We start from the raw sequence: 56263 nt of genomic DNA, 5'->3' as shown, positions 1-56263 counted from the left end.
ACCTCGCGGTAGGCACGCACACGGTCGCGAACGTCGTTGGGGAGCAGACGGCCGCCGGAATCCGTGACGTATACGCAGTGCGCGCCGTACGACTCCATCAGCTTCGCCTGCCGTGCGAGCTCCTGTGGTTCGGCGAGGTGACTCATCATCAGAAACCCGGACACGTCCATGCCGAGGTCACGCGCGCCGGCGATGTGCTGCGCGGAGATGTCAGCCTCGGTGCAGTGCGTGGCGACACGTACAGACGTGACGCCAAGACTGTGCGCGCGCTTCAGGTCGTGGAGGGTGCCGATGCCGGGCAGCAGCAGCGTGGTGAGTTTGGCGTGGGTCAACGCTTCTGCCGCCGCGTCGATCCAGTCCCAGTCGGTGTGGCTGCCGGGGCCGTAGACGAGCGAGCCGCCGCTGAGGCCGTCGCCGTGGGACACCTCCACGGCGTCGACCCCGGCGATGTCCAGCGCCCTGGCGATCTCGGCGACCTTCGCCGGGGTGATGGTGTGGCGCAGGGCGTGCATGCCGTCCCTGAGCGTCACGTCCTGGAGGTAGATCTTCATGCCCGCACCGCCCCTGCTGCTGTTGGTGTGACTGCCATGGTTTCCGCGACCCTGAGGGCGGCGCTGGTCATGATGTCCAAGTTGCCCGCGTAGGCAGGCAGGTAGTCCGCCGCGCCTTCCACTTCCAGCAGCACGGTGACCTGGTGCGTCACCGGTGCTTCGGTGAGGGTGCGCGGTTGTTCGATCGGGTCGATCTGCACCGGCTGCTTGAGGCGGTAGCCGGGGACGTAGCCGGCCACCTCGGCGATCATGGCCGTGATCGACTCGCGGATCTGTTGGTGCGCTTGGGGATCCGATGCGTTGACGAGGGCGAGCACGGTGTCGCGCATGGTGATCGGCGGGTCGGCGGGGTTGAGCACGATGACGGCCTTGCCCCTGGCCGCGCCACCGACCTCGGCGATGGCGTGCGCGGTCGTCTCGGTGAACTCGTCGATGTTCGCGCGGGTGCCGGGGCCGGCCGAGCGGGACGAGATCGACGCGACGATCTCCGCGTACGGCACGGGTGTGATCTTCCGGATCGCGGCGACGATCGGGATCGTGGCCTGACCGCCGCAGGTGACCATGCTGACGTTCGGTGCGCCGAGGTGTTCGTGCAGGTTCACCGTCGGGACGACCATCGGCCCGATCGCGGCCGGAGTGAGGTCGATGACGCGTTTGCCGTGTGCGGCAAGGACTTCGGCGTGCTTCTCGTGGGCGTTCGCGGAGGTGGCGTCGAACACGATCTCGATGTCCTCGAAGCCGGGCATCGCGACGAGACCGTCGATGCCCTGTGCCGTGGCGGGAACGCCGAGTTCGCGGGCCCTGGCGAGCCCGTCCGACGAGGGGTCGATGCCGACCAGCGCCGCCATCTCCAGCGTGGTGGACCGCTCGAGCACCTTGATGACGAGGTCGGTGCCGATGTTGCCGGACCCGATGACCGCGACCTTCATCACGCCTCCGTCCCGAACTTCGCCCGCACCGCACCAAGTCCGGTGATCGTTGCCTCGACTTCGTCGCCGGCCTGGACGGGGACCATCGGACCGAGCGCGCCGCTAAGCACGACGTCACCGGCCGCGAGCGGAGCTCCGAGTCGCACGGCGATGGTGGCGAGCCAGGCGAGCGCGGTCAGTGGATCGCCCAGGCAGGCGGCGCCGTTGCCAGTCGAGCGCTCCTCGCCGTTGACGCTGAGCACCATCGACACGTCCTTCGGCACGACGTCGCCCAGCTCCGCCTGCTCGGTGCCGAGGACGAACAACCCGGAGGAGGCGTTGTCCGCCACCGTGTCGGCGAAGGTGATGTCCCAGCCGCTGACCCGGCTGTCCACGATCTCCAGCGAGGCCCGGACGTACCCGACCGCTTTGGCGACGGTCGCCTCGTCGAACGGTCCCTCGGTGAGATCCGACTTCAGCACGAACGCCAGCTCCGCCTCCACCTTCGGCTGGAGCAGCCGGGACGTCGGAAGGGTGTCGCCGTCCTTGAACGCCATGTCGTCGAGCAGCACCCCGAAGTCCGGCTGGCCGACGCCGAGCTGCTTCTGGACGGCCGGCGAGGTGAGGCCGATCTTGCGGCCGACGACCGTGGCGCCACGGGCCAGTCGCGCGGCGATGTTGAGCTGCTGGACCGCGTAGGCCTCGTCGTCGCCGATGAGGTCGCGCACGGGCGCACAGGGCACCCGCTCCCTCGCTGCGGTGGCGAGCCGCTCCGCTGCCGTGCCGACGTTGTTCATGCCGGCCATGGTGGCTCGGCCGGCACCGCTGTGGACACTTCAAAGTTCCGGTGAGCGGAACTCCGTGGCACCATCGGGTGATGACCGACGTGCCGAACACCCTGCTGGGCAAGGTGATGTCGGTGCTGAACGCCTTCGGTGCCGACGACGACGAGCTCGGCTTCGCGGAACTGGGCAGGCGCACCGGCCTGTCCAAGGCGACGCTGCACCGCCTGCTGGGCGACCTGGTCGAGGCCCGGCTGCTCGACCGCGGCCGGCGCGGCTACCGCCTGGGCGGCCACCTGTTCCAGCTGGGCATCCGGGCGTCGGTCGAACGCGGCCTGGTCGAGGTGTCCACGCCGTACCTGGAAGACCTCTACGAGCGCACCCACGAGACCGTCCACCTCGGACTCCGCGAGGGCCACGAGGTCGTCTACGCGGCCAAGATCGGCGGCCATCGGCAGGCGTCGTCCCCGTCCCGGCTCGGCGGCCGCATGCCGCTGCACGCCACCGCGATCGGCAAAGCGCTGCTCGCCCACGCCCCGCTGCCCGTGCGCGCCGAGGTGTTCGCCGCCCCGCTCGACCGCCGGACACCGCGCACCGTGGTCACGCCCGGCCGCCTCCGCCGCCAGCTGGCCGAGATCCGGGAGACGGGCGTGGCCTACGAGTTCGAGGAGTCGCGGGTCGGGCTGGCGTGCGTGGCGTCACCGGTGCTCGGTCACGACGGCGCGGTCGTGGCCGCGGTCAGCGTCGCCGGGCCGACCACCCGCTTCGATCCTCGTGTGCACGCCGCGTCGGTGCACGCCGCGGCGACGGGCATCGCGCTCACCCTCGTCCGCCGCGCGAACCTGACATCCGATATATCAGTTGTGCAATGAACGTTTGCGGGCGTCCGCAAACGTTCATTGCAAGGGAGGTTTGCGCAGGTCAGGAGGGATTAGCTCAGAAGGCCTTCACGTCGAGATAGGCGCCGAACGTGCCGAGCCAGTGGTCAGCCATGTAGCCGTGCCCGCCGAACACGTAGGTCCACCCGGCCTCGCGGTGCGCGGCCGAAGCGGTCCTGGCCAGCTCGACGTACCGGTGGCCGGCCGGCAGCGCTTCGGCGATCGCCTCCCAGTTCCAGGCGCGCGACAACGCGAGCCCGGCCAGGTGTGAGCCGTAGGGGTCGCCGGGGTCGTCGACCGGGAAGGGCTCGCGCAGCACGCGCCACCGTTCCGACTCGAGCTCCGGCAGGTACGCGTCCAGCCACGCGGCGAACTCCGGGGCGTCCAGCGCGCGGCGCATCAGGTCGGCCGTCGTCAGCGCGGGGGAGAGGAAGTCCGCGGCGTCCGGCTCGAACCCGCCGTACGCGACCTCGTCCCGGTGCCACCGCAGTGCCGCGTCGATGCACGCGGAAGCCAGTTCGAAGTCCCCGGTCACCTGGGCGGCGTCGAACACCAGGCCGGTCGCGAACGCGGTGTTGCTGTGCGTGCCGGTCCGGATCGGCAGCCGCGCCGCCGAGACCCACTCCAGCCAGCGGTCGCGCAGCACGTCCGCGATCGGCGCCACCGACCACGGCAGCCCGGAGGTCCGCAGTTCCGCGTCGAGCAGCAGCAGCCACGCCCAGCCGTACGGCCGCTCCCAGTACCGGCCCGCCGGCGAGGCGAAGAACGCGGCCTCGACCGCGCAGTTCTCGTGCGTGATCAGCTTGTCCAGCGCGTCACGGGCCAGATCGGCGCCCGCCAGCGACGGCCGCAGCCGCAGCAACCGCACGGCGAGCCACGTCTGGTGCACGCACGAGTGCCAGTCGAACGATCCGGCGAACACGGGATGCAGCACCCGCTGCGGTATCAGCCGGTCGTCGCCGTCGATCACGTGCGTCCAATGCACCGGGTGGTCTCGCTGGACGTTTTCGATCGCGATGCCCAGCAGCCGGGTCGCGGTGCCGTCATCCAATCGGGTGGCGTTCATGGCCCACATCATGCAGTGCGACGTCTCAATAGGGCAGAGGCCGATAGTTGACAAGTAACAGACTTCACCCCGCCGGACCACCCACCGGAATCCGCTGACAGGCCCGGCCCGGTCTCTCAGTGTGGGACAACTAGGATGAGCAGCGTGAACTGGACCGTGGACGTGCCCATCGACACGCTTCCCGAGCTTCCGCCGCTGCCTCCCGAGATGCGCAAGCGCCTGGACGACGCCCTGTCGCGCCCGGCTGCCCAGCAGCCCGAATGGCCCGACGCCGAACAGGTGCGTCGCGTGCGGACCGTGCTCGAGAGCGTGCCGCCGATCACCGTGCCCGCCGAGATCGACCGGCTGCACACGCAACTGGCGCAGGTCGCGAACGGTGAGGCGTTTCTCCTGCAGGGCGGTGACTGCGCGGAGACGTTCGCTGACAACACCGAGCCGCACATCCGCGCGAACATCCGGACCCTGCTGCAGATGGCCGTCGTGCTGACCTACGGCGCGAGCCTTCCGGTGGTGAAGGTCGGCCGCATCGCCGGCCAGTACGCCAAGCCGCGTTCGTCGGGCATCGACGCGCTCGGCCTGCCGTCCTACCGCGGCGACATCATCAACTCCCTGGTCGCGACGCCCGAGGCCCGCGTGGCCGACCCCGGCCGCATGATCCGCGCCTACGCGAACGCCGGCGCGGCCATGAACCTGCTGCGGGCGCTCACCGGCGCGGGTCTCGCCGACCTGCACCGGGTGCACGACTGGAACCGCGACTTCGTGCGCACCTCGCCCGCGGGCGAGCGCTACGAGGCCCTGGCCGGCGAGATCGACCGCGGCCTGAAGTTCATGTCGGCGTGCGGCGTGAACGACCAGTCGCTGCACGGCACGGAGATCTTCGCCTCGCACGAGGCGCTGCTCCTCGACTACGAGCGCGCGCTGCTCCGCCTCGACACGACGCGCGACGAGCCCAGGCTGTACGACCTGTCGTCGCACTTCGTGTGGATCGGTGAGCGCACCCGTCAGCTCGACGGCGCGCACATCGCGTTCGCGGAGATGCTGTCGAACCCGATCGGCCTGAAGATCGGCCCGACGACGTCGCCCGAGATGGCCGTCGAGTACGTCGAGCGCCTCGACCCGCGCAACGAGCCGGGCCGTCTCACGCTCATCTCGCGCATGGGCAACCAGAAGGTGCGCGACGTGCTCCCCGGCATCATCGAGAAGGTCGAAGCCTCCGGCCACAAGGTCATCTGGCAGTGCGACCCGATGCACGGCAACACGCACGAGTCGTCCACCGGCTACAAGACCCGGCACTTCGACCGCATCGTCGACGAGGTCCAGGGCTTCTTCGAGGTGCACCGCCGCCTCGGCACGCACCCCGGTGGCATCCACATCGAGCTCACGGGCGAGGACGTCACCGAATGCCTCGGTGGCGCCCAGGAGATCTCCGACGACGACCTCGCCGGCCGCTACGAGACGGCGTGCGACCCGCGCCTGAACACGCAGCAGTCGCTCGAGCTCGCGTTCCTCGTCGCCGAGATGCTCCGCTCGTAGCGAGTTCTCGACACTCTTCCTGAAGACGAGCTGAAGAACGAAGGGCCCCGCGTCGAGAACGCGGGGCCCTTCGCTTTGCCCTGGCTAGAGGCCGACGATCGTGATCTCCGTACCGCGCTGCACGCGGGTGCGCGGCGGGATCGACTGGTTCACGACGGTCGCGTTGCCGTTCTTGTTGAACTCGACCTTCACCTTCAGGCCGGCCCTCTCGAGCTCTTCCTTGGCGTCGCGCACCTTCTGCCTGGTCACGTCGGGGACCTCGACCTCGCGGTTGTTCTGGAAGAACACGGTGACGCGCTTGTTCCCCGTGCCTTCCAGCACCGTGCCCGCGGGCGGATCCGTCCGCGCCACGCGCGACTCGCCGTTCTCGGCGGCGTCCTCGCCACCCGCCTCGACCGGCTCGAGCCCGGCGCGCTGCAGCTCGGCGAACGCCTCGTCCTTCGTCTTGCCCGCCACGTTCGGCACCGGCGTGCGCGGCGACGGTCCCTTGCTGAGCACGAGGGTCACCGGGGTGTTGAGCTTGAGGGCGGTGCCTGGCCGCGGGTCCAGTGCCACGACCTTGCCGATCGGCACGGTGTCGTGGAACGCGTCTTTGGCAGGGTCCCTGACCGCCTTCAGACCCGCTGCCTCGATCTCCTTGGTCGCGGCGTCCACCTCGGCACCGACGTTGATGAACGGCACCAGGGGCTTGCCGCGCGACACGACGATCTTCACCGACTGGCCCTTGCGCAGCTCCACGTCCGAGCCGGGGTCGGTGCTGATGACCTGGCCGTTCGGCACGTCGTCCGACGGCACCTTCTCGATCAGCGCCGTCAGGTCCGCGGTCTGCATCAGCCGCACCGCGTTCTGCTCGGACTGGCCGACCACCGCCGGCACCACCGTCCAGCGGCCCGCACCGAGGTACCAGGCGAACAGGCCGACGATCAGCGCCAGCACGGCGACCACGGAGCCCCAGATGATGAAGAGCCGCTTGCGCCGCTTGCGCTCTTCCTCGACCGGGTCGACCTTGGGTTTCTTCTTCTGCGGTGGACGGCGGCGTGGCTGTTCGGGCCGCTGCATCGCGCGCGTGCCGGCGATGCCGGGAGGCGGCGTCGGCGGGCCGGTGCTGACGGTCGTCATGCCTGGGGACATCCCGTGGGAAATCACCGCGGTCATCGCCGCGGGCGGTGTCACCGGCCTGGTCGCCTCGGCGACCGACGGGGGAGTGGCGCCGACCGAGACCGGGACCGGTCGCATGACGACGGTCCTGTCGTTCTCGGGTGCCGTGCCGGGAACGGGCACCGGCTGCGGCGTGAGTCCCAGCTCCGCGCCCACGCGCTCGAGTTCGCCGAGGAACCCGTCGGCGTTGGCCGGCCGCAGCGACGGGTCACGCCGCGTCGACTTGCGCACCAGCGTGTCGAGCGCCAGCGGGATCTCCGGAACCGACGGCACGTCCGAGTTCACGTGCTGGTAGGCCACCGAGATGGGCGTCTCGCCGCGGTACGGGGCCTGCCCCGCCAGCATCTCGTAGAGCACGATGCCGGCCGAGTAGACGTCACTGCGTGCGTCCGCGGCGCCGGTTTCCACCTGTTCAGGTGACAGATAGGCAACTGTGCCGAGGATCTCGCTGTCACTGGTGACACCGTTCTCGGCGATCGCCCTGGCCAGCCCGAAGTCCGCCACCTTCACCTGGCCACCAGGCCCGATCAGCACGTTCTCCGGCTTCACGTCGCGGTGCACCAGCCCGGCGCGATGCGCGGCGCCCAACGCCGACAGCACCGGGCCGAGGATGCTCAACGCGATGGCGGGAGGCAGCTTGCCGCGCTGATTGAGCAGGTCACGGAGGTTGCCGCCGTCGATCAGCTCCATCACCAGGTACACCTGGTCACCGTCGACGCCCTGGTCGTGCACCGACACCACGGCAGGGTGATGCAACTGGGCCGCCGCGCGTGCCTCACGCTCGAACCGCGCGACAAACGCCGGGTCCGCCGTCAGGTGCGGATCCATCACCTTGATGGCCACATCGCGATCGAGGCGAGTGTCGCGACCTCGATAGACGGTGGACATGCCACCGCGCGCGAGCACGGAGTCCACCCGGTAGCGCTGCTCCAGCAGTCCACCCATCACGTTCGAAACCGACCTCTCCACAGTGCGAGATGGTAAAGCTCAGGATGACCCGGTTGGCGGAAGGGCGTTCCCAGTTCGGTTATGGCATCGTGACCCCCGTGAGTGCGATTCCTGCCGCTGCGGATGTATTGGCTGCCGACCTGGAGGTTCTTCCTCTCCCCGAGGTGGCCGACCGAATGGGACTTCCGGTCACCCGGGTCCACCAACTGCTGCGCGACGGGCAACTGCTCGCCGTGCGGCGGGACGGCGTCCTCGTCGTTCCCGAAGCATTCCTCGCCGCCGCATCCGTGGTGAAGGGTCTGCCCGGCACCATCACGGTGCTGCGCGACCAGAACTTCTCCACGGACGAGATTCTGCGCTGGCTCTTCACGGAGGACGAAAGCCTCCCTGGCACTCCGATCGAAGCATTGCGCGGTGACCGTGGGCGTGAGGTAAAGCGACGCGCCCAAGCCATGGGCTTCTAGTTCACCCGAAGCAGCGGTTCCAGGCGTCTCGGCATGCGAGAGACGCCTGGAACCTCTGAACTGGTGCACATGATCACCAAGACTCTGCTTGCCTGTCTCACCTCGGTCGGACTGTTGCTGGCGCCTGGAATCTCCAGCGCGGCCCCGGCCGTGCACGCCAAGCCGACCACGCTGGAACTCGACGCGGGCGGCGCCCAGGTCAAGCTGAAGAAGGGCAACCAGCTCCAGATCAAGGGCAAGCTCGGCGCCCAGGGCGGTGCCCGGAGCAGTGACCGTCAGCTGACGCTCGGACTCGACGTGTTCGCCCAGGTCAGGGTCGGTGCCTCTGCCTGGAGCAGCATCTACACCAAGAACTGCCAGCCGAACGCGACGTTCACCGCGAAGCTCACCATCGACGCGTCCGCTGATCTGCGCCTCTACTTCCCCGGCACGAGCGTTTACGCCTCCGCGACGTCCAACATCGTCGGAGTGGTCCTGATCTAAAGCGGGGCTCATCTCGTCATCGCACGCGCTAGCAGTGCCCGGCCGGCTCCGGGCACTGCCACCGCGAGCCTCCTGGTGTTCGGCACGGCCACCCGCTGCCACAGCACCTCGCAGCCGATGAGCGCGAGAATGTCGCGATACAGCATGTATGCAGTCTGCATGCACGGCCGCGACGACGGCGACAGCATCGCGATCCCCGGCTCGGCCGACTGATATATCGCATATGAGTGGGCGACGAGGTCGTCGAGGGCCCGTTGCACCCGGTCGTTTGCGCGCCGATGACGACGACACCATTGCAATAGGTCGCGGTCGACGCCGTGCGCGCCGAGGACGTCCTGCGGCAGGTAGACCCGGCCGCGGTCGAGGTCCTCGCCGACGTCGCGCAGGAAGTTCGTCAGCTGGAACGCCACCCCGAGCCGCGCCGCGTACGGTTCGGCGTCCTCGCGGGGCACGACGGTGCCGAGCACCGGCAGCATCTGCAGCCCGATGACCTCGGCCGAGCCGTGCATGTAGACGCCGAGCGCGTCGAGATCCGCGTACTCGGTGACGTCGAGGTCCATCCGCATCGACGCCAGGAAGTCCGTGAACAGCGACCGGTCGATGTCGTAGCGGCGCGTCGTGTCCGCCAGCGCGTGCAGGACCGGGTTCGAAGGGGCCCTGCTCGTGATGTGCCTGCTCGTGATGTGCCTGCTTGTGATGTGCCTGCTTGTGATGTGACCGTCGAGGAGTCGTTCCAGGCGGTCCAGCTCGCCTTGGCGGTCGTCGACCCCGGCGGCGTCGACGATTTCGTCGGCCCACCGCGCGAACGCGTACAGCGCGTGCACCGCGGGCCGCTGTTCGGGTCGCAGCAGGGTCGTGGCCAGGAAGAACGTCTTGCCGTACCGCGCGTTCACCCGGCGGCAGGCGGCGTAGGCGGAGGCCAGGCTGGCTGTGCCGGCGCTCATTCGTAACGGGTGGACAGGCCGAACGGGTCCGGCTTCACCAAGGAGCGCGCCGCCAGCACCGACACCAGCAGCGCGAAGAACAGGTAGCCCCACGAGTACAGGGCCGTGTCGCCGTTCGGGAACGTCACCAGCAACAGGAACACCGACGCGATCGTCATCGTCACCAGCGCGCCCGTGCTCCACGCGAACCCGGCGGCGAGCGCCAGCGGCCAGCTGAAGTACCACGGCAGCGTCGCGGGGGAGAGCAGCGCCACGGCCAGCATCGTCAGCGTGCCGCGCCGGATGCCGTCGCGGACGTCGCCGTCGCGCGCCGCCCACCACTGGGTGTACGCGATCCAGATCAGCACCACCGAGCCGAGCGCCCGCGCGACGCCGATGAAGATGCCGCCGTCGACGTAGACGAACCAGTTCACGATCATGCGCACGAAGTCGCCGACCGCGCTCGGGATCGACAGCCAGTTGATGATCATCGACGAGCTGCGCAGCGCCGGGATCCAGCCGAGGCTCACCCCGGCGGCCAGCGTGCACACGGCGAACGTGCCGAGGAACGCCACCAGGCCGGGCAGCAGCGCCTTGCGGAACTGGGCGCGCTTGTCGCCCTCGAGCCGCGCCGCCCAGATCCAGACGAGGAACGGCACGATCACGATCGCCGTCGCCTTCACCGAGAACGCGAGCGCGAGCAGCACGAAACCGAGCACGTGCCTGCGGTCGAGCACCAGCAGCACGCCCGCGGCCATCAGCCCGATCATCAGCAGGTCGTTGTGCGCGCCGCCGACCAGGTGGATCAGCAGCAACGGGTTCGCGGCCACCAGCCACAGCGCGACCGCCGACTTGCCGCCGAGGTGCCGGCTCAGGCCCGGCAGTGCCCAGCACAGCAGCACGAGGCCGCCCGCGAGCGCGAGCCGCATCGCGACGACACCGAGGATCACGCTCGCGTTCGTCGCCCACACGATCGCCTTCGCGACCAGGATGAACAGCGGCCCGTACGGCGCCGGCGTGTGCTGCCACACCCAGCTGACGTTCTCGCTGAGCGTGCTCTGCAGCACCGCCGGGCCGACCGTGTACGGGTCGTAGCCGGTCAGCGCGAGCTGGCCCTGTGCGAGGTAGCTGTAGATGTCCTTGCTGAACAGCGGCGGCGCGAAGAGCAGCGGCAACGTCCAGACCGTCACCGCGACCAGCACCGCGAAGTCGCCGATCTCACCCCACCGGACGAGCCTGCCGAGCCGGACCCACGCCCAGACGACGAGGCCCAGCCCCAGGTACAGCACCATGCTGGCGAGGTCGTGACCGTGGCCGTAGCGCAGCCAGCTCAGCCCGACCTGGGCGAGCAGCGGATCACGTTCGAGGATCGCGCCCGCACCCATGCCGCCCAGCGCGATCAGCGCCACGCCCAGCAGGCCGAGCATGGTGGTGCGGATGGGGATGGCGTAGGTGTTCGTGCGCACGACAGGTGAAAGCTCCTGTGGAGATGCCTCGGAGCTCGTGCGGGGTAGGGACGGAGTTGCTGCCATCGCCCGAACATCGTTGCACAAGGCGCGAAGGCGTCAGCAAGCAACGGGCCACACTGGTCACGAGGACTTAATCAACCCTGTAGTTCCGAAAGCCCGGTGCTTCAGAAAGCCCGCTTCGTGGAACTGATCGCGAGATCGGCGAGCTTGGTCGCCGCGGGCTCGGCCACCTCGGCCGCGTCGAGAGCGGCCAGCGCGCTCTTGGTCAGCTCCTCGATGCGCTCCTCGACGGCGTCGACGGCGCCGACCTTCACGAGCGCGCGCCGGACCTCTTCGACGGTGTCGAGGTCGAGGTCGGGCTTGCCCAGTGCGATGTCCAGCACATCGGCGCCGAACTGCATGCCCAGCGCCACGAGCAACGTGCGCTTGCCCTCTGCGAGGTCGTCGCCGGCGGGCTTGCCGGTGACCTCGGGGTCGCCGAACACGCCGAGCAGGTCGTCGCGCAGCTGGAACGCGACGCCGATGTCGGCACCGAACGCCCGCAGCCCGTCGATCAGCTCCGGTGAGCCACCCGCCATCGCCGCGCCCATGTGCAACGGCCGTTCGACGGTGTACGCGGCCGTCTTGAGCCGGTCGATCCGCAGCGCCGCGTCCGGGGACGAGTCACCCCGCGCCTGCGTCAGCACGTCCAGGTACTGGCCCGCGAGCATCTCGGTGCGCATGTCCCGCCACGGCTCGCTCATCCGGCGCAGCACCTCCGCCGGCAACCCGGCGGCGAACAGCATGTCGTCCGCCCACGCCAGCGCGATGTCGCCGATCAGGACCGCCGCCGACATGCCGAACCGCTCCGACGAGCCGAGCCAGCCCTGCTCGCGGTGCCGCGCGCCGAACGCGATGTGCACGGTCGGCTTGCCCCGGCGCACGTGGGAGGCGTCCATCAGGTCGTCGTGGATCAGCGCGCACGCCTGGATCAGCTCCAGCGAACTGACGGCCGTGAGCACCTCGTCGGCGAGCTCGCCGTCCGGGTCGCCGCCCGCCGCGCGCCAGCCCCACCACGCGTAGGTCGGGCGGATGCGCTTGCCACCGCCCAGTACGAAATCGGAGAGCGCGTCCACCGCACTCGCGAAGCTCGGGTCCATCGCCTCGCCGGACGCGCGCCGGGAGGCCAGGTACGTGGTCAGCGCTTCGTCGACGTGCTGGGGAAGGGCGACGTCGATTGGGTGGTGGGACACGTCTCCATGGTCCGCTGTGTCCGGGGCCACCCGCATGCCGGGGGCCGCGTACCACATCGTGAGCTGATATCTCACCTAGCGGAAATGCCACTAGGCTTGGTCGTATGACGTCGGTGGTGGAGCGGCTGCAAGGGCAGTCCCCCAAGTTCTCGGTCGAGTTCCTGCCGCCGCGGGACGCCGAGGACGAGAAGATCCTCTGGAAGGCCGTCCGCGAGCTGGAAGGCCTCGACCCGGCGTTCGTGTCGATCACCTACGGCGCCGGCGGGTCGCGCCGGGACCGCACGATCCGCGCCACCGGCCGCATCGCCCAGGAGACGACGCTGCTGCCGGTCGCCCACCTGACCGCCGTCGACCACTCGGTGGCCGAGCTGCGCAACGTGATCGGCTGGTACGCGGCGATCGGCGTGCGCAACGTTCTCGCACTGCGCGGCGACCCTCCCGGCGACCCGATGGGCGAGTGGGTGGCGCACCCGAAGGGCCTCAACTACGCCGACGAACTGGTGCGGCTGGTCCGCGAGCTCGGCGACTTCTGCGTGGGCGTGGCGGCGTTCCCTTATGGGCACCCGCGCTCCGGCGACCTCGACACCGACCTGAAGTACCTGCTGCGCAAGCTCAACGCGGGCGCGGACTACGCGGTGGCGCAGCTGTTCCACGCGCCGGAGCCGTTCCTGAGGATGCGTGACCGCGTGGCCGACGCCGGCTGCCCGGCCGCGATCCTGCCGGGGATCATGCCGATGCTGTCGCCGCGCGGACTGTCCAAGATCGTGGAGCTGTCCGGTGCCGACCTGCCGCTCGACGTCGCGCGCAGGCTGGAGCCGTACGCGGACGACGTCGCGGGGTTCCGCGCGACCGGCATCGACATCGCGACCGAGATGTGCCAGCGGTTGCTCGACGAAGGTGTTCCGGCGCTGCACTTCTACACGATGAACCGGTCGAAGGCCACGAAGGAAGTGCTGGGGCGCTTGGGTTTGGTGGCGCGCGCCTAAACCGACACGTTGCGCTTGTGCGCGATGAGGGCGAGCACGACGACGATCAGCGCGGCCCCGCCGGTGAGCCCGGCGACGAGCAGCGCCCAGCCGAAGAACGAGCTGGAGTTCTCACCCGCGTACTGCACGGTCGCCTGGAGCATCGACGCCTGACCGGGTTTCGGAGACCACGCGATCGTGTTGTTCTCCTCCTCGCGGCCGTTGGTGTTCACGATCTTGCCGGGGAAGCTCACCTTGACCTGGATGTCCGCGCGTTCCACCGGCACCTGGGTCAGGTCGACCGACCCCGACAGCGTGACAAGATCACCCGACCGGCGGAAGTTCATGCTGTAGCGGCTGTTCGACGAGCTGGTCGACATGGAGAGCGTGCGCATCTCGTCGAACGACAGGCCGTTGAAGAACAGCTGCGTACCGGCGTAGGACTCCACCCGGTACGGCTTGGTGGTGACCCGGCTGGCGAGCTCCGGCGGCACCTTGAGCTGCGGGCCGGGGTCGTTGTCCTGCGTGGGCGGAGTGGCCGCGACGATCTCCCCGGAGATGCGGTCGTCGTCGGACACGGCCATGGCCGCGTACACGCGAACGCAACCGCTCAGCGAAAACAGGGTGAGCAGCAAGAAGACCGGCAGCAGAACTGCCCGGGAACGACGCACGGCGGACATCCTGCCAGCACGGTCCAAACGACGCAGTCCCCCCATTAGTCGTGAGCTTGACTAACTACCTTTTGGTGTCGAGAGGCGCGAGGTAGCGTCTGGGCGCATGGCATCCGTGCACGACATCAGCAACAAGTTCGTCAGCGACTACGTTGCTCTGGACCCGATCACCGCGACCAACCTGGGCTTCGCGGGGTCCGACGACCAGCTGACGGACCTTTCGCCGGAAGGCCACGCGGCGCGCGACGAACTCGCCGTCCGCGCGCTCGCCGACATCACGGCCGCCCAGCCCGCGGATGCCTCGGAGGAGGCCGCACGAGCCGTCTTCCTGGAACGGACGGGTCTCGAGCACGAGCGTTATGAGGCGGGCGAGGTCGAGTCCGCGCTGAACGTGATCGCGAGCCCGATCCAGTCGGTGCGCGACATCTTCGACCAGATGCCGACCGACACGCCCGATGACTGGGCCACGATCGGACGTCGTCTTTCCGCCGTGCCCGCCTCTCTCGAAGGTCTCCGCGCCTCTCTCTCGCACGCCGCTTCCCGTGGTCACGTTTCCGCGCTGCGCCAGGTGACCAAGGTCGCCGAACAGTGCGACGTCTGGTCTTCGACGTTCTTCACCTCGTTCGCCGCGTCGGCCGACGTCGACGGTGCGGTTCGTTCCTCTTTGGACGCCGGTGCCGCCGCCGCTTCCTCCGCCTACGCCGAGTTCGCTTCCTTCCTGCGCACGACGCTCGCTCCCCAGGCGCCGGCGAAGGACGCCGTCGGCGAGGAGAAGTACCGCCTCGGCTCGCGCTACTTCACCGGCTCGAAGCTCGACCTGGCCGAGGCCTACGAGTGGGGCTGGGAGGAGTTCCTCGGCATCGAGGCCGAGATGAAGAAGGTCGCCGCCCGCCTGAAGCCGGGCGCGACCCTGGCCGAGACCGCCGCGTACCTCGACGAGCACCCGCGCTACCAGGTGCACGGCCAGGACGGGCTGCGGGCGTGGATGCAGGAACTGTCCGACAAGGCCCTGCTCGACCTGCGCGACGTGCACTTCGACCTGCCGGACGCGCTGATGAACCTCGAGTGCAAGATCGCCCCGCCCGGCGGCGGCGTCGGCGCCTACTACACGCCGCCGACCGCCGACTTCTCCCGCCCCGGCCGCATGTGGTGGTCGATCGCCGAGGGCAAGTCGGTGTTCCCGACCTGGCGCGAGACGTCGACGGTCTACCACGAGGGCGTGCCGGGCCATCACCTCCAGTGCGCGACGGCGGTGTACCAGTCGCAGACGCTGAACGACTTCCAGCGCCTCATGTGCTGGGTGTCGGGCCACGGCGAGGGCTGGGCGCTGTACTCGGAACGCCTCATGCGCGAACTCGGCTACCTCGACGACGACGGCGACCTGCTCGGGATGCTGGACGCGCACCTGTTCCGCGCGGCCCGCGTGATCATCGACATCGGCATGCACCTGGAACTCGAGATCCCCGCCGGCACCGGCTTCCACCCCGGCGAGCGCTGGACCCCGGAGCTGGGCCTCGAGTTCCTGCTGACCCGCACGCTGCAGGAGCCCGCGGCGTCCCGCGACGAGATCGACCGCTACCTCGGCTGGCCAGGTCAGGCGCCGGCGTACAAGCTCGGCGAGCGCCTGTGGCTGGCCGCCCGCGACGACGTCAAGGCACGCAAGGGCGCGTCGTTCGACCTCAAGCAGTTCCACAAGGAAGCCCTGGAGATGGGCTCGATGGGCCTCGACACGCTTCGCGAGCGCCTCGCCGCCCTCTAGCCCTTCAGTGCTCTGACCTGCGCTAACCCGCTTTATGCAAAAGACGTTTGCGGACGCCCGCAAACGTCTTTTGCATAACTGATATATCGGATATGGCCGGTCAGTGCTGGTGGGTGTGTCGAAGCCGGAACAGCGAGATGTCAAAACCTGTGCCGGTGAGGCTGCTGTCGAACGGTTCGCCGTTCGATCCCGCGTAGGTCAGCTTGCGAACGTCGTCGTTGGACAGAAAAGCGCCTTCGACGTCGTAGTCGTCGCCGCCGCTCTTGATGCGCTGCGACAGTTGCTGGGCCAGGTAGGACGCGAGGCTGTACCCCTTGCCGGTACCTCCCACCTCGGCCTTGAGCTCCTTGGCGATCTCCGGATGCGCCCGGTCGACCTTGATCGCGAGCTGGTACGCGGTCATGTAGGGACGGCCGAAGTGGTGGCCCGACTCGTTGACGATCGTCACAGATCCGAGCGCTTCGCAGACTTTGTCCTGAACCGACAGCTTCTCCCAGATGCTCACGTGACACGTCCTCCTGCGGCGGCGGTTCGACGGACGGCCTGTCGCGGGATCGACGGCGGTCGTTACGACCTGGGGTCGGCCCACCGCACGCGGACGCGGTTCGTGATCGGCTCCGGGTCGTCGTTCCGCACGAACTCGAGCCACGGGCCGGGCTCCGGCCGCACCGAGGCGAACCCGTCACCGCTGCGCACCACCGGATGCCCGGTCGCCTGAGCCGAAGCCAGCGGATCCGGGGAGTCGACGACCACCGCCGCGATCACCCCTGGGTATTCGGGCCGGGGCTCCAGGACGCAGAACTCGTTGCCCTGCGGATCCCTCAGCACGATCCACGGCACGTCGACCTGGCCGATGTCGGCGTGTTCGGCGCCGAGCTTCAGAGCCCGCGCGACGATGTCCGCCTGGTGTTCGGGTGAGGTGGAGGCCAGGTCCAGGTGGACCCGGTTCTTCTCGATCTTCGGGACGTCGCTCCACACGAACGTCAGCTCGACCTCGTCGCCGGCGAACTCGGACCAGAACGCGGCCAGGGCTGGGGGATCGGCTGCCTCGAACGTGATTTCCACGCGTGCGAGGGTACTGTCTCGCGCGTGGCGAAGCTGGTGCTCGGACCGCTCCTCAGGCATGTCAACGAAACGTCCGCGACCGTGTGGGTCGAGACGGACGAGTCGTGTGACGTCATGATCGCGGGGCACACCGCGCGCACGTTTCAGGCCGGACGCCAGCACTTCGCCCTCGTCAGACTCGAGAACCTGGGCCAGCGCACGGAATACGACGTCCGGCTGGGCGGCGACGGCGCCTGGGAAAAGGTCTGGCCGGAAGCGGACAGCGAGTTCCCCAAGCCGGTCATCCGCACCGGTGAGGTGCGCAGGATCGCTTTCGGGTCCTGCCGCGCCGCACCGAACCAGCCGGTCGGCCCGGACGCCCTCGACGCCTTCGCGCAACGGCTCATGAGCGTGCCGGAGGACGAGTGGCCGCAGGCGATGATCCTGCTGGGAGACCAGGTCTACGCCGACGAACCCACCGAGGCCACCAAGCAGTGGCTGCGTGAGCATCGGGGCGACCGCCGGCGTGACTCGGAGGCGCCCGACGGCGAGGTCGTGGACTTCTCCGAGTACGCCCGCCTCTACCACGAGACCTGGGGCGACCCGGAGATCCGCTGGCTGCTGTCGGTCGTCCCGACGTCGATGATCTTCGACGACCACGACGTGCGCGACGACTGGAACACGTCCGCGGTGTGGCGCGCGGAAATGGCCGGCAAATCGTGGTGGCGCGACAGGATCCGCGGCGGCCTCGCCTCGTACTGGGTGTATCAGCACCTCGGCAACCTCGGCCCGGACGAGCTCGCCAGGGATCCCTTGTACGCCAAGGTGAAGGCCCAGGGCACGGACGTCCTGCCGTTGCTGGAGGAGTTCGCCGAGGAGGCGGACAAGGAGCTCGACGGCCGCAAGTCGACGTGGTGGAGCTTTCGCCGCGACTTCGGCCGTGCCCGGTTGTTGATGGTCGACACGCGTTGCGGACGCATCCTCGCCGACGACAAGCGGCAGATGATCAGCGACGAGGAGTTCGACTGGATCGAACGCAACTCCGAAGGCGATTTCGACCATCTGCTGATCGGCTCGTCGCTGCCGTGGCTGATGCCGCACGCGCTCAGCCACTTCCAGTCCCTCAACGAGATCGGCGCGCGCAAACCGGGCTGGCAGGGCAAAGCCGCCGAGAAGATCCGGCAGGCGGTCGACCTGGAGCACTGGCCGGCGTTCCGCGAGTCGTTCGACCGGCTCTCCCGCATGATCGAGAAGGCCGCGAACAACGGGTCCGCGACGGTGTGCGTGCTGTCCGGCGACGTCCACCACAGCTACGTCGCCGAGGCCGAGTTCCCCAGGCCCACCAAGGCTCTGGTCGCGCAGCTCGTGTGCTCGCCCGTCCACAACGAGGCCCCGAAGGTGTTCCGGCCGGCGTTCCGGCTGTCGTGGTCCCGCGCCGCCTCGTGGGTGTTCCGCCGCCTCGCGACGCTGGCCGGTGTGCCCGAAGACCTGATGCACTGGCGCAAGACCAGCGGCCCGCACTTCGGGAACTCCGTGGCACTGCTGGACTTCGACGGCCGCCGCGCCCGTTACCGGCTGTTGTCGGCAACGGGCGAGGAGACGGCGTCCGTGCTACTTGGTCGCGAGTCGCAGTAGCGCCCACAGCTGTGCGATCGCGTCGTCGTCGCCCTGCACCTGAACCATCCGGTCGGGCAGGCGCCCCCACAACCAGCGGTACATCGTCATCGGGCTCGCCGACACCTGTGCGTCGGCGACGTGGGCGTCCTCCGGGTCGACCACCCGCCACGCCGACGCGCCGTGCGGGCCGCAACGGGTGAGCCACACGTGTTCCCCGACCTCGATGGCCACCAGTCCGTCCCGCGACCCCCGCACCCCGAGCACGTCCAGCTTGTACCCGAGCCACAACGCGAGCACCTCGTCGACACCGTCGAGCGCGACCTCGTCGGTGACCGGGCTGACCTCCACGGCCGCCGCGCCCTGGACGTCCATGCGGTGCAACGTGGTCTCGTGCGCGAGCCGCCGCCGCCAGAACCCGTAGTTCTGCTGATCCGGCCACCACGTCGCGCACGGCTCGTCCTCGTCGTGCGCGCCGAGCACCTCGAGCACGGCCTCCGCGCCCGACCGCATGAACTCCAGCGGGTCTTCCCCCTGCTCGGGATAGTCCTGCCACTCCCCGTCCTGGGGTTCGCGGCCGAGCCTGATCCACTCCAGCGCGCTGCGATAGCCGCTGCCGACATGCCGCACGGTCTCCCCGAGGTTGAGTCCCGGACAGGCGGGCACGCCCTTGTGCGGTGGCTGGCCGAACGCGGACATGGCGAGCAGTTCCGCCTCACGGCGCAAGATGTCGAGCGAGTTCACCTCCTCGCCTCACTCATCACGCGGTCGACGAGCGTCACGAACAGATCGGCCTGGCGCACCATGTCGTCGGCGGTGCGCGCGTTGACGTGCCGGGTGATGCCCGCGAGCACGGCTGCCCTCGTGGACGACCACGACGCGAAGAAACTGGCCCACTCACTCATTTCCGGTGCGAGCGCGGTGAGCAGCACCCACGCGCTGGTCGGCCGCGAACGCCCGCGATGGGGCCTTCCGCGTAACGCGAGCACCGCGGCGGCAGCACGCAACGCGGCGAGGTAGGCGGTCGCGAACCGCTCGGACGGTTCCGGTGTGCGTTCGGACTCGGCGAGCGAGTCACGAGCCTGCTGCAGCAGCGCGAACGCGGACGCGGGTGGCAACGGGACGGGGAAGGCTGCCGGACTCGAAATCTCAGCTGTCATCTCGGCCTCCTCGTGGCGTCGGTGAACGACGTCACCGCCGAGGGGAAGCCGGCGGCTCTCGGAGGTGGGGTGCTTCCCCCACCCCACCTCCGAGGCATGGTTCGACTCGAACACATGTTCGAGTCCCTCCCAGCGTAGCTCCCGGCCGATGGATTCCTCAACCCGGCCCACCACGTGGGCGCGAGTCGTGGTCTGATGGTGATGTGAGTGCCCTCGAACACCCCGGAATCCGCAAGGTCGCGGACGCCCTGCCAGCCGCTACCGCGGGCCGCATCGTCGTCCTGCCGGACGCGGTGAAGACCGCGGCGGCCGCGGCGGAGGCGGTGGGCGTGCAGGTCGGCGCGATCGCGAACAGCCTGCTGTTCGCCGTGGTGCGCGACGGCGTGTCGGCCCCGCTGCTGGTGCTGACCTCGGGCGCGCACCGCGCGGACACGTCGATGATCGCCGAACTGGTGGGTGCGGACTCGGTCAAGCGCGGCAACCCGGAGTTCGTGCGCGAGCACACGGGCCAGGTGATCGGCGGGGTCTCACCCGTCGGGCATCCCGGGCCGATCGAGACCGTGGTGGACCGCGCGTTGTCCGGCTACGAGGAGATCTGGGCGGCCGCGGGACATCCGAACGCCGTCTACCCCACGACCTTCACGGACCTGGTGGCGCTGACGGGCGGCCGCGTGGCGGTGGTGTCGGTATGACGGCGTCGCCGCGCCTGGAGCGCATCGTCGAGATGACCGCTTCCGAGTTGAACGTGCGGCTGGGCGAAGCGCTCGCGCTGTACGTGACCGCGATGAACTACCCGCCCGGCACCGTCGAGCAGCGCGCCCCGATGTGGCTCGCGCACATGATGCGCGAGGACTGGCGTTGTGTCGTCGCGCTGGGGGAGCAGGACGAACTCGTCGGCATCGGCTACGGCTACCGCGGCGCCGCCGGCCAGTGGTGGCACGAGCAGGTGCGGCGCGGGCTGATGGCCGTCTCGCCGCCCGCCGTCGTCGACGACTGGCTCACCGACTACTTCGAGCTGACCGAACTGCACGTGCTGCCGCGCGCACAGGGTCGTGGCCTCGGCGAGGACCTGCTGCGCCGGCTGATGGAGGGCGTGCGGTCCTCCCGCGTGCTGCTGTCGACGCCGGAAGGTCCGAGCAAGGCGTGGAAGCTCTACCGCCGCGTCGGCTTCGTCGACGTGCTGAGGCACTACCAGTTCACCGGCGACCCGCGTCCGTTCGCGGTGCTCGGCCGGGTACTTCCGCTCGCCTGACCGGCACTCATCTGACCAGCACTCATCTGACCAGCCCTCATCTGGCCAGCACCGTCTGAAACCCGACTCCCGAGCTGCTTGCGGCCCGGGAGTTTTGCCGTACGCTCACCAATATGCAATATATTGGATATGGGTCACTGAAGGAGCGAGCGGCGGCCGAGATCCGATCGGCGATCGTGCGCGGCGACCTGGAACCGGGCACGGCCATCAAGGACGTCGAACTGGCGGAGAAGCTCGGCCTCTCCCGCACCCCGGTGCGCGAGGCGCTCGCCACGCTGACCGACGAGGGTCTCGTCGAGACCAAGCCGCACGCGTACACCCGTGTCACCGCACTGGAAGCGGAGCCGGTGCGCGACGCTCTCGTTGTCGTGCAGTCGATGCACGCCCTCGCCATGGCCCTGGTCGTCCATCGGAAGGCGTTGACGGCCGACGACATCGCCGCGATGCGCGCCGCGAACAAGACCTTCAAGAAGGCGCTCGACGCCAACGACGCCGTCGCCGCGCTGGCCGCCGACGACGAGTTCCACGCCGTGGCCGTCCGCTGCTGCGACAACTTCGCGATCGCCGCGACCATCGACCGCTACACGCCGTTGGTCCGCAGGGCAGAGCACAGCCGCTTCTCGTCGCCCAGCGCGCGCCACTCCGTGACCCAGCACCAGCAGATCATCGAGGCCTGCGAACAGGGTGACGCCACGCTGGCCTCCACCCTGGTCGACAAGAACTGGAGCACCCTGCAGGAGGAACTGTGAACAGATACCCGCTCCTCTTCGGCCCCTCCCCGGTCCACCGCCTGGACCGCCTGACGACCCACCTCGGCGGCGCGGCGGTCTGGGCGAAGCGCGAGGACTGCAACTCCGGCCTCGCCTACGGCGGCAACAAGACCCGCAAGCTCGAGTACCTCGTCGCCGACGCGCTCGCCACCGGCTGCGACACGCTCGTGTCGATCGGCGGCATCCAGTCCAACCACACCCGCCAGGTAGCGGCCGCCGCGGCCCGTGCGGGCCTGAAAGCCGTGCTGGTGCAGGAGAGCTGGGTCGACTGGTCCGACGTGGGCAGCGACCGGGTGGGCAACATCCTGCTCAGCCGCATGATGGGAGCCGACGTCCGCCTGGTGGACGCAGAGTTCGGCATCGGCGTCAAACCCGCCTGGGAACAGGCGATCGAGGACGTCCGCGCCTCCGGCGGCAAGCCCTACCCGATCCCGGCCGGCGCCTCCGACCACCCGCTGGGCGGCATGGGCTTCGCGAACTGGGCGGACGAGGTCCGCCAGCAGGAAGCCCAGCTCGGCGTCTTCTTCGACACCGTCATCGTCTGCTCGGTCACCGGCAGCACACAGGCCGGCATGGTCGCCGGTTTCGCGAACGACCCGAACCGCCGCGTGCTGGGCATCGACGCCTCCGCCAAGCCGGCCGAGACCCTCGCCCAGATCACCCGCATCGCACACAACACCGCCAAGCTCCGCGAGGTCGAGGTGTCCGAAAAGGACGTCCTCCTCGACGACCGCTTCCACGCGGGCACCTACGGCATCGCCGACGAGTCCACCGTGGACGCCATGCGCCTGGGCGCGAGCCTCGAAGGCATGATCACCGACCCGGTCTACGAGGGAAAGTCCCTCGCGGGCCTCATCCACCTGGTGTCCTCCTGCGAAATCGACCGCGACTCCACGGTCCTCTACGCCCACCTCGGCGGCCAGCCGGCGCTCAACGCCTACAGCTCGCTCTTCGCCTAGCAGGGCTGGCCCGGCAGGCCTGGGTGCGCCGGCCGGGACGCGACGGGACAGACGCGGCAAGGCAGGCGCGACAGGGCGCGCGGTAGGTCGTGCGGGGTAGGCCGGACGCGACAGGTCTGGTGCGAAAGGACAGGCGCGGTAGGTCGTGTGCAGTGGCCGGCGCGGTAGGCCGCGTGTGGGCTGCGCGTGACAGGACGGACGCGGCAGGCCCGGCGCGGCAGGACGGACGCGGCAGGCCCGGCGCGGCAGGACGGACGCGGCAGGCCCGGCGCGGCAGGACGGACGCGGCAGGCCCGGCGCGGCAGGACGGACACGGCAGGCCCGGCGCGGCAGGACGGACACGGCAGGCCCGGCGCGGCGGACTGGGCGTGATAAGGCTGGCGCGACAGGTCATGCGGGGTAAGCCTGGCGCGGTGGGCCGGACGCGGTGGGCCGGCGCGGTAGGCCCGGCGTGGTGGGCCAGGCGTGATAGGGCTGACGCGACAGGGCATGCGCGGTAGGCCGGGCGCGTCCGGCTGGGCGTGGTCGGGCGCGGCGGGCTGGCGTGACAAGGCATGCGCGGTAGGGCCCCGGCGTGGTGGGCCGGGACGCGGTAGGTCGGGCGTAGTGGGCTGGCGTGACAGGCGACGTGGATGGGTTGGCGTGACAGGTCTTGCGCGCCCAGCCCGGTGCGCCCAGCCCGGTGCGCCCAGCCCGGTGCGTCAGGTCCGGTGTTGCGGGGTCCGCTGTGGCAGGTCTGGCCTGGCGGTCCGACGTCACGGATCTGGCGTCGCGGGTCCGCAGTAGCGGGCGAGTGCCTGAGGCCGGTGCCGCCGGTGCGGGGTCGGGGTCGGTGTAGCGGTCAGGCGCGGAGGCGCAGGCCCTTTGGTGTGGCGCGGAAGCCCGCTTCCTGCAGGACCGTTGCCAGGTGCGAGGTCAGGGCTACCTCGCCGTCGGCCCGCTGGACTGCCAGCTGGCCCAGCCAGCCGTCGCGGACTGCTCGGCTCAGGGCGTTCGCGGCGGTGCGCAGGGTCGGGTCGTCGTCGGTGAACGACAGCAGCGATTTGCCTCCTCGCTCGACGTAGAGGGCCGGGGTGCCGTCGACCAGGACGGCCAGTGCGCCGGCTTTGCGGCCCGGCCGGTGTTTGCCCTCGCCCAGCGGGTCCGGCCAGGCCAGTGCGGCGCCGTAGGGCTGGGCGGGGTCGGCCGCGGCGAGCACCACCGCGGCCTGGTCGGACGGTGCCGGCTGACCTGGCGGGCGCGACAACGCGCGCAGGCGGTCCACCGCGCCTCGTGCCGCGAACTGGGCGGCGCCCAGGCCCTCGACGACGTAGCCGCGGATGACTTGACCCGATTCCTCCATCGCCCGCAGCACCTTGTAGACGCCGCTGAACCCGCCGGTCACGCGTTCGGTGTCCAGTGCGCCGCGGGTCAGCACGCCGTGCCGTTCCAGGAAGGCCTCGGCGCGGGCATGCGCTCGACGAGTCGGATCTCCCGCCGGTTGCACGGCCAGCGACCAGCGGCCCGCGGCCGTCGGCGGGCCCGTGCGCGAAGGCATGTCCGGGCGAGCGGCGCGCAGCCGGGCATAGCGACCCCGCGGAGCAGTGCGGCGGGGCTTGTGGGCCGCGCCACCACCGGACACCAGCGCGCGCAGCGGAGACAGCGTGTCGTTGGTGATCAGGCCCGCCCACACCAGATCCCACAGCGTGCCGACGACTTCGGCGTCCGTGCACTCCACGGACGCCGAGGCCCGGTCGACCACCTGGCGGAAGAACAGCGCGCCGCCGGACAACGCTTCCAGGACGGCGGTGTGCAGCGGTGACTCCGGGATCGACTCCGGCACCAGATCGGGCAGCAGCAGGTCGGCCACGTCGGTCGGTGCGAGCGCGATCCAGCCGTCGCCACCGGCCAGCGCACCGCAGCCCGTCCAGGTCACCTCGCCGGACGCGGTCAGCTCGTCCAGCAGCGCCGGGTAGTAGCCCGGCAGGCGGGAGGGGAACAGCAGTGATTCCAGCGCGCTCGCGGGAAGTGGTGCTCCCGCAAGCTGTTCCACCACCGAGAACACGTCGTCGACCGTGGGTGCCGAGCGCAGCCGGCGCCCCAGTCCGTGCCATTGCGGCAGGAACCGGCCCAGCGCGGCAGGTTCGACCGGCTCCACCTCGGAACGCAGCAGAGCCAGCGAGGCACGCCGCAGCCGGCGCAGCACGTCCGCGTCGCAGTACTCGGTGTGCGTGCCGCCGGGACGGAGCTCACCGCGCACCAACCGGCCCGTGGCCGCCATCCGCTCCAGGACGCCCGTCACCACGGCGATGCCCAGACCGAAGCGGGCGGCGGGTTCGGAGGCGGGGAACGGGCCGTGCGTGCGGGCGTACCGGCTCAGCAGCTCGCCCAGCGGATCCGCCACCGGTTCGGTGAAGGCCTCGGGGACACCGACGGGGAGCGCGACGCCGAGCGCGTCACGGACCTTGCCCGCGTCCTCGATCGAGATCGAGCGTTCCTCACCGGCGATCCGGACGCGGATCACCCGGCGCTGCGCCACCAGCTCGTCCAGCCACTCGCGGGGCACACCGCGTTCGAGCGCCTCCGCGTCGGAGAGATCTCCGAGGAACCGCACCAGGTCGGCGGCGTCCTCGGCGTGCCGCGGCCGGCGATCCTCGGTCAGGCGTTGCAGGCTGCGTTCGACCTCGGCCACGACCTCCGGGTCGAGCAGCTCGCGGATCGCCTCGGAACCGAGCAGCTCGGCCAGCAGCGTCGAGTCCAGGGACAACGCGGCCGCGCGGCGTTCGGCCAGAGGAGCGTCCAGCTCGTAGAGGAACATGCCCACGTACCCGAAGAGCAGGCTGCGGGCGAACGGCGACGGCGACTGGGTCTCCACCTCGACCACGCGGACCCGGCGCGCGCGGACGTCCGACATCAGCTCGCGCAGGCCCGGTACGTCGTAGACGTCCTGCAGGCACTCGCGCATCGCCTCCAGGACCACCGGGAACCGCTCGTACTTCGCGGCCACCGACAACAGCTGGGCGGAGCGTTGCCGTTGCTGCCACAACGGAGTGCGCCGTTTCGGATCACGGCGGGGGAGCAGCAGCGACCGGGCCGCGCACTCGCGGAACCGGGCCGCGAACAACGCGGAGCCACCCACCTCCGCGACCACGATCTGCTCGACCTCGTCCGGATCGAGCAGCACGTCCTCGGCGCTCGCCGTCACTTCCACGCCCTCGTAGTCGAGAGCGTCGGGCAGCCGCAGCACGATGCCGTCGTCGGAGTGCGCCGCCTGCACCTCGACACCACGCCGTTCACGCAGGCGCGCGGCGATCGCCAGGGCCCACGGCGCGTTGACCTGGGCGCCGAACGGCGAGTGCACCACGAGCCGCCAGTCGCCCAGCTCGTCGCGGAACCGTTCCACCAGCACGGTTCGGTCGTTCGGGACGTGCCGCGTCGCCTCCCGCTGCTCGCCCAGGTACGCGAGCAGGTTGTCCGTCGCCCACTGGTCCAGCCCGGCGGAAGCCGCCCGTTCGCGAGCGGCCGAATCCTCCATCGTGGACACTTCGCGGAGGAACTTCCCCATCGCACGACCGAGTTCCAAAGGACGGCCAGGCGCGTCGCCCTTCCAGAACGGCATCCGCGCGGGCTGACCCGGCGCGGGCACCACGATCACCCGGTCGTGGGTGATGTCCTCGACCCGCCACGACGACGTGCCCAGCAGGAACGTGTCGCCGACGCGGGACTCGTAGACCATCTCCTCGTCCAGCTCACCGACCCTGGAGCCGGGACCGTTCTCCGACGGCGGCGTCATCACCGTGTACAGCCCGCGATCCGGGATCGTGCCGCCGGACGTGACCGCCAGCCGTTGCGAGCCAGGACGCCCACGCAGCTCGGAGTTCACCCGGTCCCAGGTGATCCGCGGCCGCAGCTCACCGAACTCCTCGGACGGGTACCGGCCCGACAGCATGTCCAGCACCGCGTGCAGCGCCGAGTCCGGCAGGCCCGCGAACGGGGCCGCCCGCCGCACCAGCGCGGTCAGCTCCTCGACCGTCCACGTCTCCATCGCCACCATCGCGACGACGTGCTGCGCCAGCACGTCCAGCGGGTTGCGCGGGAACCGCACGGCCTCGATCGCGCCGTCCCGCATCCGTTCCGCCACCACCGCGCACGACACCAGGTCGCCGCGGAACTTCGGGAACATCACGCCCCGCGACACCGCGCCCACCTGGTGCCCGGCGCGACCGACGCGCTGCAGGCCCGAGGCGACCGACGGTGGCGCCTCCACCTGCACCACCAGGTCGACCGCGCCCATGTCGATGCCGAGCTCCAACGACGACGTCGCCACCACGCACGGCAGCCGGCCGGACTTCAGATCCTCTTCCACGGCCGTGCGCTGTTCACGCGACATCGACCCGTGGTGCGCGCGAGCCACGGAAGCGGTCTTCTGCACGGTCAGACCCGACTGGCCGATCGCCTCAGCGGGGAACGACTCCAGCTCAGTGGCTTCTTCAGCGAGTTCGTTAAGGCGCGCTGTCAAACGTTCCGCGAGTCGCCGCGAGTTCGAGAACACGATCGTCGACCGATGCGCCCGCACCAGTTCGAGAATGCGTGCCTCGACCGACGGCCAGATGGAGGTGCGCTGCTCGGCCCCAGCCGCCGATCCCGACACCTCACCCGTCGGCTGGCCGAGCAGCGACATGTCCTCGACCGGCACCTCCACCTCGATCTGGATGGTCTTCGGGGTCTTCGGCTGCACCACCTTCACCGGCCGGCCGCCGGAGAGGAACGTGCTGATCTCCTCGACCGGCCGCACGGTCGCCGACAGCCCGATCCGCTGCGCCGGCCGTTCGAGCAGCGCGTCCAGCCGCTCCAGCGACAACGCCAGGTGCGCGCCGCGTTTGGTGCCGGCCACCGCGTGCACCTCGTCGATGATCACGGTCTCCACGCCGCGCAACGACTCGCGCGCCGACGAGGTGAGCAGCAGGAACAACGACTCCGGTGTCGTCACCAGCACGTCCGGCGGAGTGCGCCCGAACGCCCGCCGTTCCTCCGGCGACGTGTCGCCGGTCCTCATGCCCACCGTGATCGACGGTTCCGCCACCCCCAGCCGCTGAGACGCCTGCCGGATACCGGTCAGCGGAGCGCGCAGATTTCGCTCGACGTCCACCGCCAGCGCTTTCAACGGCGAGACGTAAAGGACCCGGCAGCGCCGTTTCGGCTCCGCGGCGGGGGGAGCAGAAGCCAGCCGGTCCAGCGCCCACAGGAACGCGGCCAGCGTCTTGCCCGACCCCGTCGGGGCGATGACCAGCGCGTGCTCGCCCGCCGCCGCGGCCGCCCACGCACCTGTCTGCGCCTGGGTGGGCGCGGCGAAGGCCCCGGCGAACCACTGCCTGGTCGCCGGTGAGAATGCCTCCATCACGTCCATGGGGACCATCATGACGCCGGGGTCTGACAATTTCTGATTGCGCAGGTCCGGGCACCCGCCGAAGGCCGCTGTGGCACGATCACCGGCAGTACGTCCTTCGAGGGGAGCACGGTGCGCGTCCTGTCCGTCGACCTGGGCACCGCCAACACGGTTGCGGTGCTGTCCGACCACGGCGTGGTGGATGTGGACGGTGGGCCCACGATGCCCTCGTCCGTCTACCTCGACGAGGACGGCACCCTGCGCGTCGGCAGAGAAGCGGAGCGGCGCTCGCGCCAGGACCCGTCGCGCTACGAGGCGAACCCGAAGCGCCACATCGACAAGGCGACGCTCAAGCTCGGCGAGCGGAACCTGCCGGTCAACGACGCGCTCGCGGCGATCTACGCGCGCGTGATGGAAGCCGTCGCGCCGTTGCTCGGTGACACGCCGCTGGACGAGATCCGCCTGACGCTCCCCGCCGAATGGGGCCCGAGCAGGCGCAACAAGCTGCTGTCCTCGGCCAGGCTCGCGGGCATGACCGGTGAGCTGGTGCCCGTCCCCGAGGCCATCGCGGTGGCCTCGCTCGGCGGCGGCCGTCCCCTCGCGGTCTACGACTTCGGCGCCGACACGTTCGACGTCTCGATGCTCGACTCCGAGCACCGCATCCTCGCCGAGGGCAGCCTCAGCGACGTCGGCGGTCTCGACATCGACCAGGCGCTGCTCGAGCACATCGGCCGCACGGTCTCGCACAAGGACCCGGCAGGCTGGCAGCGGTTGCTGCGCCCGGTCACGGTCGACGACCACCGCGCCCGCCTCGGCCTGCGCGAGGAGCTGCGCCTCGCGAAGGAGGACCTCTCCGAGCTGCCTCAGGTCGAGGTGCTGATGCCGGAGCCGTTCGAGAAGGTCGTCGTCACGCGCGGCGAGCTGGAGGCGTTGATCCGGCCGAGCCTGATCCGCACCACCGAGCTCCTCATCTCCACGGTCCGCAGGGCCGGTGTCACGCCCGAGCACGTCTACCTCGTCGGCGGCTCCTGCCGGATGCCGCTGGTCGCGCAGCTCATCGCGGAGAAGGTCGGCATCGTCCCGACCAACCCGGACCACCCGGAGACGATCGTCGCGTCCGGCGCGCAGGTCGTGGACCGGGCGATGATCACGCTCAAGCCCGAGGACGACAAGCCGAAGTTCGTCGAACCGCCCACGGTCGTGACCGCGCCGGTCAGCCCCGCCGTGAGCGGCCCGCACCCGGTGAACCCGAACGTCAGCGGCCCGAACCCGGTGATCAGCGGGTCGTACCCGAACCCGAACGTGAGCGGGCCGTACTCCGCCAGCGGCAGCTACCCGGTGACCGGGCCCTACCAGGTGAACCCGAACGTCAGCGGCAGCTACCCGATGAACTTCCCGCAGCAGCAGGCGCCGAAGAAGGACAACAAGAAGGTCCTCTTCGCCGTCGGCGCCGCGGTCCTGGTGCTGGCGGGCGTCATCGGCGCGGCGTTCGCGTTGTCCGGCCCGGACCTGCCCAGCGCGGACGAGTGCAAGGACGACACCTCCCAGGACGGCCAGGGCTTCACCAAGTGCCTGCGTCAGCTCGCGGGCCACGTGCCGGACGGCGGCGGCTGCGAGAAGGCCGACTCCGCGCAGATCACCGGCATGGAGGAGATCAAGGGCACGGTCGTCAGCTGCACCGTCCGCGACGGCTACTCGGTCCAGTACATCCTCACCGACAGCGTCACCGGCGCCGAGAACAACGCCGCCGCCATCTCGAAGTCGTTCCAGACCGACCGCGTCGAGGCCGACTGGACCGGCAACGGCCTGGAGGGCGACTACCGCGCGGCCACCTCCAGCGGCACCGGCGTGCTCGTGTTCACCGCCAAGGGGCGTCCCATGTTCGGCATTCTCACGAAGAACGCCGAGGAGAACGCGGACGAGCTCAAGCCGGACGAAATGGCCGATTTCTTCGAGAAGTCCGTGCAACCGGGGGAGTAACCGCCCCTGATGGACCTGTCGGCACGCCGCCCCGGCATGCCACCATCGCGATCATGGTGACCGTCGCGCCGCAGGTCGAACGCGTGCAGCGCAAGGTCGTCCGCGTGCTGACCGGCACCCAGATCCTGGGGTCGGCGGCCGTGACGATCGGCCTCGCGATCAGCACGCTGATCGCCGCGTCGCTGTCCGGATCCGATGCCGTCGGAGGGCTCGCGCAGACCGCCGCCGTCGCAGGTGCCGCGGTGCTCGCGTTGCCCGGTGCACGTCTCGCGCAACGGCGTGGGCGTCGTCCCGCTCTCATCCTCGGCTACGGCATGGGCGCGCTCGGTGCGGTGATCGCCGCCGTCGCCGTGGGCTTCGGCCTGTGGCAGGTGCTGCTGGTAGGTCTCCTCCTGTTCGGCGGGGCGTCCAGCGCGAACTACGCGGCTCGTTATGCCGCGACGGATCTGGCGGATCCCCAACGTCGTGCGCGGGAGCTGTCCCGCGTGGTGTGGGCGGCCATGATCGGCGCGATCATCGGCCCCAACCTCGCCGATCCCGCTGGACGACTGGCGGCCTGGCTGGGCATGCCGGTCGGAGTGGGGCCGTTCCTGCTGGCGGCCGTGGTGCTCGTGGTCGCCGTGCTGGTCATCCAGTTCGGGCTGCGACCGGACCCGCTGGTCGTCGTGAGAAGCACTCGACCGGTTGAACCCGCGCACTGCGCCGGCGGCTCCACCGCCACTCCCGGTGCTCTCAAGATCTGGGGATCACTCGGATCCATGGCACGACTTGCACTCGTTGGGGTGATGTTGTGTCACACCGCGATGGTCGGGCTGATGTCGATGACGCCGGTGCACATGAACCACTCGGGGTCGTCGTTGCGCGTGGTCGGCGTGGTGATCAGCGTGCACGTCGCCGCGATGTACGCCGCCAGCCCGTTGTTCGGGTGGATGGCGGACCGGCTGGGCCGCGTGCCGGTGCTCGCGATCGGCGCGTCGCTCGTGGTGGCGGCGTCCGGGGTCGCGGGGATGGCGCCGTCGCACGACGCTCCGCAGCTCGCCGCCGGGCTGGCGCTGCTCGGGTTCGGCTGGTCGGCGGGACTCGTGTCGGGATCCGCGCTGCTGACCGAGTCCGTGCGGGTGGAGGACCGGCCCGCCGCGCAGGGACTGTCCGATCTGGTGATGAACGTCGGCGGGGCCGTTGGTGGCGCGGTGTCCGGGATCGTCGTGACGGCCTGGTCGTACGCGTCGCTCGGGCTGATCGTCGGGTTCACGGCGCTGCCGCTGCTGATCGTGTGCCTCTTCGCATCACTGCGCAGGCCCGTTCGTTAGGGTCTGCGGGTGCGCATCACCATGTTCCGCAAACTCATGGCCGGGGAGTTCGGCCAGGTCAGGGCCGAGATGATCGCCCACGACCACGTGCTGTCGTCACTGGGAGGGCGCACCGCCGACGAGGCGCTGGAAGCGGGGCTCGGCGCCAAGGAGGTCTGGATCGCGGTCTGCGACGCGTTCGAGATTCCCGAAAATCGGCGTTGATCCGGCGGTTCGGAGTGTCACGTGTGCTCGAACACGTGTTCGGCTACAGTGGCCCCGACCCCCGGCTTCGCAAAATTGTCAGACCCCGCCAGTAGCGTCAGGTCCAACATGACGAAGCAACGGCAGACGACAAAAGGTGGACCCAACATGGCACCCGCAGCACCCGATCGGGACAAGGCGCTCGAGCTGGCCCTGGCGCAGATCGACAAGCAGTTCGGCAAGGGCTCCGTGATGCGCCTCGGTGAAGAGGGCCGCGCCCCGATCGCCGTGATCCCGACCGGCGCGATCGCCCTGGACGTGGCGCTCGGCATCGGTGGCCTGCCCCGTGGCCGGGTCGTCGAGATCTACGGTCCGGAGTCGTCGGGTAAGACGACCGTGGCGCTGCACGCCGTGGCGAACGCGCAGAAGGCCGGAGGCATCGCGGCGTTCATCGACGCGGAGCACGCGCTCGACCCCGAGTACGCGAAGAAGCTGGGCGTCGACACCGACGCGCTGCTGGTCTCCCAGCCTGACACCGGTGAGCAGGCGCTCGAGATCGCGGACATGCTGGTCCGCTCCGGCGCGCTCGACATCCTGGTCATCGACTCGGTCGCAGCCCTCGTGCCGCGCGCCGAGATCGAGGGCGAGATGGGCGACAACCACGTCGGTCTGCAGGCCCGCCTGATGAGCCAGGCGCTGCGCAAGATCACGGGTGCGCTCAGCAACTCCAACACGACCGCGATCTTCATCAACCAGCTGCGCGAGAAGATCGGCGTGATGTTCGGCTCCCCGGAGACCACGACCGGTGGTAAGGCGCTGAAGTTCTACGCTTCCGTGCGTCTGGACGTGCGCCGCATCGAGACCCTGAAGGACGGCGGCGAGCCCGTCGGCAACCGCACCAGGGTCAAGGTCGTGAAGAACAAGGTCGCGCCGCCGTTCAAGCAGGCCGAGTTCGACATCCTCTACGGCAAGGGCATCAGCCGCGAGGGCTCGCTCATCGACATGGGTGTCGACCAGGGCATCCTGCGCAAGTCCGGCGCCTGGTACACCTACGAGGGCGACCAGCTGGGCCAGGGCAAGGAGAACGCCCGCAAGTTCCTGCTGGACAACCCGGACATCGCGAACGAGGTCGAGAAGCGCATCAAGGACAAGCTCGGCATCGGCGCCACCCTCGACGCCGACGAGACGGTTGCCGCGCCGGTCGAGTTCTAGGGGCTGTGAAGGTTGGACGAGGCTGAGGAGCAGCGCAAAGCACGGGACATCTGCTACGCGCTGCTCACCGCTCGCGCCCGTTCCCGGCAAGAGCTGCACGACGCTTTGCTGCGCAAGGGAATCAGCCCCGGCGCCGCCGAGGTGGTCCTCGGCAAGTTCGACCGCGCCGGCCTGATCGACGACGCGGAGTTCGCCGAGATGTGGGTGCGCTCGCGGCACAACTACAACGGCCTGGGCCGCCGCGCCCTGGCCATGGAGCTGCGCCGCAAGGGCGTCGCCGACGAGGTGGTGGCCGAAGCGGTCGCCGCGGTCGACGGCGAGGCCGAAGAGGAGAAGGCGCGCGAGCTGGTCCGCAAACGGCTGCGCACGATGTCCGGTGTGGACGAGACGGCGAAGATCCGCCGACTCGTGGGGGCGTTGGCACGCAAGGGTTACGCGGAGGGGCTCGCGTACCGCGTGGTGCGCGACGAGCTGCGGTCGGCCGGCGCTGAGGCTTCGGCGTTCGACGAACCCTGGTCGTAGGGCGGGCAGGCTCGCTTGCCCGACCTCGCCGCCTGACAGGTTCGCTCCGAGTAGCCTGAAAGTTGTGAGCACCACTCCCGACGCGCCGTCCGCCGTGACCCCCACGGTCTCGGACCTGCTCTGCTTCGACCTCTACACGACGTCGCGAGCGGTCACCGGCTTCTACCGCCCGATCCTGGACAAGGCGGGCATCACCTACCCGCAGTTCCTGGTGATGCTCCTGCTGTGGGAGCGGGATTCGAGGCCGATCCGGGAGCTCGTCCAGGAACTCGACCTCGAGTACAGCACGCTGTCGCCGTTGATCAAACGGCTGGAGAAGAGCGGCCTGCTGGTCCGCGTCACGCATCCCGACGACGAGCGCTCGGTGCTCGTCCAGCTCACGGACAAGGGTCGTGACCTGCAGTGGATCGGCGCCGAGATGTTCAACCAGCTCGGCAAGGCGCTCGGCATGACACTCGAGGAGATCACCGTTCTCCGCAAGGCGCTGAACCGGGTGAAGCACGGCGCCGAGCGCTCGTGAGCTGAAACACATCGCGCACGAGGTAACTCGTCGGGTAACTTACATCGTGCACGACCTAATCGAGCACGATGCACCACCGCCAAGGTGCCGACGAGAGAGTGAGAGACCGATGCGAGTTCGTAAGGTGTTCGCCGTTCTTGGAACCCTGCTGGCCCTGGCTGCTGTCGTTCCGTCGAGTGCCGGTGCCGCGGACGACACCGAGAAGTCCGGCGCCAAGAAGCCGACCATCGTGCTGGTGCACGGCGCGTTCGCCGATGGAGCCAGCTGGAACGGTGTCGTGGAACGCCTGCAGCGCAAGGGATTCCCGGTCGTCGCGGTGGCGAACCCGCTGAGGTCGGTCACCGGTGACGCGAACTACCTGCGCAAGGTGCTCGCCTCGATCGAAGGGCCGATCGTCCTCGCCGGGCACTCCTACGGCGGCATGGTCGGGTCGCAGGCCGCGCTCGGGAACCCGAACGTGAAGGCGCTGGTCTACGTCGCGGCGTTCGCACCGGAGAAGGGCGAGAGCGCGCTGGAACTGTCGAACAAGTTCCCCGGCAGCACGCTGGGCGACACGCTGTCGGCCATCGACATCGGTGACGGCAGCAAGGACCTGACGATCCAGCAGGACAAGTACTGGCAGCAGTTCGCGGCCGACGTGTCCCGCAAGGACGCGACATTGGCGGCGGCGACACAGCGGCCGATCAACGACACCGCGCTGACCGAGAAGGCCGGCGAGCCCGCGTGGCACTCCATCCCGTCGTACTTCGTGGTGGCGGGCAAGGACAAGAACATCCCGGTGGCGGCGCAGAAGTGGATGGCCGAGCGCGCCCACGCCCGTGCCGTCGTCGAGGTCCGCGACGCCTCGCACTCGGTGGCCGTGTCCCAGCCGGCAACCGTGGCCGACCTGATCGTGCGCGCGGCGCGTTAGCAGAACGCGTCAGTAGAAGCAGAAAGCCGGGGCGCGGCAGGGGCGCCCCGGCTTTCGCCGTGTCCGGAGAACCTACGGCTTGGCGACCTTGCAGCCGGGCAGCGACAGGTCGAGCGTCGTGCCGGAACCGAAGCAGGAGACGAAGCCGAACGTCTGCTGGCCGTAGCTGATGCCCTTGTGGACCGTGACCTTGCCCGCGGCGTCGACCTCGCACGGGTTGTTCATCGTGCAGCGGCCGCCGCTCTCGTTGCCGGTGTTGTTGACGCCTACGACTTTGCCGCTCGTGTTGTCGATGATCGGCGAGCCCGAGGTACCGCCGATGGTGTCGCACGACGACGTGTAGCGCAGTGAGTCGCGCCAGGTCCAGTCGGCTTCCCTGAGCTGGTGCACGAAACCGTCGACCTGGCAGGAGTAGATCTTCTTCCAGTAGCCGGAGACGACCCTGATGTCCGTCTTGGCAACGGGATGCGAGGCCGACAGCTCCAGCGCGCGGATCCCGTGCTCCCGCTGGAGCTGCCCGTACGTCGTGCCGAGCTGCAAGAACGCGGCGTCGGTACCGGTCATCGTCGCGTAGAGGAGCTTGGCCGTGCTGAGCTTCACGATCTCCGCGCCGGAGCCGTTGAGCAGCCTGACCTCGCGCTTCTCCGGCCGGTCGACGAGCACCTGGCCCGCCTTCATGAGTTCGACGCAGTGCCCGTTCGTGAGCACAAGCGCCTTGTCCTCGGCAGCCGAGCCGGGCACGCGGACCAGCGAGCCCGAGCACCCCTTGAGCGCCACGGTGCCGGTGAAGTCGACCACGGCCTGTGCGGGTGCCGTCGTCATGCCGAGCGCGGCGATCGCCACGAGCACGGGTGCGACGAGAAGTCGTGCCATGTGCGGATCGTAGTCATCCTGCTACCAAAGGAAGTCGGCTGACCGGCCGCTCGTAACTCGATCGAGTGACGCTGCGGCCGAGGGCTAACGGGTGAAGCAGACCAATCGACGTCGTGGTCACACATCGCAACCGCCAGGAGCCGTGATGACCTACCCGACGCAGCCCGTCTACGCACCGCCACCGGTCGCACCGCAGAAGCCCGCGAGGTTCGGTGCGCTCGCCTGGACCGCGTTGATCCTCGGGATCGTCGGTGTCGTCGGCTCGCCGATCATCATCCTCAACAACCTCACCGCGATCGCCGCGTTCGTCGGGCTCGTGCTCGGCATCATCGCGTTGTTCGGCACGCGCAAGATCCTGGCGATCATCGGCGTCGGCCTTTGCGTCGCGGCGATCGTTTTCACCGTGGTGGCACAACAGTCCGCGGTCAAAGAGCTCGACAAGATCCTGGACGGCGGCACGAACCAGGGACAGGTCGGCGTCGGCGGCGAGACCCCGAAGCAGGACGCGCTCGTCGAGCCTCCGACCTGGGGCAAGCGGTACACGTGGGAGAACGGCCTCTCGGTCGACGTCGCCGCGCCCGTCGCGTGCGCGCCCGGCCAGTACTCGTCCCCGCCGAACATCGCCCGCGCGGTGAAGTTCCAGGTCACCATCACCAACGGGACGAGTGCCGCGTTCGAGACCGCGCTGCTGTCGCTGGGCAACGACGCGCAGTTCAACGGGCAGAAGGCCGAACGGATCTTCGACACCGGCGGTGAGTGCGGCAGCGCGTACGACACGGCGACGGTGTTGCCCGGCAAGACCTACACCTACGACGTCGCGTACTCCGTCGGCGCGCAGCCCGGTGAGATGCAGCTCGTGTTCGAGCCGAGCTTCAACTCCGACAAGGCCGCGTTCGTCGGTCAGGCGTAAACCGTTCGCCAGCGGGCGCTCGGACGGGTTACAAATCGGGGCATGTTGCGCAAGTATCCGCGGACGCCCCACCTCGAGGGCTCGCGCCTGCAACCAGGCGACGAGGACCTCGACCAGGTGCCGTTCCGCGCGATCGCGGGACGGCACCTCGTCGTCGAGGAGAAGCTCGACGGCGCCAACACGGGCATCAGCTTCGACTCCGCCGGGACGCTGAAGTTGCAGTCACGCGGCCATTTCCTGGCCGGCGGACCCCGTGAGCGGCAGTTCGCGCCCATGAAGGCGTGGGCCGCGACGCACCAGGGCGTGCTGTGGGAGCGGCTCGGCACGCGCTTTGTTCTGTACGGGGAATGGTTGTACGCCAAGCACACCGTGTTCTACGACGCGCTGCCGCACCACTTCTGCGAGTTCGATCTGCTCGACCGGGAGACCGGTGACTTCCTGTCCACACCGGAACGTCGCCGGCTGCTCGCTGGAACGCCGGTGGTGTCCGTGCCGGTGCTGCACGAGGGACGGTTGCGCACGGTGAAGGACCTGACCGCGCTGATCGGGCCGTCGACGTGCCGCACGCCCGGCTGGCGTGACGTGCTGGTCGAGGCGGCGCGGACGGCGGGCCAGGACCCGGATGTCGTTGTCGCGGAAACGGATTCGGACGACCACATGGAAGGCCTCTACATCAAGGTGGAGGAGGACGGGCGCACGGTCGAGCGGTACAAGTGGGTGCGGCCGACGTTCAACACGGCCGTGCTGGACTCGGGCAGCCACTGGCAGGACCGCCCGATCCTGCCGAACCGGGTGGTGTCACGTGTTTGAGTCACTCTGCCCGACTGGTCCACAGTGGACTCTCGACTGGGACGCCGTGCGTTCGGCGTTCGCCTGGGTGCGCGCGATGGAAGGCGTGCCACAGGATCCGATCCACCACGCGGAAGGCGACGTCGCCACGCACACCCGGATGGCGTGCGAGGCACTGGTGTCGCTGCCGGAGTGGCGCGCCCGGACGGAACCAGACCGCGTGCGGTTGTTCACCACGGTCCTGCTGCACGACGTGGCGAAGCCGTTCCGCACGCAGATCGACGATGGCCGGATCACCGCGCACGGCCACTCCCGCGCCGGTGATCTGATGGCGCGCAAGGTGTTGTGGGAGATGGGACGGCCCATCGCCTGGCGCGAGCACGTCGCCGCGCTGGTGCGGCACCACCAGGTGCCGTTCTGGGCGTTGGAGCGACCCGATCTCGACCGCATCGCGTTCCGGGTGAGCCTGCTCGCGCGCAACGACGACCTGGCGACGCTCGCCCGTGCCGACATCCTCGGCCGGATCTGCGGCGACGCCGAGTCGGTGCTGGAGAACATCGCGCTGTTCGAGGAGTACTGCCGTGACCGCGACTGCCTGGACCGGCCGCGCGCCTTCCCGTCCGACCACGCGCGGTTCCAGTACTTCCGCACGCCCGGCCGCGATCCGGACTACGCCGCCTACGACGACACCCGCGTCGAGGTGACGGTGCTGTCCGGCCTGCCGGGCGTCGGCAAGGACCACTGGATCGCCACTCATCGGCCGGGCTGGCCGGTGGTGAGCCTCGACTCCGTGCGTTCCCGGCTCGGCATCGCCCCTGACGGTGACCAACGAGCGGTGGCGGCCGCGGCGTTCGAGGAGGCGCGGACGTTGCTTCGTGCCGGGGAGCGGTTCGTCTGGAACGCGACCAACATCTCCCGGCAGCTGCGTGAACGCTGCATCGGACTCGCCGCGGACTACCGCGCTCGCGTCACCCTGGTCGGGCTCGAAGCGCCGAGGAAGGTGATCCACGCCCGCAACCGCACGCGTCCGGAACCGGTCCCGGCCGCGGTGATCGACCGGCTCGTCGACAAGTGGGAGACGGTCGACGTCACCGAGGCGCATGCCGTCGAACGGGTGGACACAGCACAAACCTCGACACGTACTTAGCCCCGCCGCCGATGCCTCCTACAAGGGCCCTGCCCACCCCTTGAAGGAGCGCGCCATGACCGACGTCCGGCCGGCGAGGTCCGTCCGCATGATCTTCGAGTTCACCGCGGACGGTGTCCGGCTGCTGGAGCAGCACCCGGTGAACGTCACCGTCGGCATCTTCGGCGCTCAGCGCTCCGGCGACTACGTCGAGGTCCGCGACCGCGACGGTCAGACCGTGAGCCGCGTGCCGGTGTGGACGGGCCTCGGCAGCACCGTCGAAACGTTCCCCCAAGATCCACATGTCAGCTCGGACACCCCACGCGTCCTCACCGTCGTGGTGCCCGCTCCACCCGACGCCGACCACGTCGCCGTCGTCCGCGACACCGCCAACGGCGGTGGCTCCAGCGTCGAGGTGCTCGGCACGTTTCGCCTTCGACGTTGATTATGTCAACCCGGCAACCCGCTGACCTCGGCCTTAGCAATGACTCTTTGGACTTCGTCGTCAAAAGACTCATTGCCAAGGCCGGAGGCGGCGGTGATATATCGGTTGGCGAGGGCGACACCCGATATATCGGCGAGCGGATTCTGTGGTGACCTGCGGGGCGTGACTAGCGGCGGTGTTCGCCGTGGTGGCCGACGGCACGGACCAGCCACAGGGTGCCGGCGCCGGCGACGACCAGGACGGCGATGCCAGTGAGGAAGCCGATGCTCGTGGACGAGTCGTCGGGCTGGGGTGGCGGGCTGGTGTTGGCCTTCGTCTGGGCGATGGCCGGGTCGGTCATCTGCAGCGAGTTCGACTTGACCAGTCCGGTGCCTTCCAGCAGCAGCATGTGCTTGAGCAGGAAGGTCAGGCCGGTCTGCGCGGCGACGCGGGCGGGGACGTTCTTGGTCGTCGCGCGGGCCTGAGCGACCTGGACGATGAGCGAGCCGTCGGCCGCTCGGGACAGGTTCGCGTACATGCGGTCGAGTTCGTCACCCGAGCTGGCCGAGATGGCGGTCGCCCACGACTTCTGCTCGGTCGTCGGTTCGGTCGGGAGGTCCACCCCGATCTGCTTGGCGGCGTCGGCGACCGCGGCGGTGAGCTGGCTGTGCTCGGCGGCGAGCTGACCCGCGACCTTGCGGACCTTCGCGTCACGTGCCCGGTCGGAGCTCTCCCTGCTGGCCGGTTTCTGCCAAAGCGTGTGCTGGGTGAGCAGAACGAGCAATTCGCGGTCCGACGGTTCGACGCTCTGGCCGATCACGCGAACCGCGTTCACCTGTGCCTTGGCCGTCACCAATTCGAGCGCGGACGGGTCCACCAGACCCGTGTTCTCGAGGACCGTCATCGTGCGGATGAGCATTTGCAGGGTCTGGTGGGCGAGCGTGCGGATTGTGGTGTTCTGGGTCGTGGCCCGCGTTTGCGTGGCCATTACCAGAAGGCCGCCCTGTGCCTGCCGGACGATCGTCGCGTAGGCGCGGTCGTGGTTGTCTCCGGTGCGTTCCGCCATCTCGTTGATGAGTGACTGGTGTTCACTGCTCACGTCGTTCGGCAGTACCACGCCGAGATCGGTGGCGAATTTCAGAAGATCGACGTCGAGCCGTGCGTGCCCTTCGAAGATGTCACGTCCTGCGTTACTGATCCCCGCATTCGTCGTTCGCGTCGGAGCGTCTTTGCTCACAGGTACCAACCAAGAGTTTGCTTGGCGCAGAGATACCATGAAAGAGCGGTCCGACGGCTGCACTTCAGTGGACTGCGCGTTTGCCGGGACCGCTCCCACAAGGGCCCCGAGAAATACGACAGATAGGGCGGTAAACAGCGCTGCGTGCTGTCCCAGCGTGCCCAACCGGTAACGCATAGTGCCCGTTCCTCCCCGCGATCGAGCTGCCTTCGAAGGTGATACGTGCAGGTCGGCCGGTAGTTCACCGGACGTGCGCATATGCTTATGTGACGTGGATCACAGTAGCTAAGGCGAACCATTTGGAGTTGATTTACGTACCCGAGGGGTTTTCGCGTTCACGATGTAGTATCCAATGGATTCCACGCTCGGCCACCGAGTCGCTAGGTCTGCCGCCCGAAGCGAACACGTCGCCGATATCTGGGGAGGTCGCAAGCTTCATGGCTGATCAGGGCAAGGTCGCACAAGCCCATCAGGACGAGGAATTGCTCACGCTGCTCTACGGGCAGTTCCAGCGGATGTTGTTCTCGCAGGTCCTGTGCCTGACCAACTACGACCGTCAGTGGACGGAAGATGTCGTTCAGGAGACGTTGATCAGGGCTTGGCAGAACTCCGAACATCTCGTTCGTGAACCGGGGATGTTGCGCGGGTGGCTTTGTACTGTGGCTCGTCGCATTGTGATCGACGGATGGCGCAGCCGTCAGGCGCGCCCGCAAGAAGTGGAATTGCTTCGCCCGGACATCGCTGAATCTCCGGACGACACCGAACAGACACTTTCGGTGATGGTCATTACTGATGTAGTACGCCAATTGAGTGATGAACACCGTTCGGCTATCTACGAAACGTATGTCTTGGGGCGAACAGTGAAGGAGGCCGCGATCGTTCTGGGAGTCCCGGAAGGAACCGTCAAGTCCCGGCTGTACAAGGCGATGCACACGATCCGCCGGGCGCTGCAGGACAGGAGCTAGCGTGATGGTGACTCGTCAACCACATCACGAGGACGCAGACTCAGTAGACGCAGGCGCAGCAGACGACGAAAACCGCACGAGCCCGGAAGGGCCGTGCGGTGATGTCGCGGCGTATGTGCTCGGAGTCCTCGACCCCGCACAGCACGTGATCTTCTCCCGGCACCTAGCCGGGTGCGAAAGCTGCCAGCGCGACGCGGCCGACTTCGGCATGTTCGCGCCGGTGCTGCGTCAGGTGGTCAGCCGGCCCGCGGGGCATCCGCCCTGTCGAATCACCCGCAGCATCCTGGTGGTGGCGGCGGGCGTCGTGGTGGCCGTGGCCGCGGTGCTGTCGGTCGCCGAGTCGTGGTCCTCCGACCTCGACGACCCGGTCGTGATCAGCGACCTCACGCGTGCGGAGTCCGCCCGCGACGAGCCGTTCACGCTGTTCTGGCAGCTCTGACCCGGTGACTCTGTCAGTGAGCGTGCCAGTTAGCGTGTCGGCGAGCGCGCAGGCGACGCGGAGCCATCCGCGCACCAGCCTGGCCCAGATCATCGCTCGCTCCCGCACAGCTCACAGTTCCGTTAACCGTTACCTGTGGGTAAGTTTGCCCGACGACGAAGCGCAGGTCTCTACGGTCCTCACCGAAGGAACACCGAAACCTTCGACCTGCGGTCCTCTCGGTACCGAAGTCAAGGGGTAGACAGAGGTGACATCTCCACTGCTCGGCCGGGACGCGGAACTCGCGGCTCTCGGACGTCTGCTCGACGACGCTGTGCTCGGAACGGGCTCCTGCGTGGTCGTCACCGGTGGGTTCGGCATCGGCAAGTCCGCGCTGCTCGAGGCCTTCACCGCCGAGGCCCGTGAGCGCGGCTTCACGGTCCGGCTGGCCAAGAGCGCACGACTGGAGAGCCACCTGCCAGGCGCGGTGGTCCGCCAGCTCGCGCCGTGCCTCGCGAACGAACACGACCTCGAAGAGCTCTACGCGCGGGCCGCGAACTCCGCCCGCAAGGCGCCGATCCTGATGGTCATCGACGACGTCCACGTCGCCGACACCTTCTCCAAGCGCGCGCTCGCCTACCTGCGTCCACGGCTGCAGCACATGCCGGTCGTCATCGCGTTGGGCGCCTCGCAGGGCTACCTGTCCACGGACGAGGTGACGCTGCCCGAGATCGCCGGTGGTCATCCGCACCGCATCGACCTCGACGGACTCGACGTCACAGCCGTCGAACACCTCACCGAGAACCTCCCCGGCCGGGACGCGAAGCGCTGCCACGAGCTCACCGGCGGCAATCCCTACCTGCTACAAGCATTGCTGCGGGAGGAAGGCGAGGGGTCGGCCGCGGTCGGCGAGATGATCGGCATGCGGCTGCGCGAGTACACCGGCGCCGCCGAAGTCGCCCGCTCCGCCGCCGTGCTGGACGGTGACGCCGGCCTCGAACTCCTGTCCGCGCTCACCGGGTTCGACGCGCTGCCCGCCGTCGACACGCTCGTCCGTCTCGGCGTGCTCGCCGACACCGACCCGCTGACGTTCCGGCACCCGTTCGTGCGCAACAGCATCCTCGCCGACATGCCGGTCGCGGTCCGGTCCGCCGCGCACGCCCGCGCCGCCTGGCTGCTGTTCGAGTCGGACGCCCCCGACGAACGCGTCGCCGAGCACGTGCTGAAGGCCAGATCGGTCCGCTTGCCGTGGTCCGTCGACCTGTTGCGGGAGGTCGGCGGCGTCGAGCACCTGGAACGGGCGCTCGACGAGCACCTGTCCGACGAGGACAGGCTGTCGATCGAGGTCGAGCTCGGCCACGCGGAACACCTGAAGGACAACGCGCTCGGCCGTGACCGCGTCCGCGACGCGCTGGTCCAGTGCGAGGACCCGCACCTCGCCGCGAACGTCGCGCTGTCGTTGATCCAGCGCATGTGCACGGGCTCGGACGCCCACTTCGCGGTCTCGCTGGCGATCATGGTCATCGCCCGGCTGCTGCCGGAGGACCGCGACCTGGTCTGGAACCTCGTCTGCACCACCTACCTGCTCTCCGCCAACCGCGACGCGCGGATGGCGAACTGCGCGGGCAAGTACTTCGACGACCTCGTCGGCGAAGTTCCGAAGGACCCGAACCTCAAGCGTGCGCGGTCGGCGTTGCTCGCGGTCGGCAACGCCCGCAGCGGTGACTCGTCCGCCGAAGCCGTCCGGCACACGCTGGAGGCGCTCGACGGCGAGTGGGTCGACGTCTTCGGCGAGCCCTACCTGTTCACGTTCCTGGTGCCGGTGCTCGGCGACGATCCCGAGCACACCAACAAGTTCTGGCTCTCGCACAGCACCGCGCCGGTCTCGCACGATCCGCACCTGCGCCGCGGCATGCTCAGCATGATCGCCCGCGCCACCGCCTTCCACAACAGCGGTGACCTCGCGCGCGCCTACACGTTCCTGACGCCACCGGTCTCGACCGGCAACCTCGACTGTCCCGCGGTCCTGCTGGCCACCGCGAAACTGGCCGAGGTGTGTGTCGAGATGGGGCAGTTCGACGAGGCCGCCCCGCTGGTCGCCGAAGACGGCGATCTGTTGCAGCACATCAACCTCGTCTACGCCCGCGGCCGGCTCAAGCTCGCGTCGTGTCACGCGGAGGGCGCGCTCGAGGACCTGCTGGAAGCAGGCCGTCGGCTCGCCGCACGCGAGATGCCCAACCCCGCGCTGGTCGCGTGGCGGCATCACGCGGTGCGCGCGTATCTGGCGTTGGGCAACCGAGACGACGCGGCCCGGCTCGCGCACGAGGAACTCGACCTGGCCAAGAGGTGGGGTTCTCCCCGTGTCGTGGGAACCGCGTTGATGAGCGTGGGCATCAGCACCGACGACGTCGACGTCCTCGTTGAAGCGGAACAGGTTCTCGCCTCGTCACCGCACCGCCTGCTGCACGCCCAGTCGACGTACTGGCTCGGCCATCACCTGCGCCGCAAGGGCCGCATGGAGGCGGCTGCCCCGCACCTGCGTCAGGCGTTCGAACTGGCCCGCCGCCTCGGCGCGCACCCGCTGGCCAAGCTCGCGGGCGACGAGGTCCGCGACGGGGACGACCAGGTGCAGGGCCTGACCAAGCAGGAGAACAGGGTCGCGCGGATGGCGGCGCAGGGTCTGACGAACCGGCAGATCGCCGAGACCCTGCACCTGACCCGCCGCACGGTGGAGCTGCACCTGTCGAGCGCCTACCGCAAGCTCGGAATCACGGGACGGGCTGAGCTCGTCGCCGCCTTGTGGTCCTGACGACGATCAGCAGGCCCGCCAGCAACGCCATCAGGATCACCGTGACGACGGACGACAGCACCAGGAACTCGGTGAGCTGCCCGCCTGCGAGGTAGGCGCCGAGCGCGACGGCGACGACCGCGCACACGGCACGGTCCATGATGGACTCCATCGACAGAAGCGTTGCGCGGTAACGGGAGTCCGGGATCGCGTCGTTGAGCAGCTTCTTCTGGATGGGGAAGCTCATTCCCGCCGTCACCGAGAACAGGCACAGCAACACGATCGTCAGGATGCCACCGGACGGCACGATGAAGCCGATCGCCAACGCCATCACGACGGTCAGCAGGAACACCGACTTCGCCGGCCCGATCTTCTTCGACAACCAGTGCGGGCGTGCCGCGGCGACGGCCTCGAAGATCGTCATCGCGGCGAGCACCGAGCCGTACCAGTTGACCGAGACGTTCTTCGACTCGAGCACCGGCTGGAACAGGTTCACCTGCAGGATCCGCACCAGCGTGAACATCGCGACGCCCTGGACCATCAACAACAGCAGCCAGCGCGAGGTTCTGAGTGAACTGAACGCGCCGCCGACACCCGCGAGCAGCTTCGACGTCTTGCCCTCAGGTCGTTTCCAGCCCGGAATCGGCGGCAGCTTCAGCGCGAGGACCACCGCGATCGCGGCGTTGATCGCGGTGAGCCAGTACGGCGACGGCATGTTCCACTGCATCAGCAGACCGATGACCGGCCAGTACACGATCTTGCCGACCAGGCTGTACGACCGCCCGACGCCCTCGACCTTGAGGTAGAGGTGCCCGGCGTTGTGCGCGTTGAGATACTCGTACAGGTAAGCGCTCTGCGCGCCCGAGATCAGCGACCTGGCCAGCGCGATCAGCAGGAAGTGGATCAGGAACCCGGTGTAGTTGCCGGCGAACACCGGCACCAGGTTCGCGAAGACCAGCACGCTCGCGCCGAGCCACAACGACGTGCGGTAGTCGAAGCGGTCCGCGACCATGCCGGTCGGGATCTCCATGAGGCAGAACGCGATGTAGTAGATCGACTGGATGCCGAAGATCTCGGCGTCGGAGAGCCCAAGCTGCTTCTGGTACTCATAAAAGATCGGGATCCACAGCAGCAGCCCGAAGAAGAACTGGAAGCCGTACGTCAGGCGGACGGCCCGCGCCACATCCGGAGTCGCCGGTACGCGAAGACCCAGCATCAGATCGAATACGGCCGCAGCTGCAGGACGTACAGGATCTCGTCGGTGGCGAGCCACTCGATGTCGACCGGCGAGTCGAACGTGTAGTCCGGCGAGAAGTGCGACTGGAGCAACCGGCCGACGATCGCGAGCCGCTGCAGCTGTGCGTGCCCGTTGACGCCCAGGTCCTCCTTGGCGTCACCGAGGGAAACCGTGCGGCCGCCACCCTCCACAGTGGAGTAGAGGTACTGCATCGGCTGCTTCGAGCCTTCGACGACGTCGGTGACGTTCGGCGAGACGTTGATGTAGACGTTGCGGAAGTCGTTGCGGTTCATGGGGTTCGTGGTGACCATGACGCCACCGAAGTCCGCCTTGACCTGCTCCTGGATCACGACGCCCATGAAGCAGTCGTCGAGCGAGATGCCGGCCTGCTGCCGCAACCGCACGCTGCGCGCGGAGACGAGCGAGGCCCACACCTCCTTGACCGACTCCACGATCTTCTCGGCGCTGGTGACGTGGTTGTACGACTCGTAGATGCCCGCGGCGGAGAATCCGGCCAGGTCCTCGGCGTTCGACGAGCTGCGCACCACGAAGGTCCGCACGCCCGCGAGGTTCTCGACGAGCGCGGAGTCCAGTTCTGACAGCAGGTAGTCCGGCACGCGGGTCTTGCGGATGAGTCGCTGCAGCTCGACGCACAACGGTTCGATCTCGCGGGCGTTGAGCTCCAGGGCCATCTTCAGCTTGCCGATGGCCTGCTGGATCTTCGGTGACGACTCCAGGAAGCCCTGGTGCATCGAGAACGGCAACGCGATGCCGCGCGGCACCCGGACCCGTTCCGCGAGCAGTTGCTGAGCGGCGGCCAACAGGTCGTCACCCTCGTGGCCGAGCAGCTTTCCCAGATACGGCATGAGGTTGTCGCGCGGCGGGCGCGGCACCGAGAAGAAGCCGAGCAGGCGGCGTGGCGTCTCGGTCGCGAGCACGTGGTGCAGCTCGCCGAGGTTCGCGGCCTTGGTGCCGTAGCGGTGGCTGTCGTTGTAGCGGATCTTGCCGAGGTTGAGGATCGCGTTGTAGGTGTGCTCGGGCTCCTCCAGCGTGACGCGCTGCGCGTACCAGGCGGGGCGCTGGCCGAGGTCCTGCGGTTCGTCGATCAGCCGCAGCCCGACCTCGGCGCTGCGCGGCGACACCTCGTACTCGACCCACTGGCCATCGAGGTTCTCCCGGTCGATCAGGTCGAACGCGCCGAGCTGGATGGCGTTCGGGATGGACCAGCCGGTGGCGAGGACGTTCGTGTGCGAGAGGGGAGTGGTGTGGCTGGCGTTGATGATGCCGGCCAACCGCGGAATGTCGTCGGGAACGCGATGCATGACGACGATGTCGAACCACTCCAGCGAGTTTTCGCGGTACTCCTGCTCGCTGCGGAATGCGCGCAACCGGCCTTTCGTCGTGCCGGGATTCAACGCGACGAACTCTGCCGTCGAAAACAATTCGTGCGCCAGGATCCGTGGAAGCCTTTCCACCGGAAGTTCCGCTACCGCTTGTTCCTGGAGGTGGTTGGCGGGCTTGAAGAACAACGGGGTCGCGGGGTCGACGTTCCTGCGCACCTCGGCGTAGAAGAACTCGATCATGTCGGCCGACATGGTGTCGACCTCGACGGTCTCCAGCGAGAACATGCGCTTGTCCTCGCGCTTGTGCAGCGACAGGATGCCGAGGAAGAACCGCCGGTCAGGGGCGTGATAGAAGCTCTGGTTGAACTCGTCGATCCGCGCGCGCATCTCCTCGCCGCCGATGCCGAGGATCTCCTGGCCGATGTAGAGCGCGTGGAACTCGTGGCGCGCGTTGTTCAGGAAGTGGATCGTCTCGTTCTGCCGGTCGACGACCACCTTGACGAAGGAATAACCACCCAGACTGCCGGACAGCTGGTTGAACGCCGACATGGTCAGCTGTTCTCCGACCAACCCCGCGACGTCGGCTTCCTGGACAGTCACACCTGCTCCTCTCGTGCGTCATTGCAACGAGCAAGTGTGACACCGCGGCACTGAGCGTTATTCCGGAAGAAATCTCAATAGGCTCTGGTTCGGTTCATGGTTTCTCAACCTTCCGTTAATACGAGACCGGCGTCACCGCCTGTTGGGTGAAGAATCCAACGAGGTGGGACGCCGGTCTCGTGATGTGAGCCGAATTTCCGGTTCGTGACCTGGGTTACCCGAGCCGGCTGGCCTCGCGCGCGAGGGACTCGATGCGGTCCCAGTCGCCGTTGACGAGGGCGTCCTTCGGGGCGAGCCACGAGCCGCCGACGCAACCGACGTTGGGCAGCGCGAGGTAGTTCGGCGCGGTCTGCGGCGTGATGCCACCGGTCGGGCAGAACTTCACGTGCGGGATCGGGCCGCCGATGGACTTCAGGTAGTCGACCCCGCCGGCCGCCTCGGCCGGGAAGAACTTCAGCGCGCTGAGCCCGCGCTCGGCCAGCCGCATCACCTCGGACACCGTCGCGGCACCCGGCAGGTACGGCAGCCCGGTCGCGTCGGCGGCGTCGAGCACGCGGTCGGTGGTGCCGGGCGTGACGAGGAACGCCGCCCCGGCCTTCGCGGCCTGCTCGGCGTGCTCCGGCGCCGTGACGGTGCCCGCGCCGATCACGATCTCCGGCACCTCGCGTGCGACGTTCTCGATCGCGGCGAGCGCGGCCGGCGTGCGCAGCGTGAGCTCGATGACGCGGACGCCGCCGCGCAGCAATGCCTGGGCGAGCGGCACCGCGTGGTCGGCGTCGTCGACCACGACGACGGGGATGACGGGCGAGAGCGCGAGCAGGTCGGCTCCGGTGGTCGCCCGAAAGTTGTCACCGCTGGTCACGAGTCACTCCTTGATCGAAAACCGATATATCGCATGCTGCCACACCCCGCCCACGCCCACCCGGATGCAAAAAACGTTTGCGGACGTCCGCAAAAGACTCATTGCAAAGGCTGGCTAGCGGGGGCGGCGAGGTGGGTCTGCGGGTGGGCCGGTCGGGCGTCGCCGCCCCTTTGCAACGAGTCTTTTGCGGACGAAGTCCACAGTCTCATTGCTAAGGGGCAGGTCAGCGGTATGTAGGGCGGCAACATATTGGTGGTGCTGGCCGGGCTAGTGGTGCGTGACCGGAGCGAAGTGGTCGGCGGTGATGGGGCCGAACACCGTCGCGCCGCGGTCGGCAGGTCCGACGGTACGGCGCAGGGCGGCGAACAGCTCGCGTCCGGTGCCGACCCATTCCCGGCCGGTCGGCGGGAAGTCCACGAGAGGCCGCGAGGACAGCTCCTCGGCGGACACGCGGACCTCCAGCGTTCCGGCGGTGGCGTCCAGCCGCACGACGTCGCCGTCGCGGACCCGGCCGAGCGGGCCGCCGACAGCGGCCTCCGGGGTCAGCTGGATGGCGGCCGGGATCTTGCCCGAGGCGCCGGACATGCGGCCGTCGGTCACCAGGGCCACCTTGTAGCCGCGGTCCATCAGGACGCCCAGCGGCGGCGTCAGCTTGTGCAGTTCGGGCATGCCGTTGGCCTGCGGGCCTTGCTGGCGGACGACGACGACCACGTCGCGGTCGAGCTCGCCCGCCTTGAACGCCGCCTGGAAGGCCTCCTGCGTGGTGAACACGCGGGCGGGCGCCTCGACGACGTGGTTCTCCGACGCGACCGCGGAGACCTTGATGACGGAGCGGCCGAGGTTGCCGGAGAGCATGCGCAGGCCGCCGTCGGACGCGAACGGGTCGGACGCCGGGCGCAGGACCTCGAGGTCCAGTGAGCGGCCGGGGCCGTCGACCCAGACCAGTTCGCCGTCGAGCAGCATCGGCTCCTGGCGGTAGCGGTCGAGGCCGTGTCCGACGACGGTGTTGACGTCGCCGTGCAGCAGGCCGGCGTCGAGCAGCGTGCCGACGACGAACTGGACGCCGCCCGCGGCCTGGAAGTGGTTGATGTCGGCGCTGCCGTTCGGGTAGACCCGCGCGATCAACGGCACCACGGCCGACAGGTCGTTGAGGTCGTCCCAGCTCAGCTCGATGCCCGCGGCGGCGGCGATGGCGACCAGGTGCATCGTGTGGTTCGTGGAGCCACCGGTGGCCAGCAGCGCCACAACGCCGTTGACCACGGCCTTCTCGTCGACGATGTGCGCGATCGGCGTGTAGCCCTCGCCCTTGGCCATCTCGACGGCGCGACGGCCGGCGTGCTCGGTCAGGGCGCGGCGCAGGCCCGTGCCCGGCGGCACGAACGAGGCGCCCGGCAGGTGCAGGCCCATGACCTCGACGACCATCTGGTTCGAGTTCGCGGTGCCGTAGAACGTGCAGGTGCCGGGGGAGTGGTACGAGGCGGCCTCGGCCTCCAGCAGGTCCTCGCGCGACGCCTTGCCCTCCGCGTAGAGCTGCCGGACGCGGGCCTTCTCCTTGTTGGACAGGCCGGACGCCATCGGGCCCGCGGGCACCAGGATCGACGGCAGGTGGCCGAACGACAGCGCGCCGATCAGCAGGCCCGGCACGATCTTGTCGCAGACGCCCAGGAGCACGGCGGCGTCGAACATCTCGTGCGACAGGGCCACACCGGTGGACATGGCGATGACGTCGCGGCTGAACAGCGACAGCTCCATGCCGTCACGGCCCTGGGTGATGCCGTCGCACATCGCGGGCACGCCGCCGGCGAACTGGGACACGCCACCGACGGCGCGGACCGAGTCCTTGATCCAGGCCGGGTACTCCTGGAACGGCTGGTGGGCCGACAGCATGTCGTTGTAGGAGGACACGATCGCGACGTTGGACTTGCGCAGTGCCCGCAGCGCGGACTTGTCGCCGCCGGTGATGCCGGCGAAGCCGTGCGCCAGGTTGCTGCAGGCGAAGCCGGACCGGGACGTGCCGTCCTGTGCGGCTGCGGCCACTCGTTCGAGGTAGACGCGCCGGGTGTCCGCGCTTCTGGCGGCGATTCGGCGTGTCACCTCTGTCAGAACAGGATGCAGTTCGGTCATGGGGGTCTCCGGGTCATCACGGGCCGTGGTGGGGCCCTTACGAGACGACAACGGTGGCGTCCCACGGACGGGCGTGACGCCACACACAGTAAGTCATGGCTGGTCGTAGACACAAAAACGATTCAGTAGCTGGGAGGGTTTCAGTTTTGAATCTTGGCGTGTGGTGCTTGTCACATGGCTTGAGATTGGGCAGAGTGCGGGGCACGACCTTGGAACGGAGGTGTCCCATGACTTCTACGGAGATCGTCGAACTGCGCCGGGTCATCGGTCAGATGCGGCATGCCGTGAGCGCGCTGCGCGGCAGGTATGGCGACGTGGCGGCCGTGCAGCGGCTTGCCAACGACGTGGAACGCATGGACATCGACGCCACCGAACTCGTCGACCTCAGCACCCCGAGGCAGCGCGAAGCGCCTCAAGTGGAACGCGAGGTCGTGGTCGTGCCAGACACGCCTTACGACGAGTCGCTCTGGAAGGACGCAGACGACGAAGGACTCGGTGGCTACCGCAACCGGACCTGAGCCGAGCTGATCACACGGCCCCCGCCTGACGCGGGGGCCGTAGTCGTTCCTCCACAACGACGTGGACCCCCAGAAAGGTGAGCAATGGCGAGGGCAGAGATCGCCGCCAGGACTCTGCGCACGGACCGATGGTGGTTGCCGCCGCTGACGACATTCGTCGGCCTGCTGCTCATCTCGATCTACGCGGCGTTCCGCACGTTCCAGGGGGACTTCTACTGGGTCGACCAGTACCACTACCTCACACCGATGTACTCGCCGTGCCTGACCGAGGAGTGCGTCCCCGCGGCCGCGCACTTCGGTCAGTGGTTCCCGGCGCTGCCCGGCTTCCTGACGCCGCCGGTGATCATCATCCCGTTCCTGCTGGGCTTCCGGATCACCTGCTACTACTACCGCAAGGCCTACTACCGGGCCGCCTGGGCGTCACCGCCAGCGTGCGCCGTGGCCGAGCCGCACAGCAAGTACACCGGTGAGACGAAGTTCCCGCTGATCGCGCAGAACCTGCACCGCTACTTCTTCTACGCGGCCTCGCTCCTGCTGCTGATCAACATCTACGACGCGGTCCTCGCGTTCGGCACCGGCGTCGGCCTGGGCAACATCATCCTGCTGGCCAACGTCGCCCTGCTGGGCGCGTACACGCTGTCGTGCCACTCGTGCCGCCACATCGCGGGCGGGCGGCTCAAGCACTTCTCCAAACACCCGGTCCGCTACTGGATGTGGACGCAGATCTCGAAGCTCAACAACAAGCACATGCAACTCGCGTGGGCCTCGCTGATCTTCGTCTGCCTCACGGACCTGTACGTCGCGCTGGTCGCCTCGGGAACGATCTCCGACCTCCGCTTCATCAACTAAGGAGTGGTTTTGCCCGAGCTGGAAAGGCACTCGTTCGACGTTCTCGTGATCGGCGCCGGTGGTGCCGGATTGCGTGCCGCGATCGAGGCCCGTGAGCACGGCATGCGCACCGCCGTTCTCTGCAAGTCGTTGTTCGGCAAGGCCCACACGGTGATGGCCGAGGGCGGTATCGCCGCCGCGATGGGCAACGCCAACGAGAGCGACAACTGGCAGGTGCACTTCCGCGACACCATGCGCGGCGGCAAGTTCCTCAACAACTGGCGGATGGCCGAGCTGCACGCCCAGGAAGCGCCGCAACGGGTCTGGGAACTCGAGACATACGGCGCGTTGTTCGACCGCACCAAGGACGGCCGGATCTCGCAGCGCAACTTCGGTGGCCACGAGTACCCGCGTCTCGCGCACGTCGGTGACCGCACCGGACTCGAACTGATCCGCACGTTGCAGCAGAAGATCGTGTCACTGCAACAGGAGGACCACAAGGAGTTCGGCGACTACGAGGAACGCCTGCGGGTGTTCCAGGAGTTCACCGTCACGGACATCGTCAAGGACGGCAGCCAAGAAGAGAACGGTGGCAGAATCTCCGGCGTGTTCGGCTACTGGCGCGAGTCCGGCCGGTTCGTGCTGTTCGAGGCACCCGCGGTGATCCTCGCGACCGGTGGCATCGGCAAGTCGTTCAAGGTCACCTCGAACTCGTGGGAGTACACCGGCGACGGTCACGCGCTGGCCCTGCGCGCGGGCGCCTCGCTGATCAACATGGAGTTCATCCAGTTCCACCCCACGGGGATGGTCTGGCCGCCGTCCGTCAAGGGCATCCTCGTCACCGAGTCCGTGCGCGGTGACGGTGGCGTGCTGCGCAACTCCGACGGCAAGCGGTTCATGTTCGACTACATCCCCGAGGTGTTCAAGGACAAGTACGCCGACAACGAAGAAGAAGCCGACCGCTGGTACACCGACCAGGCGAACAATCGGCGCCCACCGGAACTGCTGCCGCGTGACGAGGTCGCCCGCGCGATCAACTCCGAGGTCAAGGCCGGGCGCGGATCACCACACGGCGGCGTCTTCCTCGACGTGTCGACCCGGTTGCCCGCCGAGGAGATCCGCCGCCGGCTGCCGTCGATGCACCACCAGTTCAAGGAACTGGCCGACGTGGACATCACCGCGCAGCCGATGGAGGTCGGCCCGACCTGTCACTACGTGATGGGTGGTGTCGAGGTCGACCCGGACACCGGATCCTCTTCGGTGCCAGGGCTTTACGCCGCGGGCGAGGTCTCCGGCGGCATGCACGGCTCGAATCGGCTGGGCGGCAACTCGTTGTCGGACCTGCTGGTGTTCGGCCGGCGTGCGGGCGCGGGCGCCTCGGAGTACGTGCGGGCGATGGGCGAACGGCCGGTGTGCCCGGAGGAGACCATCACCGAGGCACGGGCGACCGCGCTCAACCCGTTCCAGCGCGAAGGCGGCGAGAACCCGTACACGCTGCACATGGAGCTGCAGCAGTCGATGAACGACCTCGTCGGCATCATCCGGCGCGCGGGTGAGATGGAAGAAGCGTTGCAGCGCCTGGAGAAGCTCAAGGAGCGCGCCCAGTCGCTGACGGTCGAGGGGCACCAGCAGTTCAACCCCGGCTGGCACCTCGCACTCGACCTGCGCAACATGTTGCTGGTGTCGGAATGCGTGGCGAAAGCGGCGCTGCTGCGCACGGAGTCGCGCGGCGGTCACACCCGCGACGACCACCCGGCGATGGACGCCGAGTGGCGACGGAAGCTGCTGGTGTGCAACGTCTCCGGGGAGACGGTCTCCGTCGAGGAGAAACCGCAGATCCCGATCCGCAACGACCTGCTGGACCTGTTCGACCGCAGCGAGCTGGAGAAGTACCTCACCGCCGAGGAGTTGTCATGAGCTACCAGGGGAAGTTCCGGGTGTGGCGCGGTGACGACTCCGGCGGTGCGCTGGAGGACTTCACCATCGAGGTCAACGAGGGTGAGGTCGTGCTCGACATCATCCACCGGCTGCAGGCCACGCAGGCGCCGGACCTCGCCGTGCGGTGGAACTGCAAGGCGGGCAAGTGCGGCTCGTGCTCCGCGGAGATCAACGGCCGCCCGCGCCTGCTGTGCATGACCCGGATGTCGACCTTCGAGGAGGGGGAGACGATCACGGTCACCCCGATGCGGGCGTTCCCGATCATCCGCGACCTCGTGACCGACGTGTCCTTCAACTACACCAAGGCGCGCGAGGTCCCGTCGTTCGCGCCGCCGAAGGACCTGGCGCCGGGCGAGTACCGGATGCAGCAGGTCGACGTCGAGCGCTCGCAGGAGTTCCGCAAGTGCATCGAGTGCTTCCTGTGCCAGAACACCTGCCACGTGGTGCGTGACCACGAGGAGAACAAGGAGGCGTTCTCGGGCCCCAGGTTCCTCATGCGGGTCGCGGAACTCGAGATGCACCCGCTCGACACGGCGGACCGCGTCGACCAGGCGCAGGAGCAGCACGGCCTCGGGCTCTGCAACATCACCAAGTGCTGCAGCGAGGTGTGCCCCGAGCACATCCACATCACCGACAACGCGCTCATCCCGATGAAGGAGCGCGTGGCCGACCGCAAGTACGACCCGATCGTCTGGCTCGGCAACAAGCTGTTCAAGCGGTCTTAGCGACGGTCTGCGGTATGACCAGCCCGGACTCGTAGGCCATCACGACGGCCTGAGCCCGGCTGGTCAGCCGCAGCTTCGTCATCACGCGGTTGAGGTGCGTCTTCACCGTGCCCTCCGTGACGGTCAGCCTGGTCGCGATGGCCGTGTTCGTCAGACCCGTGCCGACCAGCCGCAGCACCTCGCGTTCGCGGTCCGTCAGCTCGTCCAGCCCGACCGAGCTCCACGGCGAGACCGCCGTGTCGCCCCTCAGGTACGCCGCTACGAGCCTGCGCATGACGTTGGGGCTGAACTGCATCTCCCCGGACGCGACAGCGGTGATCGCGGCGATCAGCCTGGCCGGTTCGGACTCCTTCAGCACGAACCCGGCGGCACCCAGGCGCAACGCCTCGTGGACGTACTCGTCCAGGTCGAAGGTCGTCAGCACCAGCACCCGCGCGGACGTCGCGACGCGTTTGAGCGCCGTGAGTCCCGGCAGGCGGATGTCCAGCAGGATCACGTCGGGCTCGGCCGACACGGCCAGGCGCACGGCGGTGTCGCCGTCCGCGGCCTCGCCGACGACGGTCAGATCAGGTGAAGCGTTCAGCAACGCGACCAGGCCGGCTCTGAACAACGGCTGGTCGTCGACAACGAGCACGCGCGTCACAATGCCCCTCACTCATGTGACGTCACCGCGGTAGATCCCCCAACTCAGAGCGTACCGCGAAAGTTGACGGGAGATCCACTCTTCGTGAGACGACCTGGTTCCGCTTCCGTCGATACGTTCCGCGCCATGCGCACCGCATCGGCCGATCTGCTGACCACCCGGACGATCACCGTCGACGGCTCGGACGTCTACCTGCGGGTCACGTCCAGTCCCGTCGACCTGGAGATCCGCTGGTACCGCGACGGCGACCGCAGGGTGGCCGGCAGTCCCGTGCTGTTCCCGGCGGGGGACCGCTCGCGCCGGTTGCTCGGCACCGGTTTCCGCGCCGGCACCACGTTCTGCCTCGACGTGGTGGGCAGGGCGGGCCAGGACTGGTGCGGCGTCGTCGACTGGAACGTCTGACTCCTGAGGGGATCTTCGATGAAACGTGCTCTTGCCGGCCTGCTCGCCGTGGGCTTCGCGATGCTGTCCGCGACGCCGGCCCAGGCGGCGTCGACCACGATCTCGGTACCGTTCAAGCACAACCAGACCACGTGGTTCACCACCGCGCGCACGATCACCGTCGCGGGGTCGAACATCGACGCCCAGGTCGCGCTGGGCGGCGTCATGCAGCTCGCCTGGTACAAGTGCGGCGACCGCAACACGCGCGGCGCGTTCGTGCGGATGGAGGAGACCCGCAAGCACGTGGGCACGAACTTCAAGGCGGGCACCAAGTTCTGCCTCGCGTCGAACAGCCCGTACACGTCGGGCACCGTCGGAGGAACGCTGTGGTGGAGCGGCAACTGATCGCAGCGCTCGCCGCGGTGGCGCTGCTGGCCGGTTGCGCTGCCCGGCAACCGGCCCCGGCACCGGCGTCGTTCGTCGACCAGCAGCAGTACACGAAAGCCATGCGGGACAACTCCTCCGCGTTCACCTGGCCGGACGGGCGCAAGCCGGACCTCACCGTGCTCGCGGAGAAATCCGGGCCGGGAACCGACAAGGCACCCGCCGGCAGCGAGCGGATCGTCCTGGAGATCACCAACTCGTGCGCCTGGTACCTCGGCTGGGAGGACGCTCGCAAGCGCGGCGATCAGAACGCCGCGACGGCCGCGCTGAAGGTGATGGACGAGGTGCTGCCGAAGTTCTCGCCGGAGGACCCGGACGGGCAGCGCTATGCCCGCGAGACGGCTGCGAAGGCCAAGGCGGGTGACGGCTCACTGGCCGCGGACTACGTGGCGAACAACTGCGAATCCGTGCTCTGGAAATAGCGAGCGTGGCGGATAACATTTGTACAAACCCCGCACCCCGGAACCCCTTTTAAAAAGCTGAAAACACCCCCCACCAC

The 56263-nt window shown here is 68.8% G+C and carries 54 protein-coding genes (1 of these 54 cut by a window edge); 33 read left to right on the top strand and 21 right to left on the bottom strand.

Features of this window, described 5'->3' with window-relative positions; translation table 11 throughout:
* The 3 genes in view from dmpG to ACWGE0_RS20805 are tightly spaced (each overlapping or abutting the next) and all read right to left on the bottom strand, a layout consistent with a single transcriptional unit that may run on beyond the window.
* A protein-coding gene (gene dmpG, locus ACWGE0_RS20815) for a 4-hydroxy-2-oxovalerate aldolase (protein ID WP_452262537.1) crosses the window boundary here: on the bottom strand, nt 1-551 show its 5' portion. The gene continues 448 nt to the left of window position 1, outside the view; the window shows 551 of its 999 coding nt (coding positions 1-551); the start codon lies at nt 549-551; the stop codon falls past the left edge of the window.
* Nucleotides 548-1480, bottom strand: a complete 933-nt coding sequence (locus ACWGE0_RS20810; RefSeq protein WP_452262536.1) for an acetaldehyde dehydrogenase (acetylating) — start codon at nt 1478-1480, stop codon at nt 548-550. Before ACWGE0_RS20810 ends, dmpG begins: the two co-directional genes overlap by 4 nt.
* The gene (locus ACWGE0_RS20805) at nt 1480-2256 is read right to left on the bottom strand and encodes a 2-keto-4-pentenoate hydratase (protein ID WP_452262535.1); all 777 of its coding nucleotides are present in this window, start codon (nt 2254-2256) and stop codon (nt 1480-1482) included. Before ACWGE0_RS20805 ends, ACWGE0_RS20810 begins: the two co-directional genes overlap by 1 nt.
* Before the next feature lie 80 nt (nt 2257-2336).
* Here ACWGE0_RS20805 and ACWGE0_RS20800 point away from each other — a divergent pair, with 80 nt between their 5' ends.
* Nucleotides 2337-3113: an IclR family transcriptional regulator gene (locus tag ACWGE0_RS20800; protein ID WP_452262534.1), complete on the top strand. Its 777-nt coding sequence runs from the start codon at nt 2337-2339 to the stop codon at nt 3111-3113.
* 64 nt (nt 3114-3177) lie between these two features.
* Here ACWGE0_RS20800 and ACWGE0_RS20795 read toward each other — a convergent pair whose 3' ends face one another.
* The gene (locus ACWGE0_RS20795) at nt 3178-4185 is read right to left on the bottom strand and encodes a DUF2891 domain-containing protein (RefSeq protein WP_452262533.1); all 1008 of its coding nucleotides are present in this window, start codon (nt 4183-4185) and stop codon (nt 3178-3180) included.
* A 144-nt stretch (nt 4186-4329) separates the two neighbouring features.
* On the opposite strand from ACWGE0_RS20795, the gene ACWGE0_RS20790 reads away from it, so the two are divergent.
* Complete coding sequence (locus tag ACWGE0_RS20790) at nt 4330-5718, top strand: class II 3-deoxy-7-phosphoheptulonate synthase (protein WP_452262532.1); 1389 nt, start codon at nt 4330-4332, stop codon at nt 5716-5718.
* Nucleotides 5719-5802: 84 nt separating this feature from the next.
* Here the strand turns inward: ACWGE0_RS20790 and pknB are convergent, their stop codons facing one another.
* Complete coding sequence (gene pknB / locus ACWGE0_RS20785) at nt 5803-7821, bottom strand: Stk1 family PASTA domain-containing Ser/Thr kinase (protein ID WP_452262628.1); 2019 nt, start codon at nt 7819-7821, stop codon at nt 5803-5805.
* A 101-nt stretch (nt 7822-7922) separates the two neighbouring features.
* Between pknB and ACWGE0_RS20780 the strand changes: the two genes are divergently transcribed.
* Both ACWGE0_RS20780 and ACWGE0_RS20775 read left to right on the top strand, forming a co-directional pair.
* Entirely contained in the window at nt 7923-8288 is a 366-nt protein-coding gene (locus ACWGE0_RS20780; RefSeq protein ID WP_452262531.1) for an Rv2175c family DNA-binding protein, read from the top strand.
* 69 nt (nt 8289-8357) lie between these two features.
* Nucleotides 8358-8771 (top strand): hypothetical protein, encoded by a 414-nt coding sequence (locus tag ACWGE0_RS20775; RefSeq protein ID WP_452262530.1) that lies wholly within the window; start codon nt 8358-8360, stop codon nt 8769-8771.
* Between the two features lie 8 nt (nt 8772-8779).
* Here the strand turns inward: ACWGE0_RS20775 and ACWGE0_RS20770 are convergent, their stop codons facing one another.
* The 3 genes from ACWGE0_RS20770 to ACWGE0_RS20760 form a co-directional block, all read right to left on the bottom strand.
* Nucleotides 8780-9715, bottom strand: coding sequence for a phytoene/squalene synthase family protein (locus tag ACWGE0_RS20770; protein ID WP_452262529.1), 936 nt, complete (start codon nt 9713-9715; stop codon nt 8780-8782).
* A complete protein-coding gene (gene mptB, locus ACWGE0_RS20765) occupies nt 9712-11160 on the bottom strand; it encodes a polyprenol phosphomannose-dependent alpha 1,6 mannosyltransferase MptB (RefSeq protein WP_452262528.1) in 1449 nt (482 codons plus the stop codon). Before mptB ends, ACWGE0_RS20770 begins: the two co-directional genes overlap by 4 nt.
* A gap of 167 nt (nt 11161-11327) precedes the next feature.
* Nucleotides 11328-12431 (bottom strand): polyprenyl synthetase family protein, encoded by a 1104-nt coding sequence (locus ACWGE0_RS20760; RefSeq protein WP_452262627.1) that lies wholly within the window; start codon nt 12429-12431, stop codon nt 11328-11330.
* Nucleotides 12432-12499: 68 nt separating this feature from the next.
* Between ACWGE0_RS20760 and metF the strand changes: the two genes are divergently transcribed.
* A complete protein-coding gene (gene metF / locus ACWGE0_RS20755; protein WP_452262527.1) occupies nt 12500-13381 on the top strand; it encodes a methylenetetrahydrofolate reductase [NAD(P)H] in 882 nt (293 codons plus the stop codon).
* Here the strand turns inward: metF and ACWGE0_RS20750 are convergent.
* A complete protein-coding gene (locus tag ACWGE0_RS20750; protein WP_452262526.1) occupies nt 13378-14040 on the bottom strand; it encodes a DUF3153 domain-containing protein in 663 nt (220 codons plus the stop codon). The two genes, metF and ACWGE0_RS20750, sit on opposite strands and share 4 nt — an antisense overlap.
* Nucleotides 14041-14137: 97 nt before the next feature.
* Between ACWGE0_RS20750 and ACWGE0_RS20745 the strand changes: the two genes are divergently transcribed.
* On the top strand, nt 14138-15790 hold the full coding sequence (locus tag ACWGE0_RS20745) for a DUF885 domain-containing protein (protein WP_452262525.1): 1653 nt from the start codon (nt 14138-14140) through the stop codon (nt 15788-15790).
* Between the two features lie 100 nt (nt 15791-15890).
* On the opposite strand, the gene ACWGE0_RS20740 is transcribed toward ACWGE0_RS20745, so the two are convergent.
* A complete protein-coding gene (locus ACWGE0_RS20740; RefSeq protein WP_452262524.1) occupies nt 15891-16295 on the bottom strand; it encodes a hypothetical protein in 405 nt (134 codons plus the stop codon).
* A gap of 62 nt (nt 16296-16357) precedes the next feature.
* A complete protein-coding gene (locus ACWGE0_RS20735) occupies nt 16358-16855 on the bottom strand; it encodes a VOC family protein (protein WP_452262523.1) in 498 nt (165 codons plus the stop codon).
* A gap of 24 nt (nt 16856-16879) precedes the next feature.
* Between ACWGE0_RS20735 and ACWGE0_RS20730 the strand changes: the two genes are divergently transcribed.
* A complete protein-coding gene (locus ACWGE0_RS20730; protein ID WP_452262522.1) occupies nt 16880-18469 on the top strand; it encodes an alkaline phosphatase D family protein in 1590 nt (529 codons plus the stop codon).
* Here ACWGE0_RS20730 and ACWGE0_RS20725 read toward each other — a convergent pair.
* Nucleotides 18446-19192, bottom strand: coding sequence for a maleylpyruvate isomerase N-terminal domain-containing protein (locus ACWGE0_RS20725; RefSeq protein ID WP_452262521.1), 747 nt, complete (start codon nt 19190-19192; stop codon nt 18446-18448). The two genes, ACWGE0_RS20730 and ACWGE0_RS20725, sit on opposite strands and share 24 nt — an antisense overlap.
* Nucleotides 19189-19608 carry an SAV_6107 family HEPN domain-containing protein gene (locus tag ACWGE0_RS20720; protein ID WP_452262520.1) on the bottom strand — a complete coding sequence of 140 codons (420 nt, stop codon included), beginning with the start codon at nt 19606-19608 and terminating at the stop codon, nt 19189-19191. Before ACWGE0_RS20720 ends, ACWGE0_RS20725 begins: the two co-directional genes overlap by 4 nt.
* A 203-nt stretch (nt 19609-19811) precedes the next feature.
* On the opposite strand from ACWGE0_RS20720, the gene ACWGE0_RS20715 reads away from it, so the two are divergent.
* From ACWGE0_RS20715 to ACWGE0_RS20695, 5 genes are all read left to right on the top strand, one after another.
* Complete coding sequence (locus ACWGE0_RS20715; RefSeq protein WP_452262519.1) at nt 19812-20300, top strand: YbaK/EbsC family protein; 489 nt, start codon at nt 19812-19814, stop codon at nt 20298-20300.
* A complete protein-coding gene (locus tag ACWGE0_RS20710) occupies nt 20297-20860 on the top strand; it encodes a GNAT family N-acetyltransferase (RefSeq protein ID WP_452262518.1) in 564 nt (187 codons plus the stop codon). The genes ACWGE0_RS20715 and ACWGE0_RS20710 overlap by 4 nt, the downstream gene beginning before the upstream one ends.
* A gap of 113 nt (nt 20861-20973) precedes the next feature.
* The gene (locus tag ACWGE0_RS20705) at nt 20974-21609 is read left to right on the top strand and encodes a GntR family transcriptional regulator (protein ID WP_452262517.1); all 636 of its coding nucleotides are present in this window, start codon (nt 20974-20976) and stop codon (nt 21607-21609) included.
* Nucleotides 21606-22589 carry a 1-aminocyclopropane-1-carboxylate deaminase gene (locus tag ACWGE0_RS20700; protein WP_452262516.1) on the top strand — a complete coding sequence of 328 codons (984 nt, stop codon included), beginning with the start codon at nt 21606-21608 and terminating at the stop codon, nt 22587-22589. Before ACWGE0_RS20705 ends, ACWGE0_RS20700 begins: the two co-directional genes overlap by 4 nt.
* Nucleotides 22590-22775: 186 nt before the next feature.
* Nucleotides 22776-22961: a hypothetical protein gene (locus ACWGE0_RS20695; RefSeq protein ID WP_452262515.1), complete on the top strand. Its 186-nt coding sequence runs from the start codon at nt 22776-22778 to the stop codon at nt 22959-22961.
* Between the two features lie 469 nt (nt 22962-23430).
* On the opposite strand, the gene ACWGE0_RS20690 is transcribed toward ACWGE0_RS20695, so the two are convergent.
* The gene (locus ACWGE0_RS20690; protein WP_452262514.1) at nt 23431-27975 is read right to left on the bottom strand and encodes an ATP-dependent helicase; all 4545 of its coding nucleotides are present in this window, start codon (nt 27973-27975) and stop codon (nt 23431-23433) included.
* A 111-nt stretch (nt 27976-28086) separates the two neighbouring features.
* Here ACWGE0_RS20690 and ACWGE0_RS20685 point away from each other — a divergent pair, with 111 nt between their 5' ends.
* The 7 genes from ACWGE0_RS20685 (at nt 28087) to ACWGE0_RS20655 (ending at nt 34591) form a co-directional block, all read left to right on the top strand.
* On the top strand, nt 28087-29934 hold the full coding sequence (locus tag ACWGE0_RS20685) for an Hsp70 family protein (RefSeq protein ID WP_452262513.1): 1848 nt from the start codon (nt 28087-28089) through the stop codon (nt 29932-29934).
* A 53-nt stretch (nt 29935-29987) separates the two neighbouring features.
* On the top strand, nt 29988-31244 hold the full coding sequence (locus tag ACWGE0_RS20680; protein WP_452262512.1) for an MFS transporter: 1257 nt from the start codon (nt 29988-29990) through the stop codon (nt 31242-31244).
* Nucleotides 31245-31253: 9 nt separating this feature from the next.
* Nucleotides 31254-31448, top strand: coding sequence for a DUF3046 domain-containing protein (locus ACWGE0_RS20675; protein ID WP_319964566.1), 195 nt, complete (start codon nt 31254-31256; stop codon nt 31446-31448).
* Between the two features lie 147 nt (nt 31449-31595).
* Complete coding sequence (gene recA, locus ACWGE0_RS20670) at nt 31596-32639, top strand: recombinase RecA (protein WP_452262511.1); 1044 nt, start codon at nt 31596-31598, stop codon at nt 32637-32639.
* A 12-nt stretch (nt 32640-32651) separates the two neighbouring features.
* Nucleotides 32652-33161 carry a regulatory protein RecX gene (locus ACWGE0_RS20665; protein WP_452262510.1) on the top strand — a complete coding sequence of 170 codons (510 nt, stop codon included), beginning with the start codon at nt 32652-32654 and terminating at the stop codon, nt 33159-33161.
* A gap of 64 nt (nt 33162-33225) precedes the next feature.
* Nucleotides 33226-33681: a MarR family winged helix-turn-helix transcriptional regulator gene (locus tag ACWGE0_RS20660; protein ID WP_452262509.1), complete on the top strand. Its 456-nt coding sequence runs from the start codon at nt 33226-33228 to the stop codon at nt 33679-33681.
* 109 nt (nt 33682-33790) lie between these two features.
* The gene (locus ACWGE0_RS20655; RefSeq protein ID WP_452262508.1) at nt 33791-34591 is read left to right on the top strand and encodes an alpha/beta fold hydrolase; all 801 of its coding nucleotides are present in this window, start codon (nt 33791-33793) and stop codon (nt 34589-34591) included.
* A gap of 72 nt (nt 34592-34663) precedes the next feature.
* Here the strand turns inward: ACWGE0_RS20655 and ACWGE0_RS20650 are convergent, their stop codons facing one another.
* Nucleotides 34664-35464 (bottom strand): S1 family peptidase, encoded by an 801-nt coding sequence (locus tag ACWGE0_RS20650; RefSeq protein WP_452262507.1) that lies wholly within the window; start codon nt 35462-35464, stop codon nt 34664-34666.
* Nucleotides 35465-35609: 145 nt separating this feature from the next.
* Here ACWGE0_RS20650 and ACWGE0_RS20645 point away from each other — a divergent pair, with 145 nt between their 5' ends.
* Genes ACWGE0_RS20645 through ACWGE0_RS20630 form a run of 4 tightly spaced genes read left to right on the top strand, consistent with a single transcriptional unit; the run spans nt 35610 to nt 38734 of the window.
* Nucleotides 35610-36374, top strand: a complete 765-nt coding sequence (locus ACWGE0_RS20645; RefSeq protein WP_452262506.1) for a hypothetical protein — start codon at nt 35610-35612, stop codon at nt 36372-36374.
* A 42-nt stretch (nt 36375-36416) separates the two neighbouring features.
* On the top strand, nt 36417-37184 hold the full coding sequence (locus tag ACWGE0_RS20640) for an RNA ligase family protein (protein ID WP_452262505.1): 768 nt from the start codon (nt 36417-36419) through the stop codon (nt 37182-37184).
* The gene (locus ACWGE0_RS20635; RefSeq protein ID WP_452262504.1) at nt 37177-38310 is read left to right on the top strand and encodes an AAA family ATPase; all 1134 of its coding nucleotides are present in this window, start codon (nt 37177-37179) and stop codon (nt 38308-38310) included. The genes ACWGE0_RS20640 and ACWGE0_RS20635 overlap by 8 nt, the downstream gene beginning before the upstream one ends.
* A 55-nt stretch (nt 38311-38365) precedes the next feature.
* On the top strand, nt 38366-38734 hold the full coding sequence (locus tag ACWGE0_RS20630; protein WP_452262503.1) for a hypothetical protein: 369 nt from the start codon (nt 38366-38368) through the stop codon (nt 38732-38734).
* 166 nt (nt 38735-38900) lie between these two features.
* Here the strand turns inward: ACWGE0_RS20630 and ACWGE0_RS20625 are convergent, their stop codons facing one another.
* Nucleotides 38901-40127, bottom strand: coding sequence for a DUF4142 domain-containing protein (locus tag ACWGE0_RS20625; RefSeq protein WP_452262502.1), 1227 nt, complete (start codon nt 40125-40127; stop codon nt 38901-38903).
* 260 nt (nt 40128-40387) lie between these two features.
* On the opposite strand from ACWGE0_RS20625, the gene ACWGE0_RS20620 reads away from it, so the two are divergent.
* The 3 genes from ACWGE0_RS20620 (at nt 40388) to ACWGE0_RS20610 (ending at nt 44142) form a co-directional block, all read left to right on the top strand.
* A complete protein-coding gene (locus tag ACWGE0_RS20620; RefSeq protein WP_319964577.1) occupies nt 40388-40915 on the top strand; it encodes a sigma-70 family RNA polymerase sigma factor in 528 nt (175 codons plus the stop codon).
* Between the two features lie 115 nt (nt 40916-41030).
* Nucleotides 41031-41354 carry a hypothetical protein gene (locus ACWGE0_RS20615; protein WP_452262501.1) on the top strand — a complete coding sequence of 108 codons (324 nt, stop codon included), beginning with the start codon at nt 41031-41033 and terminating at the stop codon, nt 41352-41354.
* A gap of 247 nt (nt 41355-41601) precedes the next feature.
* Complete coding sequence (locus ACWGE0_RS20610) at nt 41602-44142, top strand: LuxR C-terminal-related transcriptional regulator (RefSeq protein WP_452262500.1); 2541 nt, start codon at nt 41602-41604, stop codon at nt 44140-44142.
* On the opposite strand, the gene ACWGE0_RS20605 is transcribed toward ACWGE0_RS20610, so the two are convergent.
* From ACWGE0_RS20605 to edd, 4 genes are all read right to left on the bottom strand, one after another.
* Nucleotides 44102-45337, bottom strand: coding sequence for an MFS transporter (locus ACWGE0_RS20605; protein ID WP_452262499.1), 1236 nt, complete (start codon nt 45335-45337; stop codon nt 44102-44104). The genes ACWGE0_RS20610 and ACWGE0_RS20605 overlap by 41 nt on opposite strands.
* The gene (locus ACWGE0_RS20600) at nt 45337-47301 is read right to left on the bottom strand and encodes a PEP/pyruvate-binding domain-containing protein (protein WP_452262498.1); all 1965 of its coding nucleotides are present in this window, start codon (nt 47299-47301) and stop codon (nt 45337-45339) included. Before ACWGE0_RS20600 ends, ACWGE0_RS20605 begins: the two co-directional genes overlap by 1 nt.
* Nucleotides 47302-47515: 214 nt before the next feature.
* Nucleotides 47516-48163 carry a bifunctional 4-hydroxy-2-oxoglutarate aldolase/2-dehydro-3-deoxy-phosphogluconate aldolase gene (gene eda, locus ACWGE0_RS20595; protein WP_452262497.1) on the bottom strand — a complete coding sequence of 216 codons (648 nt, stop codon included), beginning with the start codon at nt 48161-48163 and terminating at the stop codon, nt 47516-47518.
* Between the two features lie 267 nt (nt 48164-48430).
* Entirely contained in the window at nt 48431-50287 is a 1857-nt protein-coding gene (edd, locus tag ACWGE0_RS20590; RefSeq protein ID WP_452262496.1) for a phosphogluconate dehydratase, read from the bottom strand.
* Between the two features lie 227 nt (nt 50288-50514).
* On the opposite strand from edd, the gene ACWGE0_RS20585 reads away from it, so the two are divergent.
* The 4 genes from ACWGE0_RS20585 (at nt 50515) to ACWGE0_RS20570 (ending at nt 54296) form a co-directional block, all read left to right on the top strand.
* Nucleotides 50515-50805, top strand: coding sequence for a hypothetical protein (locus ACWGE0_RS20585; protein WP_086666490.1), 291 nt, complete (start codon nt 50515-50517; stop codon nt 50803-50805).
* An 84-nt stretch (nt 50806-50889) separates the two neighbouring features.
* Nucleotides 50890-51654, top strand: coding sequence for a hypothetical protein (locus ACWGE0_RS20580; protein WP_319964583.1), 765 nt, complete (start codon nt 50890-50892; stop codon nt 51652-51654).
* Nucleotides 51655-51663: 9 nt separating this feature from the next.
* A complete protein-coding gene (locus ACWGE0_RS20575; protein ID WP_452262495.1) occupies nt 51664-53550 on the top strand; it encodes a fumarate reductase/succinate dehydrogenase flavoprotein subunit in 1887 nt (628 codons plus the stop codon).
* Nucleotides 53547-54296, top strand: a complete 750-nt coding sequence (locus ACWGE0_RS20570) for a succinate dehydrogenase/fumarate reductase iron-sulfur subunit (protein ID WP_452262494.1) — start codon at nt 53547-53549, stop codon at nt 54294-54296. The genes ACWGE0_RS20575 and ACWGE0_RS20570 overlap by 4 nt, the downstream gene beginning before the upstream one ends.
* Here ACWGE0_RS20570 and ACWGE0_RS20565 read toward each other — a convergent pair.
* Entirely contained in the window at nt 54283-54930 is a 648-nt protein-coding gene (locus ACWGE0_RS20565) for a response regulator (RefSeq protein ID WP_452262493.1), read from the bottom strand. The two genes, ACWGE0_RS20570 and ACWGE0_RS20565, sit on opposite strands and share 14 nt — an antisense overlap.
* 135 nt (nt 54931-55065) lie before the next feature.
* Here ACWGE0_RS20565 and ACWGE0_RS20560 point away from each other — a divergent pair, with 135 nt between their 5' ends.
* The 3 genes from ACWGE0_RS20560 to ACWGE0_RS20550 are packed head-to-tail and all read left to right on the top strand — an operon-like array spanning nt 55066 to nt 56186.
* On the top strand, nt 55066-55341 hold the full coding sequence (locus tag ACWGE0_RS20560; RefSeq protein ID WP_452262492.1) for a hypothetical protein: 276 nt from the start codon (nt 55066-55068) through the stop codon (nt 55339-55341).
* An 18-nt stretch (nt 55342-55359) separates the two neighbouring features.
* Entirely contained in the window at nt 55360-55725 is a 366-nt protein-coding gene (locus tag ACWGE0_RS20555) for a hypothetical protein (protein WP_452262491.1), read from the top strand.
* Nucleotides 55710-56186: a hypothetical protein gene (locus ACWGE0_RS20550; RefSeq protein ID WP_452262490.1), complete on the top strand. Its 477-nt coding sequence runs from the start codon at nt 55710-55712 to the stop codon at nt 56184-56186. Before ACWGE0_RS20555 ends, ACWGE0_RS20550 begins: the two co-directional genes overlap by 16 nt.
* The last annotated feature ends 77 nt before the right edge of the window (nt 56187-56263 follow it).

Source organism: Lentzea sp. NPDC054927 (assembly GCF_053610285.1).
This window is presented reverse-complemented; position numbering and strand designations above follow the sequence as displayed.

What these genes read in the sequence shown, in the direction of transcription:
- ACWGE0_RS20770 (WP_452262529.1), bottom strand. Translation starts at nt 9,715, where the DNA reads ATGAGCGCCGGCACAGCCAGCCTGGCCTCCGCCTACGCCGCCTGCCGC.
- recA (WP_452262511.1), top strand. Translation starts at nt 31,596, where the DNA reads ATGGCACCCGCAGCACCCGATCGGGACAAGGCGCTCGAGCTGGCCCTG.
- ACWGE0_RS20760 (WP_452262627.1), bottom strand. Translation starts at nt 12,431, where the DNA reads ATGCGGGTGGCCCCGGACACAGCGGACCATGGAGACGTGTCCCACCAC.
- ACWGE0_RS20625 (WP_452262502.1), bottom strand. Translation starts at nt 40,127, where the DNA reads ATGCGTTACCGGTTGGGCACGCTGGGACAGCACGCAGCGCTGTTTACC.
- ACWGE0_RS20555 (WP_452262491.1), top strand. Translation starts at nt 55,360, where the DNA reads ATGAAACGTGCTCTTGCCGGCCTGCTCGCCGTGGGCTTCGCGATGCTG.
- ACWGE0_RS20745 (WP_452262525.1), top strand. Translation starts at nt 14,138, where the DNA reads ATGGCATCCGTGCACGACATCAGCAACAAGTTCGTCAGCGACTACGTT.
- ACWGE0_RS20775 (WP_452262530.1), top strand. Translation starts at nt 8,358, where the DNA reads ATGATCACCAAGACTCTGCTTGCCTGTCTCACCTCGGTCGGACTGTTG.
- ACWGE0_RS20710 (WP_452262518.1), top strand. Translation starts at nt 20,297, where the DNA reads ATGACGGCGTCGCCGCGCCTGGAGCGCATCGTCGAGATGACCGCTTCC.
- ACWGE0_RS20690 (WP_452262514.1), bottom strand. Translation starts at nt 27,975, where the DNA reads ATGGACGTGATGGAGGCATTCTCACCGGCGACCAGGCAGTGGTTCGCC.
- ACWGE0_RS20585 (WP_086666490.1), top strand. Translation starts at nt 50,515, where the DNA reads ATGACTTCTACGGAGATCGTCGAACTGCGCCGGGTCATCGGTCAGATG.
- ACWGE0_RS20620 (WP_319964577.1), top strand. Translation starts at nt 40,388, where the DNA reads ATGGCTGATCAGGGCAAGGTCGCACAAGCCCATCAGGACGAGGAATTG.
- ACWGE0_RS20580 (WP_319964583.1), top strand. Translation starts at nt 50,890, where the DNA reads ATGGCGAGGGCAGAGATCGCCGCCAGGACTCTGCGCACGGACCGATGG.
- edd (WP_452262496.1), bottom strand. Translation starts at nt 50,287, where the DNA reads ATGACCGAACTGCATCCTGTTCTGACAGAGGTGACACGCCGAATCGCC.
- ACWGE0_RS20795 (WP_452262533.1), bottom strand. Translation starts at nt 4,185, where the DNA reads ATGAACGCCACCCGATTGGATGACGGCACCGCGACCCGGCTGCTGGGC.
- ACWGE0_RS20650 (WP_452262507.1), bottom strand. Translation starts at nt 35,464, where the DNA reads ATGGCACGACTTCTCGTCGCACCCGTGCTCGTGGCGATCGCCGCGCTC.
- pknB (WP_452262628.1), bottom strand. Translation starts at nt 7,821, where the DNA reads ATGGGTGGACTGCTGGAGCAGCGCTACCGGGTGGACTCCGTGCTCGCG.
- ACWGE0_RS20750 (WP_452262526.1), bottom strand. Translation starts at nt 14,040, where the DNA reads ATGTCCGCCGTGCGTCGTTCCCGGGCAGTTCTGCTGCCGGTCTTCTTG.
- ACWGE0_RS20640 (WP_452262505.1), top strand. Translation starts at nt 36,417, where the DNA reads ATGTTGCGCAAGTATCCGCGGACGCCCCACCTCGAGGGCTCGCGCCTG.
- ACWGE0_RS20800 (WP_452262534.1), top strand. Translation starts at nt 2,337, where the DNA reads ATGACCGACGTGCCGAACACCCTGCTGGGCAAGGTGATGTCGGTGCTG.
- ACWGE0_RS20720 (WP_452262520.1), bottom strand. Translation starts at nt 19,608, where the DNA reads ATGACAGCTGAGATTTCGAGTCCGGCAGCCTTCCCCGTCCCGTTGCCA.
- ACWGE0_RS20810 (WP_452262536.1), bottom strand. Translation starts at nt 1,480, where the DNA reads ATGAAGGTCGCGGTCATCGGGTCCGGCAACATCGGCACCGACCTCGTC.
- ACWGE0_RS20705 (WP_452262517.1), top strand. Translation starts at nt 20,974, where the DNA reads ATGCAATATATTGGATATGGGTCACTGAAGGAGCGAGCGGCGGCCGAG.
- ACWGE0_RS20680 (WP_452262512.1), top strand. Translation starts at nt 29,988, where the DNA reads ATGGTGACCGTCGCGCCGCAGGTCGAACGCGTGCAGCGCAAGGTCGTC.
- ACWGE0_RS20605 (WP_452262499.1), bottom strand. Translation starts at nt 45,337, where the DNA reads ATGCTGGGTCTTCGCGTACCGGCGACTCCGGATGTGGCGCGGGCCGTC.
- ACWGE0_RS20655 (WP_452262508.1), top strand. Translation starts at nt 33,791, where the DNA reads ATGCGAGTTCGTAAGGTGTTCGCCGTTCTTGGAACCCTGCTGGCCCTG.
- ACWGE0_RS20560 (WP_452262492.1), top strand. Translation starts at nt 55,066, where the DNA reads ATGCGCACCGCATCGGCCGATCTGCTGACCACCCGGACGATCACCGTC.
- ACWGE0_RS20805 (WP_452262535.1), bottom strand. Translation starts at nt 2,256, where the DNA reads ATGAACAACGTCGGCACGGCAGCGGAGCGGCTCGCCACCGCAGCGAGG.
- ACWGE0_RS20630 (WP_452262503.1), top strand. Translation starts at nt 38,366, where the DNA reads ATGACCGACGTCCGGCCGGCGAGGTCCGTCCGCATGATCTTCGAGTTC.
- ACWGE0_RS20570 (WP_452262494.1), top strand. Translation starts at nt 53,547, where the DNA reads ATGAGCTACCAGGGGAAGTTCCGGGTGTGGCGCGGTGACGACTCCGGC.
- metF (WP_452262527.1), top strand. Translation starts at nt 12,500, where the DNA reads ATGACGTCGGTGGTGGAGCGGCTGCAAGGGCAGTCCCCCAAGTTCTCG.
- ACWGE0_RS20645 (WP_452262506.1), top strand. Translation starts at nt 35,610, where the DNA reads ATGACCTACCCGACGCAGCCCGTCTACGCACCGCCACCGGTCGCACCG.